Origin of the sequence: Bradyrhizobium sp. 159 (assembly GCF_023073795.1) — a bacterium.
Lineage (GTDB): Bacteria > Pseudomonadota > Alphaproteobacteria > Rhizobiales > Xanthobacteraceae > Bradyrhizobium.
Map to the genome: position 1 here is coordinate 57127 of NZ_JADPKE010000005.1, position 56175 is coordinate 113301.

Consider the following 56175-nt stretch of genomic DNA (forward strand, 5'->3'; position numbering starts at 1 on the left):
GCCGTCCGTCCATCACCCATCCCCGTTTTCTTCCGGCGACAATGCGCGAGTTGCGCTTAATGGAGTCTCACTGCGACTCTTGAAAACGCGCCTTTGGTTTTGGATTCATGAACGGCGCCTGGCTGTTGTCGGATCGTTAAGCCTGTCGCAAGCGACGGTGCGCCGACGCGGCGATGCGGATTCGCGCAGCAAAATCACCTGAAAATGCATCTGAGCTGTGGATAACACGATGACACAGATATGACGACGCGGGGCAGAGGAGCGCGAATCTGCTGAGTTTGTCGTCGAGGATGTTGCGAGGCTGGCCCTCCGCCGAGCATCCCTCGTGTCGCGTTCCCACCATTAAACCCTAAGAGGATACTATGGCTAAGAAAGCGAAGAAGGCGGCGAAGAAGAAGGCGAAGAAGGCCAAGAAGGCGAAGAAGAAGTAACGCAGCTTCTTTTTCTTTGCCCGGGTGGAGCCTCGCTCCGCCCGGGCGTCGGGCAAGATCGAGAGTTTGAAGGTGGCGGGCGCAAGGCCCGCTTTTTTATTGGGAGAAAGAAAGACTACCGCTCCGCGAACGCCAGCTTGGCGCCGAGTGCGGCAAAGCCGGCGGCGAAGCTGCGGCGCAGCCAGGCCATGACGCGGGGCCGGGAGATGACGCGCTCGCGCACCGAGGCAGCGCAGAGGCCATAGACGACGAACACCGCAAAGGTCATCGCCATGAAGGCGCCGCTCAATTCCAGCATCCGCGCCAGCACATGGGCCTCGTCGAGCGCGATGAACTGCGGCAGGAAGGCGAGGAAGAAGATCGACAGTTTGGGATTGAGGATGTTGATCAGGAAGCCGGTGACGATGACGCGGCCGCTCGACCGCTCCTTGATCTTGCCGTCGACCGCGAGCGCACCTCGCTCGCGCAGCGCCTGCCATGACATGTAGAGCAGATAGGCGACGCCGCACCATTTCAGCGCGGCGAAGGCGAGCGCGCTGGTGTGGAGCACCGCGGCAAGGCCGAGCATCGCCGCCATCATGTGCGGCACAATCCCCAGCGTGCAGCCGAAGGCCGCCGCGATGCTGGCGCGCGAGCCTCGGGTGAGCGCCGCCGCCAGCGTGTAGAGCACGCCGGTGCCGGGCGAGGCGACCACGATGAGCGAGGTGAGCAGGAACGACCAGGTCATGATTGGACCTTATCACCGCGCCTTACGTCGGAAAAGCGATGGTCGGCAACGGCCCTCAGGACAGCTGCGCGATCTCGGCCTCGCGCAACACATCGAGCGGCGCCCACGGCTTGGCCCAGAACTTGGCACCGTCAGGCAGCGCCTGCATCAGAGGCCGCCCGGAGGTGACGACGACGTCGAGCTTCGGATTACGGTCCTTGGCGAGATGAGCGAGTTCGACCCCGTTCATGCGGCCAGCGAGCTGAACGTCAGTCAGCATCAGGCAGAGTGCGCCCGCATTCTTCTCCAGCACGCGTTCGGCCGCCTCCGCGCTCTCGCACTGGATCACGTCGTACCCACTTTCCTCGAGGAGAACGCAAAGCATCTCCCGCTGCATGTGGTCGTCTTCGACGATCAGCGCTGTTGCACGAAAAGGCTGTGCCTGTCCCATGAGCGGCTCCCAATGCTTGCTTCGTATCGTATGTTAAAGGCCCAAATCGGTCGTGGTTCAGTTCCATTCTGAAAAAATGTAAATCATAGTTCCCGCTTTCCGGACTTGGCGAGGAGATCCATGACTGCGATTCGCGGCGCCGCCGCCATGACCGGAGAACGCGGCGAAGACCACGCCGAAGGATGCCGCCCTGCGCATCATCAGAGGCATCGAGAGGAACGAGCCTCGCATCCTGATCAGCAACGACGCCCGTTTCATGGATCTGCTCCAGCGCTTGCGCCTGGGCGCGGCGCGACAGCAGCGCGACGCCCCGTCATTTGCGAGCCTAGTTAGCCATGGCCCCCTCACTGCCCCATCAGCCGATCCGCGAAATACCCGATCGTCTTGCGATAGACCACCGCCCTGTTCCACTCGCGCATTGCTTCGAAATTCGGCGTGCCTTCGCCGTAAGGCTGGCCCATCTTGAAGCCGCTGGTGTGGAGCAGGTTCGCAGTCGAGGCGAGCACGTCGGGAACGCTGTGGCGGAGGTCGACATGGCCGTCGCCGTCGAAATCGACGCCGTATTTGATGTAGGACGACGGCAGGAACTGGGTCTGGCCGATCTCGCCGGCATAGGCGCCGATGAGATCGCGCAGCGGCAGGTCGCCGCGCTGCACGATCTTGAGCGCGGCGAGCAGTTCGCCCTGGAACAGATCGGTACGGCGGCAGTCATGCGCCAGGGTTGCCAGCGTGCGGATCACCGGCAGCTTGCCGGTATCGCCCTTGCCGAAATCGCTCTCCAGCCCCCAGATCGCGACCAGGATGTAGCGGGGCACGCCGAACTTCTGCTCGATCCGCGAGAGCAGCGCGGCATGGCGCTGGAGCAGCGCCCGCCCGCCATTGATGCGGCCGGGGCCGACGCGGGTCGAGACGTACTGTTCGAAGCTCTTATTGAAGGTGTGGCGCTGGCGCCGATCGAAGGCGAGCACGGCGCCATCCTGGGTCACACCACTGAGCGCCGCATTGGTCACGCTCGCCGAAACGCCGGCGGCTTGCGCCTCCGCGGCCATGCTGGCGACGAAAGCGTTGAAGTCGCCGCCGCAGCGCGCGGCCTGCGCCGACCCACCGGCCAGACAGACGATGGAGGCGATGGCCAAAGCGTGTCTCAACATGCCGGAAAATCCTCTGAGGAATGAGCGCGCAAAGTAGCGCGCGATCATGCCCGGGAACCGAATTGGCGTCAAAGCAGCAAAGCCTCGCCGTGAAGGCGCGCGAGCTTGATCCGCGTCGACATCGTATCCAAGCGACGCGAGATGGACGATTGTCCGACACTCTCTCTCGTCGTTCCGGGCGGCGTTTAACGAGTCGCGCGCAGCGGCCCGGTGGCCGCAAGCCCGAATCATGCATGACGCAACAACGTCGCAGCTCCATGGATTCTCAGATGCGCAGGGCGCAGCCCTTGGGACATGCACCGCGATAGTGGACCTCGATTCAGTTGCGCTGCATTGCGACGGCCCGAACAATGAACAAAGTGATTTGGTGATCCAAACTATTGTTGCGACGCGCATCAAGTCGGCATGCCGCGGCCAACGCATATCTGATCCGCCCGCTGCGACATCAACGCCGCCACGATTTGCCTTGCCATCGCACGGCGCCTTCGATAGTCTTCTATTTTAGGTTGTCACCCCCGCCAGCCCTGGGCGACACTGAAGACCAAAGATAACTGACGGCCAAAGATAAACGGCGGGCTTCGCGGCCCGCCGCCTACTGGGGTTCACATCGACGCCTGTCACTCCGAGGCAACGACATCTGATCCGGCAGCCGCGCCGGGCATCCTTGCCTTCAATGCATTGCCGACGTCGATAACCGCCGAAGTCATTTGACTGCGGCGCCCTGATCGACGACAAGCCGCCATGGCCAAGAAACCCGGAACCAATCCCAAAGGCGAGTTCGCCTTCTTCAACGTCGTCTATGAGGACGATACCCAGCGCTCCAACCGCCGCGTGCCCACCGAGCTGCTCGGCGGCCTCGACGGCGACGAGCCCGCCCGCGGCTTCATCATGGAGCAGGACCGCGAGATCGCCGAAAAGAGCGGTCGGCCGCCGCTCGAGATCAAGCGGATTGAGCGGGTCGGGGTGAAGAAGAAGTAGGCAGACATCGGCAGCGCTCACCAGCGCCGCATATTGCAGACAAGCAGCCGATAGAAAGCAGATGAAGCTTCTTGGCTGAACGCTACTGGTAGACAGGCACGAACAAAAACGGCGGGCTTGCGCCTGCCGTTTCGTCCGGATGGATGCCCGGGTCAGGCCGGGGCCTGACGATCGGAATTAATTATCCAAGAAGCTGCGCAGCTTCCGCGACCTTGACGGATGCTTCAGCTTGCGCAGCGCCTTGGCTTCGATCTGGCGAATGCGTTCGCGCGTCACGCTGAACTGCTGGCCGACTTCTTCCAACGTGTGGTCGGTATTCATGCCGATGCCGAAGCGCATGCGCAGGACACGCTCTTCGCGCGGCGTCAGAGATGCCAGCACGCGCGTCGTGGTCTCGCGCAGGTTGGACTGGATCGCGGCGTCGATGGGGAGGATCGCGTTCTTGTCCTCGATGAAATCGCCGAGGTGCGAATCCTCTTCGTCACCGACCGGCGTCTCCAGCGACAGCGGCTCCTTGGCGATCTTGAGGACCTTGCGGACCTTTTCGAGCGGCATGCCGAGCTTCTCGGCGAGCTCTTCCGGAGTCGGCTCGCGGCCGATCTCATTGAGCATCTGGCGCGAGGTGCGCACGATCTTGTTGATCGTCTCGATCATGTGCACGGGGATGCGGATGGTGCGCGCCTGGTCGGCGATCGAGCGGGTGATCGCCTGCCGAATCCACCACGTGGCGTAGGTCGAGAACTTGTAGCCGCGGCGATACTCGAACTTGTCGACCGCCTTCATCAGGCCGATGTTGCCTTCCTGGATCAGGTCGAGGAATTGCAGGCCGCGGTTGGTGTACTTTTTGGCGATCGAGATCACCAGACGGAGGTTGGCTTCCACCATCTCCTTCTTGGCCTGGCGTGCCTCGCGCTCGCCCTTCTGTACGGAGTGCACGATCTTGCGGAACTCGACGATCTCGAGGCCGGTCAGGGCGGCGAGCTGATGCACTTCGTGACGAAGGTCCTTGATGCGGTCCTTCTCGTGATGAACGAAATTCTTCCAGCCCTTGGCCGAGAGTTTCGAGACGCGGTTGAGCCAACGCGGATCGAGCTCCGAGCCGGTGTAGTTGCGCAAAAAGTCCTCGCGCGCGACGCCGTGGCTGTCGGCAAGACGCATCAAGCGGCCCTCGTAGGAGACGAGGCGCTTGTTGATGTCGTAGAGCTGCTCGACCAGCGAGTCGATACGGGCTTGGTTGAGGCGGAGCGACTTCACCTCGACGATGATCTCGTCCTTCAGCTTCTTGTACTTGCGCTCCTGGTGCGGCGAGAGCGACTCGTTCTGGAGCTGGTTCTGGATGTCCTGCTCCTGAAGCTTGCGCAGCTTCTTATAGCTGTCGGCGATCTTGTCGAAGATCTCGACCACCTTCGGCTTGAGCTCGGCCTCGATTGCCGCGAGCGACATCTGGTTCTCGAACTCGTCGTCGTCCATGTCGGACTCGGCGGCGGACTCGGCTGGATCCTTGTCTTCGCCGGCTTCAGTGCCACCGGGCGCAGGCGCGGCGCGGAACGGGGTGGGCGACGGCGGCGCGGCGGGCGGCGCGACATGCGCGGGGGCAGCGGCGGACGCGGTGGCTTCGCCACCCTCGGCCGGCGCTTCGCCGTTCGGGCCGGCGATCATCGCGGTGTTCATGCCGCCCTTGGCGTCAGGGCCGGCATAGGTCGCTTCGAGATCGATGATGTCGCGGAGGAAGATCTTGCCTTCGTTGAGCTCGTCCCGCCAGATGATGATGGCCTGGAACGTCAGCGGGCTTTCGCACAGACCCGCGATCATCGCCTCGCGGCCGGCCTCGATGCGCTTTGCAATGGCGATTTCGCCCTCGCGGGACAGCAGCTCGACCGTGCCCATCTCGCGCAGATACATGCGCACCGGATCGTCGGTGCGCTCGCCCGGCTCGCTCTTCTTGACCTCGGTGACGGCCTTCTGGGTGACCTCGACGAGCTCGTTGTCGGTCTCGTCCTCGCCCTCGTCCTTGTCTTCCTCGCCTTCGGTGTCGTCGGCTTCGGTGACGTTGATGCCCATGTCCGAGAGCATCGACATGATGTCCTCGATCTGTTCGGGCGAGGTCTGGTCGGACGGCAAGACTTCGTTGAGCTGATCAAAGGTCACGAAGCCGCGCTTCTTGGCCTGCTTGATCATCTTCTTCACGGCGGCGTCGGACAGGTCGAGCAAGGGCGAGGGCGCGTCCTGGGAGTCCTTCTCCGGCGCATCCGCTGCCTTGTCGTCCTTTTCCTTGTCCTTCGCCTGCAGCGTCTTTGCCTTGGTGGCCATCCATTGCTCCTCAACGCGCTTCAATGCAGACGGCGCGCCCCGCCTGCCTGAATTCACATGAACCTGTTGCTCGACGCTCTCGCTTCGGCAGCTCTCGACACGGAAAGGGCGGCGCACAAACTTCTCGCCACCCCCAACTTTCTCTCGCCGGATTTGCCTAACGCTTCGTGAGCCTCTTTGTCGCAGCGGATGCAGGTGTAGTGCCAACAGCGGTTGCGCGGATTCATTCCTGACGCGTCTGTTCTGCCTGCGGCCGCCTTCGGGCCAAAGTGCTACAAGACCGTTAAGCCTCGATTAACCCTGTTTCTGCCGCCAAACCAAGGATTTGGCGAGTCTTTTAGCGGTTCCGACCCCGGCCGTCCGCATGATTCTTTCATTACATGCTCTTCTGGAGCCGACCCGACAGTTCGCCAAAACCCTCGATCAGGGCCTCGGTACCGTCGACTTCGCCCATCCGAGCCTTGACGTCACGCAGCCACGCCAAATTGGCCTCGCTGGGGTCCTCCCCCAGGGCCAGCTCAGCGTCCTTCAGCTCTCTAAGTAGTGAATGCCATTGCCGATGCAAGGCAACCAGCTGATGCCAGGTGGCAAGAACGTCATCCCGCGCCGCGCCCTCCCGGGCGCCCCACACCGCCGCGGTCGTGATGCCGTTCTCAACCCTTTGAAGAACTTGCGAAAATCCGCCCTTCTCGAGGTCGCCCCGCATCTTCTCGGCCTGCTCGCCCGGGTCCGGTGAGTGGTGATGATCGTTGGCGAAGGCGGCGATGATGCCGGCCCTGAGTTTATGGGCTTCGGGATGGGCCAGCTCCAGGGCGGCCACCTCCTCCAAGTGCTCATGCAGCAGCCAGGGGTGGTTGATCAGGCATTGCAGGATCAGGGCCTCCCGGCGGGAGATGGCACTGCGCTGGCCGCGCATGATCGGGCTTGCCGCCAGCTGAGGGCTCGCCGCCTGGTATGGACCGGACGGCAGCGGGACGGGACCGGGCGGGCCGCGGCGGGCGCCACCAAATCCCTGGCCACCGAATCGATTCGCGCCTCCCCCACCCCTGGGCTGGAACGGCCGGCCGCCGCCACCTTGGCGGAAACTGCCCCGGCCGCCAAAGCCGCCGCGCCCGCCTTCGGGGGCAAAGGCGCGCTGGAGCCGATTGGCAAAGTCGTCGCGGTAATAGCGCCGCACCACCTCGTCGCGGATGCCGTTGGAGAGCTCCTTGATGCGCGCCTCCAGAGCGGCGCGGCGCTCGGGCGTGGCAAAATTGCCGCCTTCGAGCTCGCGCGACCAGATCATCTCCGCGAGCGGTCGCGCCGCCGCGATCACGTCCTCGATCGCGCCGCGGCCACCCGAGCGAACGAGATCGTCGGGGTCCTGCCCCTCCGGCAGCAGCGCAAAGCGCAGGCTCTTGCCCGGCGCGAGGAACGGCAAGGCAAGGTCCGCGGCGCGGTAAGCCGCCTTCTGGCCGGCGCGGTCGCCGTCGAAGCAGAGGATCGGCTCGTCCGCCATCTTCCACAGCAGCGCGAGCTGGCTTTCGGTGAGCGCAGTGCCGAGCGGCGCGACGGTGCCTGCGAAGCCCGCGGTGACCATGGCGATGACGTCGACATAGCCTTCGACCACGATCAGGGCGCCGCCGTCATGGGTGGCTTTGCGCGCGGTCTGGTGGTTGTAGAGATTGTCGCCCTTGTGGAAGAGCGGCGTCTCCGGCGAGTTCAGATATTTGGCCGGAACGTCCTTCTCCAGCGCGCGCCCGCCGAAGGCGATGACGCGGCCGCGCAAATCCGTGATCGGAAACATCACGCGGTCGCGGAAGCGGTCGTACGGCACCGGAATGTCGTCGCCGGCGACGAGCAGGCCGGTCTCGACCATGTCGTCAACGGACACGCCAAGCTTGCCAAGATGCTCCTTCAGCGCGAAGCGGTCGGGCGGCGCATAGCCGAGGCGGAACTGCAATTGCGTCGCCGGCGAGATGGCGCGATCGGCCAGATAGCCGCGCGCTTTGGCACCTAAGCGCGACGCCAGCGTCTCGGCGAAGAATTTTGCTGCAAGATCCATGACGTCATGCAGCGATTTGCGCCGCTGCTCATGCCGGGCCGCATCCGGCGTCACCGCCGGCAGCGGCAGTCCCGCCATATTGGCGAGCCGCTCGACGGCCTCGGCGAACGGCACGCCGTCGGTCTCCATCACGAAGTTGATGATGTCGCCGTGCTTGCCGGAGGAGAAATCGTGGTAAAAGCCCTTCTGGTCGTTGACGTAGAAGGACGGCGTCTTCTCCTGCTGGAACGGCGATAACCCCTTCCACTCCCGCCCCGCCTTCTTCAGCTTGACGCGCTTGCCGACGACTTCGGAGACCGAAAGCCGGGCACGAAGCTCGTCGAGGAATTGGGGCGTGAAGCGCATGAGATCCAGTCTTGCCCGAGCGAGATGAGCCGGGCCAAGATCAGGCATATAGGTGCCGCCTGCGCAAAAGTCAGGTTTGTCGGGATTATACGCGCTGTTCACAGCCCCGCGTTATTCCGGGGCGCGCAGAGCACGAGCCTGGAATCAATGGCGCCACCGGACCGCTGGCAGAAATGGATTTCCGGGCTCGCGCTTCGGGCGCCCCGCAAATGACGGTGGAGAGAGGCCTTGAACCGCGCCCGGTTCCACGCTTCCATACCCCCATGTTCAGGACCTTTCGAGGCGGCCAGAGCGGGGGCTGGCGCGTGACGTCAATCTCGCCCGTGAGGGGCGAGCCCCTGCCCTTCGTGCCGGCGCTGTCGGTGACCGACAGCGAGGCCGTCTCGTTGCCGCTGGTGCCCTCGCGCAACGCCTGGCGGCTGGTCGGCGTCGCGAGCAGCTTGCGTTACACCGAGCGGCCTGAGAAGCAGCAGCTCGTCGCCGTGCAGGCCGGCCTCGGCCGGTTAGAGGCGACCAGCGCAGCGCTGATCCCGATCCGCAAGTCGCAGGCCTGGTGGGAGCTGACGCAGGAAGAGCGCCGCAAGATCTTCGAGGACAGATCGCACCACATCGCGAGCAGCCTGCGCTACCTGCCCGCCATCGCGCGCCAGCTCTATCATTGCCGCGACCTCGGCAGCCCCTTCGACTTTCTGACCTGGTTCGAATTCGCACCGGTTGATGCTGCGCTGTTCGAAGAGCTGGTGGCGATGCTGCGGCAGACCGAGGAGTGGACCTATGTCGAGCGCGAGGTCGACGTGCGCATGGTGAAGGAGGTGCTGTCGGCCTAATGCTTCAGGAAGCGGCCGGACACGATGCGCGGAAGATCGGTGACGGGCCAGTTGTAGACATAGGTCCAGGCCTTGCTGCTGGTGCCGTCCGGCAGCGACACGTCGATCAGCTGGCGCAGATATTCGGTCGGCTCCGGAAAGCCTTCGCCGCAGGCCTCGTACATGTCGAGCTCGCGCAGCAGCTCGTCGCCCGCGCGCAAGTGAAAGAGCTCACCATGGACGATGTCGGACGGCGCGTCCGACAGCAATAGCCCCGGATAATGCTTCACCAGGACGAGCCGACCGCGGCAGGTCGCATCGGCAAGGAAATCCGCATGAGCCGCGAGCAGCCGCGCCATCGGATGATCGAAGCCGCGCATCAGGGTGCCGTAGACGAAGAGACGATCGCAGGTCATCCGGTGTGTATAGCTGGCAATGGCGCGGAACGACAACGCCGCATATTCGCTGTCGTCCTGGCGAAAGCCAGGACCACGATGTACAGGCAATGACGCTCTCAGCGGCATCCTCGGTCGAGCATGGTGATTTGAAGCGAACCGATCTATACCGATTTTCTTCGAACTTCAGGGCGGCAGTTTTTCCATAGGCAATCAGGATGGCTCTAGATACGGCCGACGCGACCGATCAACTCCTCGGCGAGGGCGACATTGCGCCAGTGCATGAGGTGAATACGGCAGGCCAATCGCCCTTCCTGCTCACCGCGGATCATTACGGGCGGGTGCTGCCGCGCGCGCTCGGCAATCTCGGTGTCGCGGAAAGCGAGCTTGTGAGGCACATCGCCTGGGACATCGGCATCGCCGGCGTCGCCGAGCGGCTCGCAAAAATGCTCGACGCGCATCTGATCGCGCAGCGCTATTCGCGGCTCGTGATCGACTGCAACCGCCCGCCCGCCGCTGTGAGCTCGATCCCCGTGATCTCTGAAGCCACCGCGATTCCGCGCAACGAGGGTATTTCGGAGTGGGAGCGCGAGGCGCGGCGGCGCGAGATTTTCGCGCCCTATCATCATCGCATCGACGCCGCCCTCAACCGCCGCCTGCGCGACAAGCGGCCGACAGCACTGGTGTCGCTGCACAGCTTTACGCCGGTCTATGCCGGCGTCGCGCGGCCCTGGCACGTCGGCGCCCTGTATAACCGCGACACCGTGCTGCCGCAGCTTCTCTTGAAACATCTCCGCGCTGAAAGCGATCTCGTCGTCGGCGACAACGAGCCCTATGCGGTGAACGACCTCACCGACTACACCATCCCCGTGCACGGCGAGGCGCGGGGCCTCGTCAACACCGGCATCGAGATCCGCCAGGATCTGATCGCCGACCAGTCCGGCCAGCAGCAATGGGCGGAACGGCTGGCGCGGATCCTTGCCGAGATCGAGGTTGAGCTGAAGGCGGAGCTGTTGGTGTAAGCCTCACTTCGCCCTGGTCAGCGCCAGCCAGATGCCGCCGCCGATCATGAAGCCGCCGGAAATGCGCGACATCATCCGCGTGCGGCGGGCCGAGAAGAATTTTCGGGCGCGGCCGGCGGCGATGGCGTAGAGCGCGTCGGTCATGACCGCCGTGACCATGAAGGTGGCACCAAGCAGCGCGACTTGCGGAAAGTGCGGGTGGTTCATGTCCATGAACTGCGGAATGAAGGCGCCGAAGAACACCAGCACTTTAGGGTTCGACAGCAGCACCAGGAATCCTTGCAGGAAGAAGCCGCCGCGCGGCGGCGGAGGCGGCGCGTCGACGTCAACGCCGTCGACCGGCGTCCAGATCAACTTGATGCCGAGCCACACCAGATAGGCGGCGCCAGCAAAGCGTACCCAGTCAAACCAGTACCCCATGGTCGCCATCAGCGAGGTCAGACCGACCGCGACGATGCCAATCACGATGGCAAGACCCGCTTGCGCGCCGGCAACGTTGGTGAGCGCCGCGCGGGTGCCGTGCCGCAGGCCGTTGGCAATGACGAGCGTGACGATCGGCCCCGGCAGCAACGCCAGCGCGATGCAGGCAGCGACGAAGGCGAGATAGGCTTGCATGGACATCATGGGGAGGACTCGCTGCGGTTTGTACGCATTAATGCATGGCGGAGGCCGGAACGGAAGCTCGCAGATCTCGTGTTCCCGCTTGCGGGGAGCTCTTCGCCTCGTCCCGCAGCGGAGAGATTGCACGCGACCAAAAACATGATTTCTCAAGCGCCGCTTGACATGCAACCATTTGGTTGCCTATCATCATAACCATGGATGAGGTCTTCAAAGCGCTCGCCGATGCGTCACGACGGTCGCTGCTGGACAGGCTTCACACCCGGAACGGCCAGACCCTGAACGAGCTCTGCGAAGGCCTTGCCATGACGCGTCAGGCGGTGACCAAGCACCTTGGCATTCTGGAGGAGGCCAATCTCGTCACCACCATCAGGCATGGCCGCGAGAAGCTGCACTATCTCAACCCCGTGCCGATCCATCAGATCGGCGAACGCTGGATCAGGAAATTCGAGCGCGGCAAGCTCGCCGCACTTAGCGAGTTGAAACGTCAGCTGGAGAAACGCGATGAGTAAGCCGGAATTCGTCTACGTCACCTACATCGAGACCACACCGGAAAAGGCTTGGGAGGCGCTAACCAACAGCGCGTTTACGCGGCAGTACTGGTTCGGCGCCGAGGTCAGATCCGACTGGAAGGTAGGCTCTTCCTTCGCCCTCACGCTCGACGGCGAGATCACCGATTCCGGCGAAATCCTCGAGGCCGATCCGCCGCGGCGATTGTCCTACAGTTTCAAGCACCAGAAATACGAGGAGCTGCGCGGCGAGCCGATATCGCGTGTCGTCTTCACCATCGAACCGTTCGGCTCGCTGGTGCGTTTGACCGTGCTGCATGACGGTTTTGTCGAGGGCGGCAAGTATCTCGGCGCCGTCTCCAATGGCTGGCCGGCGATCCTGTCCGGGCTCAAGAGCCTGCTGGAGAGAGGCAAAGTACTCGCCATCCCGCGCACGGCGCTCAACAAGGGATTCGACGCAAAATGAAGCTCGAGCAGTTCACGCCGCTGACTGTCTACACCATCTACATCGCCTCCACGCCCGAGAAGGTGTGGGAGGCGCTGACTTCGGCAGAGTTCAGCCGACAGTATTTCTTCGGCAATGCCGTCGAGGTCGAGCCACGGCTCGGCGGCGCCTTCATCGTGCGCACGCCCGACGGCGCCGTGCACATCAGCGGCGAGGTCCTCGCCTACGATCCGCCGCGAAAGCTCGCGGTCACGTTCAACGTGAACTGGCCCGATCTGATCGAGAAGCTCGGCCCGACCCTCGTCACCTACGAGATCGCACAGGCCGGCGATGCCGTCCGGCTCACCATGAGCGAAGGCCACGACCGCCCGCTCAGCGATGACATTCTTGCAGGCGGGCGCTCCGGCTGGCCGGCGATCCTGTCGAGCCTCAAGAGCCTGCTCGAGACCGGCAAGCCGCTGGTCGTCAAGCCGGGCCCGCCGCAGCGGATGCTCGATGCGCTGAAGGCGATGGGGATCAAGACGCCGTAGGGCGACGGCCTCCGTGTCGTCGTCCCGGACAAAGCGCGCCTCAAGCGCGCGCCGATCCGGGCGCCATAGCGAAAGGGTGAAGTTTTTGGCGAAGACTCGTGGTTACGGCTTCGCGCCAACAACATCCCATACGGCTATGGGCCCGCGGCTTGAGGCGTCTTTGCCATTGTCAGAGGCTAACCTTTCGCCCGCAGCTCGCGCCGCAGCACCTTGCCGGTGGCGGTCATCGGCAGCGTCTCCGCGAAGGCGACGAAGCGCGGATATTCGTGCGCGGCGAGCTGCACCTTGACGAACTCCTGGATCTCGTGCGCGAGTGCGTCGCTGCCGGTGAAGCCGGGGCGCAGCACGATCCAAGCCTTGATCGATTCGGTCCGGATCGGATCGGGAATGCCGACCACCGCGGCCATCGCCACGGACGGATGCTTCATCAGCGTGTGCTCGATCTCGGACGGGCCGACGCGATAGCCGGCGGTGGTGATGACGTCGTCCTCGCGGCTGACATACCAGAAATAGCCGTCCTCATCCTGCACGCCGAGATCGCCGGTGAGCAGGAATTCGCCGGCATATTTCTTCGCCGTCGCCTCCGGATTGCGCCAATATTCGAGCATGGTGACGGGACATGGCTGGCGCACGCCGATGATGCCGCGCTGACCGCGCGCCAATTCCTCGCCCTTGTCGTTGACGATGCGAACGTCGAAGCCTGGCGTCGCCTTGCCCATCGCGCCGGGGCGGATCGGAAACAGGTTGGAATTGCTGCCAATCACCAGGTTGCATTCGGTCTGGCCGAACACTTCGTGCGCATCGATGCCGAAGGTCTCGCGCACCCAGCCGAGCAATTCGCCACCCAGAGATTCACCCCCGGTAAAAATGCTGCGCAGCTTGACGCCGGGGTGCTTCACACCGGCCTGTCGCATCAGCTTCAGTGCCGTCGGCGGCAGAAAGACATTGCGCACGCCGAGATCGGCCATCATCTGCATCGCTGCCTGCGGCTCGAATTTGCGCGCGCGATGACCGACCAGGGGAATGCCGTGATACCAGAACGCCAAGAGGCCGTTGACGAGGCCGCCGATCCAGGCCCAGTCCGCCGGCGTCCACATAAGATCGCCGGCGCGCGGCAGGAAGTTGTGGCACATCTCCACATTCGGCAGATGGCCGAGCACGACGCGGTGCGCATGCAGGGCGCCTTTGGGATTGCCGGTCGTGCCAGAGGTATAGATGATCAGTGCGGGATCATCGGCGGAGGTGTCGACCCGCACGAAATCGGGTGAGGCCGCTTTCACCGAATCCCAGAACGATTTCGCGCCTGCCGGAACGCGCTCGCCGACAACATAGACGTTCGTCAGCTCCGGCAGGCGATCGCGGATCCTCGACAGCTTCTCCCAGCCTCCTTCGTCAGTCACGATCGCCTTGGCCTCGGAATTCGACAGGCGGAATTCCAGCGCGTCCTCGCCGAACAGCGCGAATAGCGGAATCGAGATCAGGCCTGTCCGGAACGCAGCCATGTGTACGATCGGCAGCTCCAATGACTGCGACAGGAACACCGCGACGCGGTCACCGCGCGACAGCCCATCCGCCTTCAGCACGTTGGCGAAGCGGCGCGACATCTCGGCGACCTCGTCAAAGGACGTGCGCGTGGTCACGCGGTTCTCGTCGACATAGATCAGCGCGAGCCGGCCGCTGCCGTCGGCATGGCGATCGCAGCACGCCTCCGCGATGTTGAATCGCGCCGGAATGTCCCAGCGGAAATTGCGATAGAGCTCGTCGTAAGTTGCGGCTTCGGTCAGCATGGCAGCACGTTTCCAGAGTAGTTGTCGCCCAGTTTAGAGCCGTGGATGCTCGGGACAAGCCCCGCCGCGGTCATTGCGGCCGACGCACCAGCTTCGAACCCGGAATCCATCATGCGGCATTTCCCGTGGCGCGATAGATTCCGGGCTCGCCCTTCTGCCTTCGCTCATCAAGCTTCGGCGAACAAGCCGGGGCGCCCCGGCATGACGGTGAGAGTTAGCGCACCGTCGCAAAAAACGTCCGGACATCGCGCACGAACAGCTCCGGCTGCTCGAAAGCGGCGAAATGGCCGCCCTTCTCCATCTCGCTCCAATGCGTGATGTTGGGGAAGTTGGGCTCCATCCAGCGTCGCACCGGCGTGATGATCTCCTTGGGAAACACCGCGACGCCCGTCGGCACCTTCACGACAGGCGTGGTGCGGCGCTTGCCGAAACTTTCCCAATAGAGCCGCGCAGAGGAGGTCGCGGTCTCCGTCGCCCAGTACAGCATGACGTTGTCAAGCAGCTCGTCCTTGGTGAAGATGTTCTCGGGATGGCCGTTGCAATCGGTCCAGGCCCAGAATTTTTCCAAGATCCAGGCCGCCTGCCCGCTCGGCGAATCCGTCAGGCCATAGCCGAGCGTCTGCGGCCGCGTCGATTGCTGCTTGGAATAGCCGGAATCGAGAGCGACATAATGCTTGAGCCCGGCGAGCGCGCGCTTCTCTTCCGCCGTCGGCTCGCCCTCGATCCGTGGCGGCGAATTGAAGGACAACGTGATGTGGATGCCAGCGCAATGCTCGGCGTCCTGCGCGCCGAGCGAGCTCGTCACCGCCGAGCCCCAGTCGCCGCCCTGCGCGCCGTATCGCGCGTAGCCCAGCCGGTCCATCAGCTTCGCCCAGGTCGCCGCGATGCGGTCGACGCCCCAGCCCGTGGTCTTCGGCTTGGCCGAGAAGCCGAAGCCCGGCAGCGAGGGACAGACGACATGAAACGCATCAGCCGGATTGCCGCCATGCGCGGCAGGATCGACCAGCGGCGCGATCACTTTCTGGAATTCGACGATCGAGCCGGGCCAGCCATGGGTGATGATCAGCGGCAGCGCGGACGGCTGCGTCGACCGCACATGCAGGAAATGGAGGTCGAGCCCGTCGATCTCGGTGGTGAACTGCTCGAAGCGGTTCAGCTCTGCTTCGCGGGCGCGCCAGTCATAGCCATCAGCCCAATAGGTGCAGATCTCCCGGATCCATTGCAGCGGCGCGCCCTGGCTCCAATCATCGACCAGCTCCGCCTCCGGCCAGCGGGTGCGGGCGAGGCGCGACTTGAGGTCGGCGAGGACGTCGTCGCTGATGGCGATGCGGAACGGTTTGATGGCGCCGGTCATCATGCCTCCCCATTTTCCTTAAAGAGAGAATAGACCTAACTGACGCGGCATCAAAGCGAGCCACCCTCACCCGCAAGGGGAGAGAGGAAAAGCCTAGCCCGACAGTGCGGCCTTCACCAAGCCGCTGGCTTTACCGAAGTCCATCTGTCCCGCGTACTTTGCCCGCAACGCTGCGATCACCTTGCCCATGTCTTTCATGCCGGCCGCGCCGGTTTCAGTGACCGCATCCGAGATCGCTTTCTTCACCTCGTCGTCCGACATCTGCTTCGGCAAATACGCCGAGATCACCACGATCTCCTCGCGCTCCTGGGCGGCGAGCTCGGCGCGACCGCCCTTGTCGTAGAGCTCAACCGCCTCCTGGCGCTGCTTGATCATCTTCTGCAGCACCGCGAGGATGTCGGCGTCCGACAGCGGCGGCTTGCCACTGCCGCGAGCGTCGATGTCGGCATTCTTGATGGTCGAATTGACCATGCGCAGCGTGGACAGCTTGCGCTCGTCCTTGGCCTTCATGGCCTCCTTGACCGCATTGTTGATGTTGTCGCGCAGCATGGTCGGGTCCTCTCAATCTGTCGCGCCTGATCTAAGCCGTTCGCGGGCAAGAGGCCATACCGGACCGGCCCGACGGTGCATTGTTTCCTTGCCGGGGCTCGAAATGGCTCAAAGTTGCCAGTTCCGGCTTAAGTGCCCGAAGCCGCCCGTCAAATATGCAAAAACGCATGTGAATCCGGCCTGTCCCGCTTTGACGGCGGGGCCAGCGCAGACTATGAAACGCGCTCATGACACAACATGACAACGATCCCGCTTGGCCGGACCACAAACCGACCGCGCTCCTCGTGCTTGCCGACGGCACGGTGCTCGAAGGCTTCGGTCTCGGCGCCGAAGGCCACGCCGTCGGCGAGGTCTGCTTCAACACCGCGATGACCGGCTATGAGGAGATCCTGACCGATCCCTCCTATGCCGGCCAGCTCATCACCTTCACGTTCCCGCATATCGGCAATGTCGGAACCAACGAGGAAGATATCGAGACGGTGAACATGGCGGCAACGCCCGGGGCGCGCGGCGTGATCCTGCGCACCGCGATCACCGATCCCTCGAACTACCGCGCCACCAAGCACCTCGACCAGTGGCTGAGGGCTCGCGGCATCATCGGCCTCTCCGGCATCGACACCCGCGCGCTGACCGCGCTGATCCGCTCCAACGGCATGCCCAACGCCGTGATCGCGCATTCCAAGAAGGGTGAGTTCGATCTGCACGGTCTCAAGGAAGAGGCGCGCGAGTGGCCGGGCCTCGAAGGCATGGACCTCGTGCCGATGGTCACGTCCGGCCAGCGCTTCACCTGGGACGAGACTCCCTGGCTGTGGGACAAGGGTTTCGGCCGCCAGGACAAGCCCGAGTTCAACGTGGTGGCGATCGATTACGGCATCAAGCGCAACATCTTGCGCCTGCTCGCCGGCGTCGGCTGCAAGGTGACGGTGGTGCCGGCAACGACTTCATCTGAGGATATCCTTGCGATGAAGCCGGACGGCGTGTTTCTGTCGAACGGCCCGGGCGATCCGGCGGCGACCGGCAAATATGCCGTGCCTGTGATCCGGGACGTGATCAAGTCGGGCACGCCGACCTTCGGCATTTGCCTCGGTCACCAGATGCTCGGTCTCGCCGTCGGCGCCAAGACCAAGAAGATGCACCAGGGCCATCACGGCGCCAACCATCCCGTCAAGGACGAGACCACCGGCAAGGTCGAGATCACCTCGATGAACCACGGGTTTGCCGTGGACGAGACGACTTTGCCGAAGGGTGCGACGCAGACCCACATCTCGCTGTTCGACGGCTCCAATTGCGGCATCCAGCTCGACGGCAAGCCGGTGTTCTCGGTGCAGTACCACCCCGAGGCTTCGCCCGGCCCGCGCGACTCGCACTATCTGTTCCAGCGCTTTGCCGATCTGATGCGGCAGAAGAAGAGCGCGTAAGGGCGCTATCGCCTTTGCGGCGTGATGCACTGCTGAACCGGGGGCCATAGACACGGCGTTCCGGGTCCGGGCTCAGCGACGCATCGCTTCGCGCGGCTTCGCGTCCGGGACACGACACCTGTCCAGGAACGCCTGCACAGGATGAAATGTTGTCCGGGCACTCTCGTGTAGCAGGAGCCCCGCCATGTCCGTCGTCCGCGACAAGGCCGAGCCGCTCGCCATCGTGTTCGAAGATGACGGGCTCGTGCCAAACAACATCCTCCCGTTCCTGGTTTACCAGGGCGCGGTGAAGCTCGATCCGGAGCAGCCGGAAGAGACTATCGAAGAGCTGTTCGAAGCGAACGGCTGGGGCGGCACGTGGCGCAACGGCGTCTACGATTATCTGCACTATCATTCGACCGTGCATGAGGTGCTCGGCGTTGCGCGCGGCAGCGCTCGCGTCCGCTTCGGCGGCGACCATGGCCAGGAGCTTCAGATCAAGGCGGGCGACGTTGCGATCCTGCCGGCCGGTACCGGCCACCAACGCATCAAGGCGAGCGACGATTTCTGCCTGATCGGCGCTTATCCGCCAGGCGCCAAGATGGAGATCACGCGGGCGACGGCTGAAAATCACGCCAAGGCGCTGAAGACGATTCCGCAAGTCGCGATGCCGCCGGCCGATCCGGTGACGGGCAAGGAAGGCGCGCTGATGAGGTTGTGGCGGTCGTGAGTCGAGAACGCCGGCCAAACACGCGGTCGTCGTCCGGCGCCGGCCGCACCCATACCCTCAGGAAGACGTTGTGGCGGGAAATGGCGGCCGCGAGTCTTCGCCAAACTCAAGCCTGTGGCGACGGGTCCCGGATCTGCGCGCGCTTGGGGCGCGCTTGTCCGGGACGACGTTGCGGAAGAATTAGCGCCCTACCCCGCGTTGCTGCCCTCCTGCCTTGTGGCTTCGAACAGGAACCAGGTGCGGCGCTCGGTCTCGTCGATGAAGTTTTCGAGGATGCTGGCGCTGGCGACATCGCCGGCTTCGTCGCAGACCTCGTGCGCCTTACGCATCGCAGCCGCGACGTGCTTGTTGTCCTGCATCAGCTCGCGCAGCATCTCGCGCGGCGGAACGTAGTCCTCGTTGTTGTCCTTGATGGTCTGGAGTTTTGCGACCTGGCCGATCGACCTCAGCGTGGTGCCGCCGATCTTGCGGACGCGCTCGGCGAGCTGGTCGGTGGTGGCGAAGATCTGGTCGGACTGCTCGTCGAGCAGCAAATGATAATCGCGGAAATGCCGGCCGCTGATGTGCCAGTGGAAATTCTTGGTTTTCAGATACAGCGCGAATGCGTCGGCCAGAAGCACGTTGAGCGCCTCCGAGACCTTCTTGACCCCATCGGGCGGCAGATCGGTGGGGGTGTCGAGATCGGGCGAGACCTTGTTGTTGGTTTTGCTCACGGGAGACCTTCCTGTTAGGACGCGGACATTGACGGCGCGCCGTCGCACCCCTAACGCAAGGCGGGCAGCGCCGGTTCCGTTGGCGGAACCGTTTGGCCGGGACCTTCAAATACCATGGACGATTGGATCGATTATTACGACTCCACGCATACGATCTATGTCAGCAAGCTGCATCGCGACTTGCACTTCCAGATCATTGCGCGGGACATCGTCGGCTATATCCCCTCGTCCGACGCCGTGGTGCTGGACTATGCCTGCGGCGAGGCGCTGTCGGCGAACCAGGTGGCCGCCGCGTGTGGCCAGCTGATCCTGGCGGAGCCCGCGCCGGGAGTGCGCGGCCGGCTGATCGCGCGGTTCGCTCCGAACACTAAGATCCGCGTCCGTTCGCTCGATGACGTCCGCAAGATGCAGGACCAGTCGATCGATCTCGTCGTGATGAACTCGGTCGCGCAATACATGACGCCGGAGGAGCTGGATGGCGCTCTCCTCAACATCCGCCGGATCCTAAAACCCTCCGGCAAGCTGGTGCTTGGCGATATCCTCCAGCCCAATGTCGGCATGGTCAGGGACGTGATTGCGCTGCTCAGCTTCGGCCTGCGGCACGGCTTCCTGAAGGACGCGCTGGTCGGGCTGATCAGCACCGCGCTCTCGGATTATCGTCAGCTGCGCTCGCGCATCGGGCTCCAGCGCTACAGCGAGGCGGAGATCACCGCGAAGCTGACGGCGGCCGGATTCGTGGTCCAGCGCGCGCACACCAATATCGGCCACAATCACTGGCGCATGACCTTCATCGCGCGGCCACCTCTGATCCGTTAAGTATAACAACCAGCCGAGGTGGCCTGCCGCGCCTCCGATCGGTAATGATCGATGCGGCCCGGTGGCGGAAGCGTCTACGCGAGGGCGGTGCAACGCTCTTCATCCTGGTTCAAATCCAGGCCGGGTCTCCACGCTTCGCCCCTGCGGGGCTACGCGTGGCGCAGCCATGCTAGACCGGCAGGGGCGAAGCGTGTCCGGCGTAGCTTCAGCGAAGCGAAAGCGAAGACGGACTGCTCGCGCGCAATCGTCTCATTTTCGGTCGGCGTCGACCATCTCGCACTCGGACAGCAGCTGAAGCCGGTCGGCGTCCTTGGCCGCTGACTTGATCACGGCATCGAGCAGGCCCGGGAAGCGCGCATCCAGATCCTCGCGGCGCAGCCGCATGAAGCGGTTGGTGCCGGCCACGCGGGTCTGCATCAGGCCGCATTCGCGCAGTTTGGCAAAGTGATAGGCGAGGTTGGACTTGCCGCCGAGGCCGCTGAAATCGCCACAACAGAGCTCGCTGCTGACACGTTCTTGCTGCGCGAGCTGGTAGACGATCGCCAACCGGATCGGATCGCTCAGGCAATCCAGGACCATCGGCAGCTCGATCTGCTCGCGGGTCGGGTGAAATGGCATTCGGCTCATGGGCCCATCATAGCGATAAGACCGCAATGTTCAACACTTCTTGAACCAATTGACTTCTAGGCCGGTTCAACCAATAGTTCAATAAACGTTGAACATAAGGATTTCTCTCATGAGCGTGTTCTGGCTGGCCTTGGCGGCCTTCGCGATCGGCACTGAAGGATTTGTCATTGCAGGACTTTTACCGGCGATCGCCACTGACCTCTCGATTTCGGTCTCGGCCGCCGGCCAGCTGGTCACCGCTTACGCCCTCACCTATGCCGTGGGCTCGCCAATCCTGGCGGTGACCCTCAACAACATCGACCGCCGCACCGTGCTGGCTCTGGCGCTGACGACCTTCGTCGCCGGCAACCTCGCCGCAATGGTGGCATCCAGCTACGCCCTGCTGCTGGCCTCGCGCATGCTGATGGCGCTCGGCTCGGGGCTGTGCATGCCGACAGCGCTGGCAGTGTCCGTGGCGGTCGCCTCGCCCGAACGGCGCGGACGTGCGGTGGCCCTCGTCACCTCGGGCCTTACGGTCGCAACCGTCATCGGCGTCCCCCTTGGCAATCTCGTCGGCAGCCTGCTCAGCTGGCGCGCCACGTTTGCCATGGTCGCCCTGATCGGCACGGTGGCACTCGCCGGCCTTCTGCTTGGGCTACCCAAAGGCCTGCCGCGCAACACCGCCTCGCTGAGCGAGCGGCTGGCGGTGGCGCGTCACAGCAATGTCTTGATCGCGCTTGTGATCACAATTTTATGGGCGCTCGGCGGCTTCACCGTGTTCACCTATTTCGCCGTTCCTCTGCGCACCCTCGGCTTTGACGCCTCGCAGATCAGTCTGGCACTGCTGGTGTTCGGCGGCGCCGCCGCGATCGGCAACATGCTCGGCGGCGTCCTGGCCGACCGGCTCGGCACGCTCGCCACCGCCGCGCTCGGGCTCGCCGGCATGGCGAGTGCGCTGATCCTGCATTCGCTGGTGCTGAAGCTGATGCCCGGACAGGCGCATTATACGGTGCTGGGCGCGATCTTCCTCTGGGGCGTCTCGGGCTGGGCGTTTTATCCGGCCCAGATCGCCAGCATCATCCGGATCGAGCCGCAGGCCTCGATGATCGCGCTCTCGCTCAACGCCTCGGCGATGTATCTCGGCTTCGCCATCGGCGGCGCCCTGGGCGGCGCGGTGCTGGCCACACTCTCGCCCAATGACCTCGGCTGGATCGGCGGAACGAGCGTTGCCGCCTCGCTTCTGGTGCATCTCGCCCGCGGCTGGCAGGCGCGGCCAAAACCGGTCAAAATTGCCGGTTGATGGGCGTTTTTCGGGGTTTCGCCGCCCTGAAAACTGGTCTAAGACCCACCCGCGCGCGAGGGAGACCACCGCGCTCTCGGCCACAGGGACGCGCGGTAGCGCGCCCTTTTTTTTGCCCAAATCCCAGTCCGGCGAGAGTTGATGCCCAAACGTACAGACATCACCACCATCCTGATCATCGGCGCCGGTCCCATCGTGATCGGCCAGGCCTGCGAGTTCGACTATTCGGGCACGCAGGCGGTGAAGACGCTGAAGGAAGAGGGCTATCGCATCGTCCTCGTCAATTCCAACCCGGCCACCATCATGACCGATCCGGAATTGGCCGATGCGACCTATATCGAGCCGATCACGCCCGAGATCGTCGCCAAGATCATCGAGAAGGAGCGCCACGTCATTCCCGGCGGCTTCGCGCTGCTGCCGACCATGGGCGGTCAAACAGCCCTGAACTGCGCGCTGTCGCTGCGCCGGCAGGGCACGCTGGAAAAGTTCGACGTCGAGATGATCGGCGCGACCGCGGATGCGATCGACAAGGCCGAGGACCGCCAGTTGTTCCGCAACGCCATGGAGAAGATCGGTCTGCAGACGCCGAAGTCGCGGCTCGCCAACGCGTCCGAGCTGAAGAAGTCGTTCCGCGACAAATACCATGCCGAACGCGAGAAGCTGTCGGGCGCGGCCCTCGAAGAGCTCGACCGGCAATGGACGCTCGGCGAAGGCGACCGCCGCAAGCGCTATCAGGAATATGCGCTGGGCCAGGCGATGATGGCGCTCTCCGAGATCGGCCTGCCCGCAATCATCCGGCCCTCCTTCACGATGGGCGGCACCGGCGGCGGCATCGCCTACAACAAGGAAGAGTTCCTCGACATCATCGAGCGCGGCCTTGATGCATCGCCCACCAACGAAGTGCTGATCGAAGAATCCGTGCTCGGCTGGAAAGAGTACGAGATGGAGGTCGTGCGCGACAAGAAGGACAATTGCATCATCGTCTGCTCGATCGAGAACCTCGATCCGATGGGCGTGCATACCGGCGATTCCATCACCGTGGCGCCCGCCCTGACGTTGACCGACAAGGAATACCAGATCATGCGCGACGCCTCGCTGGCGGTGCTGCGCGAGATCGGGGTCGAGACCGGCGGCTCCAACGTGCAGTTCGGCGTCAATCCCGAAGACGGCCGCATGGTCGTCATCGAGATGAATCCGCGCGTGTCGCGCTCGTCCGCACTGGCCTCCAAGGCCACCGGCTTTCCGATCGCCAAGGTCGCTGCCAAGCTCGCGGTCGGCTACACCCTCGACGAGATCGCCAACGACATCACCGGCGGCGCCACGCCGGCCTCGTTCGAGCCGACGATCGACTACGTCGTCACCAAGGTGCCGCGCTTCGCCTTCGAGAAATTTCCGGGTGCCTCGACCACGCTGACGACCTCGATGAAGTCGGTCGGCGAAGTCATGGCGATCGGCCGCACCTTCCAGGAAAGTCTTCAGAAGGCCTTGCGCGGGCTCGAGACCGGATTGACCGGCCTCGACGAGATCGAAATCGAGGGTCTCGGCCGCGATGACGACAAGAATGCGATCCGCGCCGCGCTCGGCACACCGACGCCGAACCGGCTGCTCCAGGTCGCCCAGGCCATGCGGCTCGGCTGGTCCAACGAGGACATCTTCAACTCCTGCAAGATCGATCCGTGGTTCCTCGGCGAGATGCGCGGCATCGTCGACATGGAGGAGAAGGTTCGCAAGAACGGCCTGCCGGGCAATGCCTTCGGCATGCGCACGCTCAAGTCCATGGGCTTCTCCGATGCGCGCCTCGCAGTGCTCGCCGGGACGACGGAAGCCGACGTCACGGCGAAGCGCCACGCGCTCGGCGTCCGTCCCGTCTACAAGCGCATCGACACCTGTGCGGCCGAGTTCGCCTCTCCCACCGCCTATATGTATTCGACCTATGAGGCGCCGTTTGCGGGTGCGCCTGCGGACGAGAGCACTCCGTCCGACAAGAAGAAGGTCATCATCCTCGGCGGCGGACCGAACCGCATCGGCCAGGGCATCGAGTTCGACTATTGCTGCTGTCACGCCTGCTTCGCGCTGCACGATGCCGGCTACGAATCCATCATGGTCAACTGCAATCCGGAGACCGTATCGACCGATTACGACACTGCCGACCGGCTCTATTTCGAGCCGCTCACCGCCGAGGACGTGCTGGAGATCATCGTCAAGGAGCGCAGCAAGGGCACGCTGCACGGCGTGATCGTGCAGTTCGGCGGCCAGACCCCGCTGAAGCTGGCGCGCGCGCTGGAAGCGGCCGAAGTGCCGATCCTCGGCACCTCGCCCGATGCCATCGATCTTGCCGAGGATCGCGACCGCTTCAAGCGCGTGCTCGACAAGCTGCGGCTCAAGCAGCCGAAGAACGGTATCGCCTATTCAGTCGAGCAGGCGAGGCTCGTCTCCGCCGATCTCGGCCTGCCGCTGGTGGTGCGCCCGTCCTATGTGCTCGGCGGCCGCGCCATGCAGATCATCCGCGAGGAGAACCAGCTCAACGACTATCTGCTCGGCACGCTGCCGGAGCTGGTGCCGGCCGACGTCAAGGCGCGCTATCCCAACGACAAGACCGGGCAGATCAACACCGTGCTCGGCAAGAACCCGCTGCTGTTCGACCGCTATCTCTCGGACGCGACCGAAATCGACGTCGACTGCCTCTGCGACGGCAAGGACACTTTCATCGTCGGCATCATGGAGCACATCGAGGAAGCCGGCATCCATTCCGGCGATAGCGCCTGCTCGCTGCCGCCGCATTCGCTCGATGCCGGGATGATCGAGGAGCTGGAGCGGCAGACCCGCGAGCTCGCGCTCGGCCTCGACGTGGTCGGCCTGATGAACGTGCAATACGCCATCAAGGACAGCGAGATCTACGTGCTCGAAGTCAATCCGCGCGCTTCGCGCACAGTGCCGTTCGTCGCCAAGGTGATCGGCACGCCGGTCGCGAAGATCGCCGCGCGCATCATGGCCGGCGAGAAGCTCGCCGATTTCAAGCTAAAGAAGGCGGAGCTCAAGCACGTTGGCGTCAAGGAATCGGTATTCCCGTTCGCGCGCTTCCCCGGCGTCGACACGGTGCTCGGCCCGGAGATGCGCTCGACGGGCGAGGTCATGGGCATCGACCGCTCGTTTGCGGTGGCGTTCGCCAAGAGCCAGCTCGGCGGCGGCACGCGGGTGCCGCGCAAGGGCACGGTGTTCGTCTCGGTGCGCGAGAGCGACAAGACGCGCATCGCCGAGGCTGTGCGCGAACTGCATTCGCTCGGCTTCAAGGTGCTGGCGACCTCGGGCACCCAGCGCTTCCTGACCGATCAGGGCATCCCGACCGAGAAGGTGAACAAGGTGCTGGAGGGCCGGCCGCACATCGTCGACGCCATCACCAATGGCGACGTCCAGCTCGTCTTCAACACCACCGAAGGCCCGCAGGCGCTCGCCGACAGCCGTTCGCTGCGGCGCGCGGCCCTCTTGCATAAAGTGCCGTATTACACCACTCTTTCCGGGGCCGTGGCGGCCGCGCAGGGCATCCGCGCCTATCTGGGCGGGGACCTTGAGGTTCGGACCCTGCAGAGCTACTTTTCGGAAACCTGATTGCTAGCGGGGCTGGGCCTTGGGCTCAGCCTTTCGCTAAGTGATTGGCAAGGAAGCCACAATGGCGGGAGGAACTGTCCGGCCATGTGAGTGTTCTGTTCCGGCGCCAGACCCGAATAATAATCCCGGTGGGCGCATTTTGAGCCCCGGGAACACCGACGCATCAAGGTTGCCGCGCCACCCTTTATGGGCGCGCAGCTGAAGGACGAGAGAAGAGATGGAAAAGGTTCCGATGACCCAGGCCGGCTTTGTCGCGCTCGGGGAAGAATTGAAGCAGCGCCAGTCTGTAGACCGTCCGCGGATCATCGAGCATATCGCGGAGGCGCGCTCGCACGGAGACCTGTCGGAGAACGCGGAATATCATGCCGCGAAGGAAGAGCAGTCCCACAATGAGGGCCGCATCGCCGAACTCGAGGACAAGCTCGCGCGCGCCGACATCATCGACATCTCGAAGCTCTCCGGCGACACCATCAAGTTCGGCGCCACCGTGACGCTCGTCGACGAGGACACCGACAAGAAGACGGTGTGGCAGATCGTCGGCGAGGTCGAGGCCGACGCCAAGAAGGGCCGCATCTCTATCACCTCGCCGCTCGCCCGCGCCCTGATCGGCAAGAAGAAGGGCGCCTCCGTCGAGGTCAACACGCCGGGCGGCGCCAAGGCGTATGAGATCACCAAGGTGGAGTGGCGGTAGAGATTTGCCGCTGCCCGTGACGCCGTTCCGAAAAGGCGGCGCAATGCGCGGCGGCCTTCTTGTTTGTGGCCCTCGGTCATCTCCCGGCTCTGCAGCGCATCGCTGAAGATGCGCTGCGCTCCGGCCGGGGCAGGCGATCACCCGAGCTACCTTCGTCCCTTCACGTCGAGCGGCACCGCCGCCTCATATTTCGAATTGTGCAGCACCAGCGAGGTCCGCACGTTGCGCACATGGGGCGCGGCGGTCAGGTGCGTGACGAAATCCTGGAAGGTCGCCATGTCGGGGGCGACGCATTTCAGGATGAAATCGACCTCGCCCGACAGCATCCAGCATTCCCGCACCAAGGGCTCGGCGCGGACGAATTCCTCGAAGGCGCGCAAATCCGCTTCGGCCTGGCTGGACAGGTGCACGGCGGCGAATACGGTGACGTCGAAGCCGAGCTTGCGGGCGTCCAGCAGGCCGCGATAGCCATGGATATAGCCCTCCTCCTCCAGCGCCCGGACGCGGCGCAGGCAGGGCGGCGGCGAGATGCCGACGCGCTTGGCCAGCTCGACATTCGTGATTCGACCGTCGGCCTGAATCTCGGTGAGAATTTTCAGGTCGATCTCGTCTAGGCTCCGCGACACGTGATTGGAACTCCTGGCCTCGGCGGCGGTATTGGGTGGCTTGTCGCAATCCTCATACCCAGTCCATACGCCCAGCGCAATTTTATTGCGCGTGCAGCGCAATTGACTTTTGTTCCTTGTTGGAAAAATCCGCCGATAGGGAATGCAATTCTTGCATAGCTCACCAGAAGGCTTAGATTAGCTCTGATATTTCAGCGCCTCCGCGAGGCCTCCCGGCACGTTCCGCGCGCGCGCTGCAAATCCCCCGTGAAAGGCGTCCACCGAAATGTCCGCTCCTGTTCATGCAAAGGTCGTCATCATCGGCTCCGGCCCCGCCGGTTACACGGCGGCGATCTACGCCGCGCGTGCCATGCTCGAGCCGATCCTGATCCAGGGCATCCAGCCGGGCGGTCAGCTCACCATCACCACCGACGTCGAGAACTATCCGGGCTTCGCCGACGTGATCCAGGGCCCCTGGCTGATGGAGCAGATGGAGAAGCAGGCGGTCCACGTCGGCACCAAGATCGTCTCTGACCTGGTCACCAAGCTGGAAACTACGCAGCGGCCGTTCCGCCTCACCTGCGACAGCGGTGACGTCTATCTTGCCGACACCGTCGTCCTCGCGACAGGCGCGCAGGCGCGCTGGCTCGGGCTGCCGTCGGAAACAAAATTCCAGGGCGGCGGCGTGTCGGCCTGTGCCACGTGCGACGGCTTCTTCTACCGCAACAAGGAGGTCGTGGTGGTCGGCGGCGGCAATACCGCGGTCGAGGAAGCCCTGTACCTCACCAACCATGCCTCTCAGGTCACCGTCGTGCATCGTCGCGATCACTTCCGTGCCGAGCGCATCCTGCAGGAGCGTCTGTTCAAGCACCCCAAAATCAAGGTGATCTGGGACTCAGCCGTCGACGAGATCTGCGGCACCGAGAACCCGAACAAGGTCACCCATGTGCGCCTCAAGAACGTCAAGACCGGCGCGCTCACGAACGTGAAGACCGATGGCATCTTCATCGCCATCGGCCATGCGCCGGCGACCGAACTCGTCAAAGGCCAAGTCAAGCTCAAGCCGTCGGGCTACGTCGAGGTCGCCCCGAACTCGACCGCCACCTCGGTGCCCGGCCTGTTCGCCGCCGGCGACGTGGCCGACGAGACTTATCGCCAGGCCGTGACGGCCGCCGGCCTCGGCTGCATGGCCGCACTCGAAGCCGAACGTTTCTTGGCCCTTCGCGCCACCGAGCGCGCGGCAGCGGAATAGAATCATGCCCCGAACACGCGACGGATTTACGGATATGGACTGGGACAAGCTGAAGGTGTTTCACGCGGCGGCGGAAGCGGGCAGCTTCACGCATGCGGGCGAGCAGCTCGGCCTGTCGCAATCGGCGGTGTCGCGCCAGGTCTCGGCGCTGGAGCAGGAGCTCTCGGTCTCGCTGTTCCACCGCCACGCCCGCGGCCTGATCCTGACCGAGCAGGGCGACCTGCTGTTCCGCACCGCGCATGACGTGTTCATGCAACTCCAGGCGGCGCGCGCCAAGCTGACCGACAGCCGCGAGCGGCCGAGCGGCGACCTCAAGATCACCACCACGCCTGGCGTCGGCATCAACTGGCTGATCCCGCGGCTCGGCGAGTTCACCGCGCTCTATCCGGAGATCCGGATCTCCTTGATCGTCACCGACGAGGAGCTCGACCTGTCCATGCGCGAGGCGGACGTCGCGATCCGGACCCGCAAGCCGACCCAGCCGGATCTGATCCAGCGCAAGCTGTTCGCGATGGGCTTCCACGCATATTGCTCGCCGGAATACATCAAGCGCTTCGGCACGCCACGCACGCTGGAGGAGCTCGACTCTCACCGCATCATCACGCTGTCGGACGGCAACTTCGCCCCGCATCTTCAGAACCGCAACTGGCTGATCGAAGCTGGTCGCAACGGCTCGGGTCCGCGCGAAGCCTATTTCAAGGTCAACAACATCCTCGGCCTCGTGCGCGCCTGTCAGCAGGGCCTCGGAATCGCCGCCCTGCCCGACTACCTCGTCGAGGAACAGAACAAACTCGTGCAGCTGTTCGGTGAATCGGATTCGATCCAGCTCGACACCTATTTCGTCTATCCCGAGGAGTTGAAGACGGTCGCACGCGTGCAGGTGTTCCGCGACTTCGTGGTCAGCAAGGCGCAGCGCTGGCCGTCCTGATTTCCGCATGACTGACATGCGGCCTCGGCTGTTGCTGGACGGCGCTCGTCAAGCCCATACTGCTTGCACGCTGAGCCTTCGCGTTGCGCATTTGTCCCCCTCCTCCAGTGGCGCGGGAGTTCAGTAATCCCTCTTGGAAGGTGATTGTGTCGGCCTCACGTGGCCAATACCTAAGCCGGGCCTTCGGGTCCGGCTTTTTTTCGTCAAAATTGCCTTTCGCCTTCCGCGTGTATTGACAGGCTTGGGTATACCCCACATCATTTGTGGATGATCACGAAGTCGTGCGCAGTCATCTCGAAAAAAGGTCCCCATCCGGGGACCTCGGATTTTTGCGTGCGCTAATACCGGCTTCGTCATCGCAGCAAATCCCGAAAACCCCGCCGCCTGGACGGGGTTTTTTCATGTGCCCTCCGTCTCAGGCCTTTTTCCCGAGAAGGAGATGGAAACATGACCGGACTACGAGACCAATTGCACGGGCTGTGGCTGCCGCTGGTGACGCCGTTTCGCGACGGCCGTCTCGACGAGATGTCATTGCGGCGGCTGACGCGGCACTACGGCGCACAGGCCATCGACGGCTTCATCCTGGGGGCGACTTCGGGTGAAGGCATGACGCTGCGCGACACTGAACTCGAGCGCCTCGTCGCCGTCGTCCGCGACGAGATGGCGGGCCGCCGCACCTTGCCGATCTGCCTCGGGCTGTCGGGCGCGGACACCTCGCGGCTGAAGGATCGCCTCGACGAGACCGCGGACTGGCCGATCGACGGTTATCTGATCGCAAGCCCATACTATGTGCGGCCGTCGCAGCGCGGGCTGCTAGCGCATTTCGAGGCGCTCGCCGATCACGCCGCCTGGCCGATTGCGCTCTACAACATTCCCTACCGCTGCGCGGTCAACATCAGCAACCAGACCATGCTGCGGCTCGCCGAACACAGGAACATCGTCGGCCTGAAGGATTGCGGCGCGAGCCGCGAACAATCGACCGCGCTGCTGCGCGACAGGCCGAAGGATTTTCGCGTGCTCACGGGCGAGGACGCGAATTATTTCGAGGCGCTCACCGACGGCGCCGACGGCGGCATCGTGCTGTCAGCCCATGTCGAGACCGCGACATTTGCGGCGGTGTATGCGGAACTCAAGCGCGGCAATCACGATGCCGCGATGGCGCGCTGGCAGGAGGTCGCCGAGCTGACACGGCTGCTGTTCGCCGAACCGAGCCCTGCGCCGGCGAAGTACTGGCTGTGGCGCAGCGGCCTCATCGACAGCCCCGAAGTACGCCTGCCGATGGTGGAAGTGAGCAGCGAACTCGCCGCCACGATCGATCGCGAGATCGAGCGACGAATGAAAGCCGCGGCCTAGCGCTTACCCTCCCCTGGAGGGGGAGGGTCGATCGCGCGCAGCGCGAGCGGGGTGGGGTGACGGTCTCTCCGCGATGGACAGCGCCCGAGTGGAGAGATCACCCCACCCCGTGACGCGTCTCGCTCCGCTCGAGCGCTTGCCGACCCTCCCCCTCCAGGGGAGGTAAGAACGCCTCCATAGTTAACCGCGCGCCAACCGCCTTCGCGTCTGCCGCATGGTGCATCCACGCCTCGTTTACGCAATCGCGCCTATCTTTCCGCCAAGACTTCCAAGGGGGAATGACCATGGGACATCGCACCCGGCCGACGGCCGCGAGCCAATTCGCGCCGGCCGATCTCGTGCAGGGAATTCTGGTGGTGTCGTCATTCGGGTTCTGGGCGGTGATGCTCGGCCTGATGCCAGTGCTGCTGTTTCGCGTCTGGCTGGCAGGCTGACAGCGCCACGCGGATGGTTAACCCGTGGTAGCACCTGTGTTCAAAATGCGGGGCCAGCTGCGACCCGGAATTTTAAAACATCCCGCGTATCACTGGCGCCCATAAGCGAAGAAATCGCGGGGGCGTTTGTGAATAGTCAGCATGAAATGGCGTCGCATTACGACGCCGGGCAGAGCTTTACCACCGAGGACATTCTCTGGGCCGTCGGCATCTGGTCGGTGATCCTCACTCTGTCGCCGGTCATCGTGTTCTACATGCTGATGGTCGCGTAGCTCAGCTCGTCATTCCGGATCGACCGAAGGGCGAATCCCGGAATCTCGAGATTCCGGGTCTGGCGCTAGCGCGCCATCCCGGAAATGACAGGTGACGGCAGAAACGCAAAACGCGCGGCTCGTCCGCGCGTTTTTCGCACCTCGGAAATGAATAATGAAATTATGCCGCTTGCTTGTGCATTGCGCCAGAAGCCGACGCCGTGCCGCGAATAGCCTTCACTGAACGCTCGATCGCCGCCCACAATCTTGCAATTTCCTGAGCCGCGCGGCTCTCGGCCTGATACTCGCGCGCGCCTTCGCCGTGGCTGAGCGCCATCAGGAGATCCGAACGGTTGGTGATCTGGCCGCCCCACACCGGAGCGCGGAATTTCGCCAGCGCCTCGCGGGCGATGGTGACGATCGGGCTTTCGGTCTCGTCGCGGCGCGCCGGCGCGCCGTTGAGCACGACCGCGTAGGGCTTGCGCGCGGCGCGGCACATCTGGATGGTTTCCTGCACCGCGTTGACGTCGAACACGCCGGGACGCGCCGGAATGATCACCATCGTCGCGTTCCTGATCGCGTCGTCGACGACGGCCGACAGGTTCGGCGGCGTGTCGATCAACACCCATTCATAACCGTCGCGCCTGGCCGCGGAGACGATGCCGCTGACGGAGTTCACGGCCGCCTTGATCGACGGCTCGTTGGTGCCACGCAGCTTGTGCCAGAGCGTGAGGGAGCCTTGCGGATCGGCGTCCACCAGCATGACCTGCTTGCTCGCCTTGATCTGCGCGGCGAGATGGGCAGCGAGGGTACTCTTGCCCGAACCGCCTTTACGTGATGCAAAAACAATAACGTTCATACCTTCGGCCTCCAGATTGACCCCGTGGCTCGAAAATGAATCAGCGCGCTGATTCGTGAAAGAAAAATTTATCGGGAGTTGCGTTGCCGCCACGAAATAACAAGGCGTGTTGGCTTTTGAGTCACACTGCCTGGTGCGACGCCCGATACAATCGCAATGAAATGCGGCCTGCGCGAGCGATCATGCGCTTTTTGAGCAGCGAAGCGGGACAAAGCGGAACGCAACCTTGCCGCGCAAACCGATTCGCGACTCTTCTTTTGTCGTGTGCGCTTGGAATTGCCGCAAGCCGGCGCGCCGGTCGCGCGAACAAAACGAGTCCAACGGAGGAAACGCGGCTGCCGAACTTCGAGGAAGAAAGCGCGCCGTCGCGCTCAGCCCTGCTCGGATTTCTTCTTCTTGGCTTTCGGCGCCGGCTTGGTGCTCTTCCTCGCGGCCTTGGGCGCGATGTTGGTCGGCTTGCCGGCACGGACCTCGCCCGGCTCGGGTCCTGGCCGGAAGAACACCCGGCATTGCGGGGAGAGCTGCGACTTCTTCGCGATCATGCAGGCGGTGATGGCATCGACGTTCGGAACGAACTCGCCGCACAGCCGCATCGCGTCGGGCGAGCAGGCCTGCTGCTCTTCCTGGGTATAGGCGAAGCCGGCGCGCGGCAGGGCCAGGACGGCCAGGGCAATCCCGAGGCTGGCAACGGCCAACGGTTTTGCAAAGGACTTCTTCGAGCGAAACGCCGGCATCGATCCCCCCACATGTCGAACAGATGGGATAGTGGGTGAACGGCGGTTGATTGGCAACCGGAGGGGGATGCGAAAGGCGCAACGTGTGCGCTCTCGGCAACAGGCGGTGAAGGCCTGCAGTTCCCCAAGCCGAAGCGGCGTACAGCGTCCCGCTTCGGCAGACCTCAAACAAAAACCGCGAAAACAACCCCATGCACAGTAGCCAAGTCACGGCAATCCCTCAGCATTTCCAGTATTAGGATTTCACGAATTCGAATTTGACTCGTCGGGCAAAACAGGGGCATCATGTCGTCATCAAAGGATGCGCGTGGGATGGATCGTCTTGTCTCCTGCGCTGATCAAAAGCGCACGGGAGTGGAGCGATCGCATGGAGAGGAATGAGACGGAGCTGCCGCTGTCGGGCGTGACGGTGGTCTCGCTCGAGCAGGCGATTGCGGCGCCGCTTGCGAGCCGGCACCTGGCGGACTGGGGCGCGCGGATCATCAAGATCGAGCGGCCGGGCGACGGCGATTTCTGCCGGGACTACGATCACGTGATGAACGGCATGTCGAGCCAGTTCGTCTGGACCAATCGTTCGAAGGAAAGCCTCGCGATCGACATCAAGAGTCCCGATGGCCGCAAGGTGCTCGACGCCCTGCTGCCGCGGGCCGACGTCTTCATCCAAAATCTCGCGCCCGGCGCGGCGGAGCGGCTCGGCCTCGATGCCGCATCTCTCTTGCGCAAATTCCCGCGCATAATCGCCTGCGACGTTTCAGGCTATGGGGCCGGCGGCCCCTTCAGCAACAAGAAGGCCTACGATCTGCTGGTCCAGTGCGAGGCCGGCGTGCTCGCCGTCAACGGCACCGAGGCGGAGCCGGCAAAGGTCGGGCTTTCCGTGGTCGATATCGCCACCGGCATGTACATCCTCAATGGCGTGCTGATGGCGCTGTATCGCCGCGAGCGGACCGGCAAGGGCACCGCCTTCCAGGCCTCGTTATTCGATTCCATCACGGACTGGATGAGCTATCCCGCCTTCTACACGCACAGTACGGGCCGGCCGCTGCCGCGAACCGGCGCGAGGCACGCGACGATTGCGCCGTACGGCCCGTTCCGGGTCGGAGACGGCAACACCATCTTCTTCGGCATCCAGAACGATCGCGAATGGCGGTCGCTGTGCCGCATCGTCCTGGGCGATGCCGGCTTCGCCGACCATCCGAGCTTCCGCACCAATCCGCTGCGCATGCAGAACCGCGACGATCTGCAGGCGCATATCGAGCAGCGCTTTGCATCCATGACCAGCGAAGAGGTGCTGCGGCTGCTCGACGAAGCCTCGATCGCCAACGCCCATCTGAACTCGGTCGACGCCTTCCTGCAGCATGAGCAACTCCACGCGCGCTCGCGGGTGCAGACGGTCGGCTCCCCCAGCGGGCCGGTGATGAGCTTCCTGCCGGCGCTCACCATTGCCGGCCTGTCGCCGCGGATGGATCCGGTGCCTGATATCGGCGAGCACAACGATTCCATCCTCCGTGAACTCGGCCTCGCCAGGGAGACGTGACGATGGTCTCACTGCGGCCGACGCGGGCCTATCTGGCCGTTCCCGCGCATCGCTCCCGCCTTGTCGCCAAAGCCGCCGCCTCGGCTGCCGATGCGGTGTTCATGGATCTCGAGGACGCGGTGCCGCCATCCGAGAAGGGTGTTGCGCTGGAGGAAGCCGTCCGGTCGCTGTCATCGCTCGACTGGGGCAACAAGCGCATCGCGATCAGGCTCAACGCCGTCGACAGCCCGTTCACCGGAGAGGAAATCCGCGCGCTGGCGGCGCATCCCCGGCTGGATGCGGTGATCGTGCCGAAGGCGGAGCGCGCCAGCGACATCGTTGCCGTTGCTGACCAGGTGCGCGGGGCTGCGCCGGATCGCCCCGCACCGGTGGCGCTCGAATTGCTGATCGAGACGGCGCTGGGTCTCGTCAATGTCGACGCGCTCGCCGCCTGCCACGACAGCGTCGCCGCGCTTCATCTCGGTGTCGGCGATTTCGCGGCCTCGCTCGGGGCCCGCACCTCCGACATCGGAATTTCGCCGGACAGCTACCGCCACGTCGGCTCGGCGCAAAGCGGCTACGCGTCCGCGCCGCTCGATCTGTTCGCCTACCCGATGATGCGCCTGTTGGTGGCGGCACGTGCCTTCGGCCTGCGCGCCATCGACGGCCCGTGCGGCGCCTTTCGCGATGCGAAGCTCACCGAAAGGAGCGCGCAAAAGGCCGCCGCCATGGGCTTTGACGGCAAGCAAACCATCCATCCCGACCAGATCGAGCCGACGTTGCGTGCGTTCATGCCATCGGACGAGGAGCTGGCCCAGGCGCGACGGATCGTCGAGGCCATGGAGAGCGCCGAGGCGCAAGGCCAGGGGGCGGTGACGCTGGACGGCAAGATGATCGACTATGCCAATGTGCGCATGGCGCGTCGGATTATCGGGCTGGGGTCATAGGAGCGCATGGCCATAGTGCTGATCGGCGCCGATCTGAAGAGGCAGGCAGCAGCTTATGTTGCGGCTCAGCGCGAGTGCGGCCGGCCGAAGCTCACCTTTGATTATGGGCGGCCTTTGCAAGCCCAATTCGACACCTCGGCAGAGGGCGCTTGGACAGCAAAGCTGGACATCGGCGCCGCGCTCGCTTGGCTTGGCCCCGTCTCTTTAGAGAAGCGGCTGCACCGAAGAGATCGACAGGATAGCGCACCCGGCTCTCATGATGTCGTCAGATGAGCGCGCGGCCAAGCTGCTGGAGCTGGAAGCGGAGCTACTGGCTCGCGACCGCGACGAGGAAGCGCTGATCGAACTCAGCGAAGAGCAAGGCGCAGCCTTTCGCAGGCTGGACGCGGACCCGCGCGCCGTACTCGGCATCGTCATTGCGCGCGTCAAGAAGCCGGAGCGGATCAGGGCGGCTTAGCGCACGGCCCTTCCGCTTGCAGTGGTCTCGGGAGGGTATTGCTCGGAGCGCACCGACACGCTCCGCGCCAGCGAGCCACCGCTGCTTCGTCCGCATCGGCGGTGGCGGCTCGCCCTTCCTTGGCGCTTGCATCGAGTCCGCTCCGGCTTCGCAAGCAGGCGTGCCGGCACCGTCAATGCATGTCAGTCGCGGGCTATAAGCAGCCCTTGCGGCGCTATTGTCCAGAGAACGGGGAATGGTCACCGACCTCCACCGCGTGGTAGGTTTCGCTGCTGATGGATTTCAGGAGGCATTGTCATGATAAGCAAGGCCGATGTTATCGTCATTGGTTCCGGCGGCCTCGGCGCTGCCACAGCATATTACCTAAGCAAGCAAAAAGGTCTCAGGGTCGCGCTTGTCGACAAGCATGACATTGGATCGCAGACCTCGCCGCGCGCTGCAGGCATGGTGAGCTGCGTTCGCAAAAGCGAATTGATGATTAGCCTCATCAAGCACGCTTGCCGCAAGATTGAAGCGTTCACGGAAGAAACCGGGCAGCCTCTCGATTGGGTGCATTCGGGCAGCCTGAAGATCGCGCGTCGGCCGCAAGACGCGGAGGTTCTCAAGACCGATTTTGAACGCGGCCGCCGTATGGGCCTTGATGTCGAGCTGATCTCTCCGGAGCAGGCAAGCGGCCTCAATCCATTTTTGAAGCCAACAGGCGTCGTAGCGGCGATGAGGATCGCTGACGACAGGTATTTCGACCCAGCGCAGGTTGCAGTCGGCTTCGCCAGAGCAGCAGCGGCTGTGGGTGCAACCGTGCTGCCGAAGACGGGCGTGCTCACCGTAAACATCAGCGCTGGCAAGGTGACCGGCGTAACGACCGCGAAAGGCATCATTGAAGGCCCGGTCGTCGTCGATGCAGCCGGTGCATGGACGCGACAGGTAGCGGAGGCAAGCGGGATTCGTGTACCGTTGAAACCCACCCGGCAGCAACTGATCGTCACGGAACCTCTGGATGGCGCGCGCGCTGACCTGCCGATGGTTCGGATCATGGATGCCGCCGTGTATACGCGTCCCTGCCAGGGCGGCTTCCTTTGGGGTGTCTACGAGGAAACGCCGCGTTTTTTCGATATGCAATCGCTCGGGGCCAATTTCGACATCAAGGACATGCCCCTCGACATTGAGGTGCTTTGTTCAGCCGCGATTGAAGTGAAGGATCAACTCCCGATCCTGCATACTGCCAAGGTGCGGGAATTTCGCGGTGGCATTCCGACCATGACCGCTGACGGCCATCATATCCTTGGCCCGGCTCCTGGAGCGGCGGGCTTCTATTTTGCAAGCGGATGCAATGTCGCCGGGCTTTCAATCTCGCCAGCCGTCGGAGAGGCACTTGCAACTTGGATTATCGATGGCAGGCCGCCCATCGATCTATCGCCTATGTCTGTCATGCGCTTCAAAGACCAATTGTGGTCTGAAGCTCAATTGGAGGAGCAAGCCGCATGGCAATACAGGCACTTCTACGGCGCGGTCTGACTTCTCCTGGATCGTGAGAGAGGCGAGTAAAGAGAGTCATCGAACCACTTTTGGAATGACGGCTTCGGGTCCAAAGGCCGGCAGCATGCTGGTCGTGCCCACGTTCCGCTCAGCGCCTTTAATAGACCAAGCGAATAGACCGTGGGCGCAGGGGCTCGACTCTTTGAGATCATTGGTACAGTTGGGTGGGCTCGAACCACCGACCTCCTGTTCCACAGACAGGCGCTCTAACCAACTGAGCTACAACTGCATCCTGGCGAGCCGCGCCTTGGGACGCCCTCAGGTAAGGGCCGGTGCCGAGGGGGGCTGGACGGGGCGGAAACTAGGTGCAACCGGCGTTTTTGGCAAGGCCGCAAAACCCGATATTTGGCCCTCTCCGAGGCGAGATCGGCTGGGCGTCCCTCACCGCTCCCCAGCGGGGAGAGGTCGGATTGCTTTGGCGCGCAAGTGCGCGCCCTGAGCAATCCGGGTGAGGGGCCGCGTCCCGCAGTGAGGCTTGAACCCCTCACCTGGATCGCAGCTTCGATGCGATCCGACCTCTCCCTTTGGGAGAGGTGGTCCGAATTCTTGGCGCAGGTCGATTAAACCCAGGCCGCATCGCCCGCAGCGTCGTTTCCAAAGAAAAACCCGGGACTTTCGGCCCGGGTTTCTCAATCACTTCAAGTCCGGTCCGCCTCAGGCGGCGGGCTTGTAGAACTTCTCGGCGCTGGCCTTGATCGGCTCGGCGGTCTCGGCGGCGACGCGCTGGCTGAGCTCGATCAACTCCTTGGCCTGCGACTGCAAGGTCTCGAACTGCTTGCGGGTATGGCCGGTCCACAGCTCCAGCACTTCGGCCGGCGACTTGAGGCCGAACAGCTGCTGGGCAAAGTCCAGCTGGGCGCTGGTGTTGGCCTTCATGAACTCCACCAGCTTGGCGGTGTACTCGCTCGCGCCCTTGCTGGCGGAGGTGAACACGGCTTCCACGGTGCCGTTGTGGGTTTCGGCGGCGTCCTTGAACTTGGCGTAGTTCTCGCGGACCTGCGACACGCCCTTTTCGGCGAACGCACGCATCTGCTCGGGAACCTCGAACGGAATGATCGAGGCAGAAAACGGATCAGTCGCACCTGTCATGTTGTCCCTCACGCTAAATGAAAAAATGGAGTGAGCCTTCTGGCGCGCCCGCCGGCCCCAATTTGGGCCCTCGCATTCAGCGGGTACGAAGACTGGAAACGCGAAACAAATGAGATGGCTCGCCCAGCGCCTAGGACTATGGCAGCCCATCGTGTCAACATTGTGCATTGCACTGTGCCAGGAGGGTGCGTTGCGAGAATTTAATCCCGCAGGATGAAGTTCCCGATTGGGAAACCGGTGGTTGAGTAGCTGGGTGCGTTGTTGGTTAGCCAGAGAGATCCACTCTCTCGTTCCCTCGCCCTGGAGGGGCAGGAGGAGTCCCATTCGGGGACTTTTCCGGAGGGCATCGGCTTGGGTGCAGCATCAACAGTTGGCACCTTTTCCTGGGCTACCCCCCTCCCTAGCCCTCCCCACAAGGGGGGAGGGAACGGGACTTCGTCGTAGCAACGAGGAGTCTCTTCCGCCAACCGGGATGATGAGGGTCGTCCCGCGAAACCCTTGGATGCAACGGCGTTGCGGCTTGCGGGGTCGGCTGGATTAAGGTTATCGCGGCTTTGGGCCGTGTGCGAAGGGCCGCAGCCGTGGACCTGCCCGCGGGCGCAGGCGATACTAACCCCTTCTTAAGGCTGTCATTCGCGGCAGCCGCCTTAACGCGATGCTGACAAGCGAGACTTAAAGCCGGTCGGATGAAGAGTTCGGATTTCCAGTTGCGAGGCGTGGGCGATCCCCGGCTGGCCGTGCACGCGACCTCTCCGCTGCCCGCCTGGCTCTGGTCGATCGACGGCACGCGCGTGCTCTGGGCCAATCCGGTCGGCGCAAAACTGTTCGGCGCGGCCCATGCCACAGCCCTCGCGGACAGGACGTTCGGCCCGGCGGACAGCCACCGCCGCCAGGTCGCCCGGCTCGCCCGCAGCCTGCCGCCGACCGGCACTGTGCGGCTCGAACGGCTGCGCGGCTTCGGCGCCCGGCTCGGCATGCTGATGACCTGCGCCTGCGCCCGCCTCCACTTCGCCGATGGCAGCCATGGCGTGCTTGTCGCCGCGATGGACCCGTCGCTGAGCAGCATGCCGCTGCTCGAGCGGCTGCTTCGTCTCGTCGACGGCGCCAAGGTGCCGATGGCCGCGTTCGCGCCTGACGGCCTGTTCGTCGGCGCCAGCGAGGCCGCCCGTTCTCTGCTCGGCTTTCGCGATCTCGGCGAAGCGGGCCTCGACCGGGCCCGCAGCGAAGCGCTGACCTGCGGCCGCGCCGCGACGCCGATCGGAATCGGCCAGATGGTGCTGCAACGGGTCGGCACGGGCGCCGATATCGGCCTTATCGCGCTGATCGAGCCCACCGCCGCGCAACAGGCGCCCGCAGCATGGGCGCCGGAGAATACGACGGAAGCCACAGCCGAAGCCCCGGTCGAAGCGGCGCAGCAGGACGCCGAGATGACGAACGAGCCGTCATCGCTGGATGCGGAGGCCGGGATCGCATTGTTCGACGCCTTCGCTGAGCCGATCGAAACATCCGACATAGCCGCGACGACGACGCCCGCGCCCGAACCGGCCGTGAGCGAAGCGGCCGTGGACGCCGTGCAAGAACCGGCGCCCGAGCAGACCGCGGAGGCCGCGGCCAAAACTCCGGTTGAAAACTGCGCCCAGGCCATCGTGTCGCCGCGGCCGGCGCCGATCACTATCGGCATGGTCGAGCCGCCGCCGGGCCACGAGAAGACGCCCGCACCGCGTCAGCATCCGCTGCGCTTCCTCTGGCAGATGGATGCCGAGGGACGCTTTGTGCTTCGCTCCGACGAATTCATCCGTCTCATCGGTCCGCACACCGCCGCCCGCTTCGGCCGCCGCTGGCGCGAGATCGCCGCGGAATTTGCGCTCGATCCCGACGGGCGCATCGCAGAGGCGCTCGAGAGCCACGACACCTGGGCCGGCATCACCGTGAACTGGCCCGCCGATGGCGGCGAGCATCTTCCGGTCGAGCTCGCGGGCCTGCCGATCTACGATCGGGAGCGCAACTTCGCCGGCTTCAAGGGCTTTGGCGTCTGCCGCGATCTCGATGGCCTCAACCGGCTCGAGGCGCTCCGCCGCTTCGAGCTGCTGGCCGAAGCGCCGGCGCAGCACGGCCTGTCCGCCGAAAGCGTCGAGCCGGAGGCCGAGGCAGCGACGCCGCCTCCGCCGATCGCGCCGCCTGCGCCCGAGCCTGAAGCCGAACTGCCGGACCCCACACCCGACGCGAATTCACATCCAACCGATCCGGAAACGCCAGTGGAAACGCCGCCTCCAAACGTCGTGCCGTTCCGCCCGCATGGCGATGCACGCTCGCCGACGCTGACGCCGGTCGAGAACAGCGCGTTCAACGAGCTCGCCCGGCAATTGTCCGAGCGGCTCGAGCGCGACCGCGAGACGATTGCCGCCGACACGTCTGAGCCGCCGGCCGCCGAATTCGCGCCCGAACCACCCGCGCCGGAGCCCGAGGCGCCGCAGGCTGCGGCCGAATGGCTGACCGAGCCGGCGCCGCCGGCACGCGGCGAGCCCGTGCGCGACCGCGCGCTGCTCGACCTATTGCCGACCGGCATCCTGATCTATCGCCTCGACCGCCTGCTCTACGCCAACCCCGCCTTCCTCGCGCGCATGGGCTACGCAAACCTGAGCGCGCTGGAGGATGCCGGCGGGCTGGACGCGCTCTATGTCGAGCCGGGCGTCTCCACGGCCAGCAGCACGTCGCAAGCAGGCACGCCGGTGACGATCAGCGCGGCCATCGCGAACGGCGAAGAGCCGCTTGCGACCACGGAAGCGCATCTGCACACGATCGACTGGGACGGCGAGAGCGCGCATGCGCTGATCTGCGCGCTGCCGCAGGCCGCGCCAATGGTCGCCGCGCCCGATATCGCCGAGACGATTGTCTCCGAATCCTTGCCCTTTGCGCCCGAGCTCGAGCCCGCGGCCGGCGATGCCGACGCCGAGGATCTCGCCGCGATCCTGGACACCACGGCCGAGGGCATCGTGATGTTCGATGCCGAGGGCAACATCCACGCCTGCAACCGCAGCGCCGAGGCGCTGTTCGGCTATGACGGCGAAGCCCTGCTCGAGCAGAATCTGGCGACGCTGTTCGCCCCTGAGAGCCAGCAGATCGTCGCCGACTATCTCGAAAGCCTGAAGAGCCAGAACATTGCGAGCCTGCTCGACCACGGCCGCGAGGTGCTGGGCCGCGAGAAGAAGGGCGGCGTCATTCCGCTCGCGATGATCATGGGCCGCACACGGCCGGACGGCCCGAACTTCTTCGCCGTGTTCCGCGATCTCTCCCAGAGCAAGAAGGGCGAGAGCGAGCTGACGCGGGCCCGCCGTCTCGCCGACGGCGCAGCGACGGCCAAAGCCGACATGCTGGCGCGGATCAGCCACGAGATCCGCACCCCGCTCAACGCCATCATCGGCTTCGCCGAGGTGATGATCTCCGAGCGTTTCGGCGCACTCGGCAACGAGCGCTACGGCGAATACATGAAGGACATCCGCGCCTCCGGCGAGCGCGTCATCGCGATCATCGACGATCTCTTGGAGCTGTCGCGGATCGAGACCGGCAAGCTCGACCTCAACTTCGCCAACCTCAATCTCAACGACCTCGTCGAGGCCTGCGTCGTGGTGATGCAGCCGCAGGCCAATCGCGAGCGCATCATCATCCGCACCTCGCTGGCGCATGCGCTGCCGCAGGTCACGGTGGATGCGCGCGCGATGCGGCAGATCACCGTAAACCTGATCTCGAACTCGATCCGGCTTGCGAGCGCCGGCGGCCAGGTCATCGTCTCGACCGCGCTGACCGATCGCGGCGAGATCGCGCTGCGCATCCGCGACACCGGCCATGGCCTCAGCGAACGCGAAGTCGCCGCCGCGATGGAGCCGTTCCGCACCCCGCCGCCAGGCGACGCCGCGGACAGCTCCGCGCTCAGCCTATCGCTGACCAAGGCGCTGGTCGAAGCCAACCGCGCCCAGTTCAACATCAAGAACGCGGGCAATTCCGGCACGCTGATCGAGGTGGTGTTCGCACCGGCGCTGGCGAAGGCGTGAGTGAGCATTTTGCGGAGGGTCGGTCCCAACGGACCGGCCCTCCTTCACGCCGCTCTCAACGCTTGGCCGGCGGGCCGCTCTTGTTGCCCGGCAAGCCCTTAATGTTCGAGGTATCCTGCTGCTGGACGGTCGGGTTTTGCGAGTTCGAGCCAACCGTTCCGGTGCGAGCGGGAGGACCGTTCTTGTTGCCGGGAGCCCCAGCGATACCCGTCCCCGAGTTCTGCGCGCTGGGGACGTTGGCGACACCGCTGCTGCTGTCCGTGCGCGTGTGATCTCCCGGCGCGGTCGCGGCCGAGCCCGGCTTGTCCTGCGCTCCAACGTAGCCCGAGGCGCCGGAATTCTGCGTCTTGAGGCCTTTGTCCGCTTCGCTCTGCACGTTCTGGTTAGGTGTTGCCTGCTGCGCGATTGCGGGCCCCGCCATCAGCGGGGCCGCGATAAGGATGGCTGCCATTGTCGTTCGCATGAGCGTTTCTCCTCCGCTTGCCCCTTCGCGCGTAAACGCCCGACACCGCGAAGATTTCCAAACCAGCCGGAATAAAGCCTTCGGTTGCAGGAACCAGGTCTGCCGTGCTGTCGCTCAAACGAAAGGGCACGGCGCTTGTCGCGCCGTGCCCTACACAATCCTTGCGGTGGTCTCAGTGATAGATCTCGAACAGGCCGGCGCCGCCCTGGCCGCCGCCGATGCACATCGTCACCACGCCCCACTTGGCCTTGCGGCGTGCCCCTTCCTGGAGCAGATGGCCGGTGAGCCGCGCGCCGGTCATGCCAAAGGGATGCCCGATCGCGATCGAGCCGCCGTTGACGTTGTACTTGGCGGGATCGATGCCGAGCTTGTCGCGGCAATACAGGCATTGGCTGGCGAAGGCCTCGTTGAGCTCCCATAGATCGATGTCGTCGATCTTGAGTCCGGTGCGCTTCAAGAGCTTCGGAATCGCGAACACGGGGCCGATGCCCATCTCGTCGGGCTCGCAGCCCGCGGTCGCCCAGGCGACGAAGCGTCCGAGTGGCTTGAGGCCGCGCTTCTCGGCGTCCTTGGCTTCCATCAGCACCACGGCGGCCGCGCCGTCGGAGAGCTGGCTGGCATTGCCGGCAGTGACGTATTTGCCGGGGCCCTTCACCGGCTCGAGCTTGGCAAGGCCCTCCATCGTGGTATCGGGCCGGTTGCACTCGTCGCGATCGACGACGTAATCGACGATCGACTCCGCCTTGGTCTGCTTGTCGACGACCTTCATCTTGGTCTTCATCGGGACGATCTCGTCCTTGAACTTGCCGGCCTGCTGCGCCGCGGCCATGCGGCGCTGCGATTCCAGCGAGAACTCGTCCTGGTATTCGCGGCTGAGCTTGTAGCGTTCGGCGACGATATCGGCGGTGTCGATCATCGCCATGAAGATGTCAGGGGCGACCTTGAGCAGTTCCGGATCGATCGATTCCTTCGGCGAGCCGCCGCCGGGAATCGAGATGCTCTCGACGCCGCCGGCGACGATGCAGTCGGCGCCGTCGGAGCGGATCGAGTTGGCAGCCATCGCGATGGTCTGAAGCCCCGAGGAGCAGAAGCGGTTCACAGAAACGCCGGCGGTGGACTTCGGCAGGCCTGCGAGCAGCGCGGCCTGACGGCCGATGTTCGGCGCGCCATGAGCGCAGTTGCCGAGATAACAGTCCTCGACATAGTCCTTGTCGACGCCGGCGCGCTTCACCGCGTGCTGGATGGCGTGGGCGGCGAGCGACATCGGCGGCGTGATGTTGAACCCGCCGCGGCCGGACTTGGCCAGGCCCGTGCGCGCATAGGAAACGATGACGGCTTCACGCATGTGTTTCTCCCTTGTCGAACGATTTTGAACGGAGCGTCCTTACCGCCATTGGTACACAAAGTTTGGCCGAGGCGGGAGAAATAAAAACGCCGCCTCCGGTGACGGAGGCGGCGTTGTTCCGCGGGTCGGAATATATCTGCGCCGGGACGAAGGATCAGACTCATCAGACTCAAATGGCTGGTGCGAGTCACCTCTCCCCAGCGGGGAGAGGTCGGATTGCCATGGCGCGCAATTGCGCGCCTGAGCCATCCGGGTGAGGGGCCGCAGCATTCGGTGAGAGCCTAACCCCTCACCCGGATCGCATCTTGCGATGCGATCCGACCTCTCCCTACGGGAGAGGTGAAGGATCAGAACGTCAGCGCCTTGGCCTGCTTTACCTGCGGCAGCGCCTGCACCTTGGCGAGCAAATCGGCCGGCACGGCGCCGTCGACCTCGACCAGGGCAATGGCATCGCTGCCGGGCGCGACGCGGCCGAGATGGAAGGTGGCGATGTTGATCTTGGCGTCGCCGAGCAGGCTCGCGAATTTGCCGATGAAGCCCGGCTTGTCCTCGTTGGTGACGTAGATCATCGACTTGCCGAACTCGGCATCGACGCGGATGCCCTTGATGTCGACGAGGCGCGGCTTGCCGTCGGCATAGACGGTGCCCGAAACCGACCGCTCCTGCCGCTCGGTGATGACGGTGACGGTGATCAGGCTCTCATAGTCGCTCTGCGCCGCGCGCACGATCTCGTCCACCACCATGCCGCGCTCCTTGGCGACGACCGGCGCGGACACCACGTTGACCTCGCCCAGCATCGGGCGCAGCAGACCCGACAGCACCGCGGAGGTGATCGCCTTGATCTTCATCTCGGCGACGTGGCCTTCATAGGTGATCTCGACCTTGAGGATGCCACTCTCGGTGAGCTGGCCCGCGAACGAGCCGAGCTTCTCGGCGAGCGCGATGAACGGCTTCAGCTTCGGCGCCTCTTCCGCGGTGATCGAGGGGAAGTTGACCGCGTTCGAGATCGCACCGGTGAGCAGATAGTCCGACATCTGCTCGGCGACCTGGAGCGCGACGTTCTCCTGCGCTTCCGTGGTGGAGGCGCCGAGATGCGGCGTGCAGATCACGTTAGGATGGCCGAACAGCACGTTCTTGGTTGCGGGCTCCTCGACGAAGACATCGAAGGCGGCGCCGGCGATGTGCTTGGAATTGAGCGCATCGACCACCGCCTGCTCGTCGACGAGGCCGCCGCGGGCGCAGTTGATCAGGCGCACGCCCTTCTTCATCTTGGCGATCGCGGCCGCGTCGATGATGTTCCTGGTCTTCTCGGTGAGGGGGGTGTGCAAGGTGATGAAGTCGGCGCGCTTGAGGAGATCGTCGAGCTCGACCTTCTCGACGCCGATGTCCTTGGCGCGCTCCGGCGACAGGAACGGATCGAAGGCGATCACCTTCATGCGCAGGCCGAGCGCGCGATCGGCCACGATCGAGCCGATATTGCCACAGCCGACGACGCCTAACACCTTGCCGGTGATCTCGACGCCCATGAAGCGGTTCTTCTCCCACTTGCCGGCCTGGGTCGAGGCGTCGGCCTGCGGGATCTCGCGAGCGAGCGCCAGCATCAGGGTGATGGCGTGCTCGGCGGTCGTGATCGAATTGCCGAACGGCGTGTTCATCACGATGATGCCCTTGGCCGTGGCGGCGGGAATCTCGACATTGTCGACGCCGATGCCGGCGCGGCCGATCACTTTCAGCCTCGTCGCCTTCTCGATGATCTTGGCGGTCGCCTTGGTCGCGGAGCGGATCGCAAGGCCGTCGTAATTGCCGATGATCTCGGCGAGCTTGTCCTTGTCCTTGCCGAGATTGGGCTGGAAGTCGACTTCGACGCCGCGGTCCTTGAAGATCTGCACGGCGGCGGGCGAGAGCGCGTCGGAAATGAGAACTTTGGGTTTGGTCATGGGTGTGATCCGTGGGTGCGGGCTGCATTTACGGAACGTCATCCGCGGGCTTGACCCGCGGAACCATCTCTCTTGATTGATGGATGGCCGGGTCAAGCCCGGCCATGACGAGTTGAGATAACGCGACGAGTGAAACCTGCTCACGCCGCCTTGGGCAGAGCGGCCTTGGTCTCGGCAAAGGCCCAGTCGATCCACTGCGTCAGCAGCTCGACGTCCCTAGCCTCGACGGTGGCGCCGCACCAGATGCGCAGGCCGGCCGGCGCATCGCGGTAATAGGCGAAGTCGTAGCCTGCGCCTTCCTTCTCGACCAGCGCGACCAGCTTCTTGGAGAACTCGGCCTGCGCATCCTCGGAGAGCGAGGTGATCGCGGGATCGGTGAACTTCATGCACACCGAAGTGTTGGAGCGGATCGAAGGATCCTTCGCCAGGAAGTCGATCCAGGGCGTCTTCGCCTTCCAGTCGGCGAGCACCTTGGTATTGGCGTCGGCACGCGCGATCAGCGCCTTGAGGCCGCCGATCGACTTGGCCCAGTTCAGCGCGTCGAGATAATCCTCGACGCAGAGCATCGAGGGCGTGTTGATGGTCTCGCCGACGAAAATACCTTCGTTGATCTTGCCGCCCTTGGTCATGCGAAAGATCTTCGGCAGCGGCCAGGCCGGCTTGTAGGTTTCGAGCCGCTCCACCGCACGCGGCGACAGGATCAGCATGCCGTGGGCGGCTTCGCCGCCGAGCGCCTTCTGCCAGGAGAAGGTGACGACGTCGAGTTTTGCGAAATCGAGCGGCTGCGCGAATGCGGCCGAGGTCGCGTCGCAGATCGTGAGTCCTTCGCGGGTCGCGCTGATCCAGTTCGCGTTCGGCACGCGCACGCCAGACGTGGTCCCATTCCAGGTGAAGACGACGTCGCTCTTGGGATCCACCTTGGAGAGATCGGGGATCTCACCATAGGCTGCGTTCAGCTTGGTGACGTCCTTGAGCTTCAATTCCTTGACGATATCGCTGACCCAGCCTTCGCCGAAGGATTCCCAGGCAAGCGTGGTGACGGGCCGCGCACCAAGCAGCGACCACAGCGCCATCTCGACCGCGCCGGTATCCGAGGCCGGCACGATGCCGATGCGGTAATCGGCGGGGACCTCGAGCACTTCGCGCGTCAGATCGATCGCGAGCTTGAGCTTGGCCTTGCCCACCTTCGCGCGATGCGAGCGGCCGAGGGCTGCGTCCTTGAGATTTTGGGCGTTCCATCCGGGGCGCTTGGCGCAGGGGCCGGAGGAGAAATGCGGCACGTTCGGCCGCGAAGCGGGCTTCGCTACAGTCATGATCTACCCTTCCAGATAGTAAGCCTCCCGTTGGGGGGAGGTGTCCCGCCGCGGCTGATACGGGAATCGGGCAGACCAGTCAAGGAAGTTCCGGCGTCTCACGGCGGAGTGAAGGCGCCTCCGGCGCGAGATCAGGCGAGTCGACGGCAGCGAGCGCATTCAGCAAGTCCGTGGCTTCGCTGATCAATTGCGCGGCTCTGCGGCGGCTGCCGACCTTCAAAATGCATTTGTCATTGGCCTGCACGACGTAGTCGTTGCCGACCTTGATCATCGAATAGCTTGTCATCGAAATCCCCGAACCGACCGAGCTCGGTGTCTGACGCTGCCGTAGCACCGTTCGTTCCTTCATCAATGTGAACGACGGACGGGTAGTTTACCGGCTCTTAACACGAACGAATGCGCGATCCGATTCCGCTGATCGCGCAACGCCTGCGTCACGCTGCGTCAAAAGCGGACAGTCATACCGACATGACTCGCCGTGAAGCCGAGCCGCTTGTAGAAGCGCTGCGCATCGACACGCGTCTGATGCGTCAGCAGTTCGACGAGATTGCAGCCGCGTGCTTTCGCTTCCGCAACCGCCCATTGCACCAACCGCTCGCCGATGCCGCGGCTGCGACAATCGGAAGCAACGCGGACGTCTTCGAGCAAACCGCGCACGCCGCCTTGCGAGCTGATGCCGGGCAGGATCGCGAGTTGCAGGCAGCCGACCACCCTGCCCTCGCTCTCGGCGACCACAAGCGTCAGATTCGGATCGCGCTCGACCCGCGCAAATGCCTCGTAATAGGCGGCGGGCAGCGGATCCTCCACGCGCTCGCGTGCGCGTCCGAGATGGTCATCGGCGAGCATTGCAACGATCGCGGCGATGTCGTCGCGGCGCGCGCGGCGAATGGAGACGGCTTCGGCGTTCATGCGCGATGCTCCAGACTCAGCGCGCCGGCGCAAGGCCGAGAAAGGCCTCGGTCTGGTCGATCCAGCGGCGGATGGCCGCAAAGCGGCCGAGATCGAAGCCGCCCTCATGCGCAACGCGGGTATAGGCGAGCAGCGAGACATCCGCGAGCGAAACCGCCTCACCGGCGAGGAAGCGGCTGGCCGCAAGATGCTGCTCCATGCGCTCGAGCGCCGCATAACCGCGCTTGACCTTCTCAGGATCGAGCTCGGAGGCCTGCTTGCCGAGATAGACCAGGAGGAAGCGGCACACCGCGATATAGGGCTCGTGGCTGTACTGCTCCCAGAACAGCCATTCGTCCATCTTGGCATCGATGAAGGCGTCGCGCGGAACGAGGGCGCTGTCGCGTGCGAGATAGCGGATGATGGCATTGGATTGCGCCAGCGTGCGGCCGTCGTCGAACGCGACGGTCGGCACTTGGCCGGCGCCGTTCATCTTCAGGAATTGCGGCGTGCGCGTCTCGCCCTTGCTCGTGTCGATCTCAACCCACTGATAGGGCAATGCGAGCTTGTCGCAGACCCACTTCACCTTCAGACAATTGCCGGAATTGCTATCGCCGTAGATCTGCATCGCCGCCGTCCCGCTTTTGGGCGACAGAGCATCAGGACGGAAGGAGGCTGTCAACCGCGGCGTGTCGCCGCGTCAGAACTTGTAGCCGAGGCCGGCGCGGACGGTGTTGATGCTGGTGTCGACCTGGGACGTGAAGCGAATGTATTCCCACTCGGCGCGCATGAAGAGACCGCCGACGAGGTTGACGTCTACACCGAGGCCGCCGCTGTAGCCGTAGATCAGATGATTGTGCTGCGCTTCGCTCGCGGAGACCGGCCCCAGCAGAACGCCGGCGGGCGTCACGTAATCCTGAGCACTCACCGTGCGAACGATATCCGCGTTGCCGAGCGCGAGCCCGCCGAACACGTAGGGCAGGAAGCAGCCCCACGCGTAACCGGCCCTGCCGCGAAACGTTGCCATGTCCTTGATCGCGATCGAGGCCGTCGAACTCGCAGTCACGCTGTGCACGTTGCCGTCGGACAGCTGGAGGGTACGTGCTTCGCTGGCGGTGGTCGATCCTCCGAACTTACCGTGCAGGTAACTGGCTTCCAGGCCGATCACGACATCGTCCCACTGCCCATTGTAGCCCGCGAAAGCACCGTATCCACTGCTGCGCTGAGAGGCCTTTCCGAGGCCGAGATTCCATTGCGAGACCTGCATCTCCTGTTCGATCAGGGTGTCCGCGAGCAGCGCGGCCATCATATTGCTGGTCGACCCGTTGAAATTTTCGTCGGACGAGCCATAGCCGCCCTGGCCTCCGACATAGAAGCCCTGCCAGTTGACGCCGGATCTCGTCAGGCCGTCGGTGAAGCTGCCGCGCAGGATCGGCAGGTCCGGCATGTCGGCCGCATTTGCGGCGGACACCGTCCCCAACATCGCCGCCGCCACCATCAGCCTACGCATCGCAACGCTCCATGGACTCGAACAGTTGCGATGATCATCCCCTGTTAACCTTAACCAATGGTTGCGTCCGCCACGTTCGTCGCTGCTGCGCCATGAAAAATCCGCAAAGCAAAACGGCGCGGGCTGACCCCGCGCCGTTAAGAGACTTTAACCGATGAGGCTGCCGATCAGCCCTTGGTGACCAGCGGCGGCGCGTAGACCGGCGGGCTGTTGAGATCCCAGCGCACGCCGAGCTTGACGTCGTGCGAGGTGAGCTCCCTGATCTTGATAGAGGTCGGACCGGAGGCACTGTTGTCGAACAAGCGGTAGTTGCCAGGCGCCGCGTCGCCGAGGTTCATGTAGCTGTAGGCCAGTTCGACGGTGAACCCGGGATTGACCTTGTAGGCGAGACCGGCGTGAGCGGCCCAGGCGAAGTTCCACTTTCCGCTGTCTGCGAAGTAGGCGACGCTGTTGCTCGGAGTCGGGGTCAGCGCGGCGCTATAAGAAACGCCGTCGTCACGGAAGCCACTGATCTTGTTGTAGGAGCCGCCAACACCGGCGCCAATGAACGGGGTGATGCACCACCAGGTGCCGAGATCGACATAGGCATTCGCCATGACGACCCACTCGGACTTGCTCCCGCTGTAATTGTTTGTGCCGACGAAGCCGGGTCCAATGACGTTGTCCGCACCGTGCAGGTTAGCCTTGCCCCGGTACTGGCCGATCACGTCCGCACGGAACCAATTGTTGAAGCGATAGCCGACGCCGAGATCGAACAGTGGCGAAGAGTCGAAGCCGAGTCCCTCAGTCGACTTCTGATACCCAGCCGGCAGCGCGCTATCGATGCGCTTGGCACTCTGGTTGGTCATGCCAATATCACCGCGCAGATACCAGCCGCCGAAATCGGCGGGCGGGGCCGGCGGCGCGTACATCGGAGGGGGCGCCGCGATCGGCATATCGGCGGCGAATGCCATCGACGAGATCAGGGTTGCCGCACCCGCGGCGAGGAGAGACTTAACGCTACGCATTGGCTTCGTCCTTATGGCCGGTGAGGCAAAATGCAGCCGCCCCACGTTCTGGAAACTCACGGGAGGACGATGGCACCAAATGTTTAAGCGCCGCTTAACCCTAATTTTTAAGGTTGATTTTTTCTGACAGTACACGCGCGCGCCGCGCCAGCGTTGCAAAAAAGCAGCGCCAAATGCGACTTCCTTCGCCGCATTCCCTAACGATGTGTGAAACCGCAAGGCGGCAAGAGAGGATGTGTTAACGCGCGTGCCGCGGCAGCCTGGGTAGGAACACTGCAAGCAGGCCGATCGCCGGCAGAAAAGCGCAGACCTGATAGACGAAAGCGATCGAGGTGTGGTCGGCGAGCTTGCCGAGCACGGCCGCGCCCAGCCCACCGATGCCGAAGGCGACACCGAAGAACACGCCGGAGATCATGCCGAAGCGATGCGGCACCAGTTCCTGCGCGAACACGATGATCGATGACGTCGTCGAGGAGATGATCAGGCCGATGACGACGCTGAGCACCGCGCTCGCATAGAGGCCGGCATAGGGCAGCGCCAGCGTGAACGGCAGCGCGCCGAGGATCGAGATCCAGATCACGATCTTGCGGCCGAAGCGGTCGCCCAAGGGACCGCCGAGAAACGCACCCACGGCGTTCGCCGCCAGGAAGATGAAGAGATAGATCTGCGCAGCCTGCGTCGACACGCCGAAGCGGTCGATCAGGTAGAAGATGTAATAGCTCGACAGGCTCGATACGTAGAGCTGCTTGGAGAACAAGAGCGCGACCAGCACGAGCAGCGCGACCGCGACGCGGCGCGAGCTCGGACCACCCGGCTGGCTGTGAACGGGGGCTGCCTTCTTCGCCGTGATCTGCGGCGCGTACCAGCGGCCGATGCGCCACAGGATGAGGATCGCGAGGAAGGCGATCGAAGAGAACCAGGCGATGCTGCCCTGCCCGAACGGCACGACGATGAGCGCGGCCAGCACCGGTCCCATCGAGGTGCCGAAACTGCCGCCGAGCTGGAACACGGATTGCGCAAAGCCGTAGCGGCCGCCGGAGGCGAGCCGCGCGATGCGCGCCGACTCCGGGTGAAACACCGCCGAGCCGAGACCGACCAGCGCGGCGGCGACGAGAATGACGAGGTATTGATGCGCGGCGCTGAGCAGCAAGAGGCCGAAGAAGGTCGAGGCCATGCCGATCGCCAGCGAATAGGGCTGCGCCTTCTTGTCGGTGTAGTGCCCGACCACCGGCTGGAGCAGCGAGGCCGTGAACTGGAAGGCCAGCGTGATCATGCCGATCTGCGCGAAATCGAGCGCATAGGTGTCCTTCAGGATCGGATACACCGAGGCGATCAGCGACTGCATGGTGTCGTTGAGGAAGTGCGAGACGCTGATGCCGGCGAGCACCACGTAGACCGGCCCTGGCGCTTTGGCGGGCGCCACGTCGTTGACGACGACGGGCTCGGTCAGTGTTTCCTCTGAGACGACGACAGGCTTGTTCAATGCAGCAATCCCGGCGCGGCAGATTGCCGCGACCTCTTAGGTACGATGCAAGCGGCAGTAGAACCAGCGTCAACGGCAAATAGCTGGGATGCGCGGGTCTTACCCTCTCCCCTTGTGGGAGAGGGTGGATCGCCGCGTCAGCGGCGAGACGGGTGAGGGGTCTGCCTCCGCGAGTCTCTCTAGCAGTTGGGGGCGAGGATAGAACCCATCATCCGGCGCTTCGCGCCACCTTCTCCCACAAGGGGAGAAGGAAGAGCCCTTACGCCGCCGCCTGGCCCAGCGCGGAGACGATAGTGTCGACGACGTCCTCGACCAGGATGCGGTCCTCGCCCTCGCCCATGACGCGGATCACGGGCTCGGTGCCGGAGGAGCGGATCAGGAGGCGGCCGTGGCCGTTGAGGCGCTTCTCGCCGTCGGAGATCGCCGACTTGACGTCGGAATCGTCGAGCGGCTTGCCGCCCTTGTGGCGGACGTTCTTCAGGATCTGCGGCAGCGGATCGAAGCGGTGGCAGACTTCGGAGACGGGGCGGCGCAGCTTCTGCACCACCGCCAGCACCTGCAGGGCCGCAACGAAGCCGTCGCCGGTGGTCGCGTAGTCGGACAGGATGATGTGGCCGGACTGCTCCCCGCCGAGATTGTAGCCGCCGTTCAGCATCTGCTCGAGCACGTAGCGGTCGCCGACCGGCGTGCGGACGAGATCGAGCCCCTGCCCGTTGAGGAAGCGCTCGAGGCCGAGATTGGACATCACGGTGGCGACGATGCCCGGCCGCGACAGCCGGCCGTCCTCCTTCCAGCTTTGCGCGATCACCGCGAGCAGCTGGTCGCCGTCGACCAGATGGCCGCGCTCGTCGACCAGGATGACGCGATCGGCGTCACCGTCGAGCGCAATGCCGATGTCGGCGCGCATCTCGCGCACTTTCTTCGACAAGGCTTCCGGCGAGGTGGAGCCGCATTCCTTGTTGATGTTGAAGCCGTCGGGCTCGACGCCGATCGGCACCACATCCGCACCCAATTCCCATAGCGCTTCCGGCACCACCTTGTAGGCGGCGCCATTGGCGCAATCGATCACAACGCGCAGGCCGTCGAGCGACAGATCGCGCGGCAGCGTGCGCTTGGCGAATTCGATGTAGCGGTCATGCACGCCGTCGATGCGGCGGGCGCGCCCCAGGCTCGCGCTCTGTGCGAGACGCTTGTCGAGGGATTCATCGAGCAGCTGCTCGATCTGCCTCTCGACGTCGTCGGAGAGCTTGAAGCCCTGCGGGCCGAACAGCTTGATGCCGTTGTCCTCGAACAGATTGTGCGAAGCCGAAATCATGACGCCGAGATCGGCCCGCATGGATTTGGTCAGCATCGCGACCGCCGGTGTCGGCATCGGGCCGACTAGCAGCACGTCCATGCCGACCGAAGTGAAGCCCGCGACCATCGCGTATTCGATCATGTAGCCGGACAGGCGGGTGTCCTTGCCGATCACGACTCGATGGCGATGGTCACCGCGCTGAAACGCAAGCCCTGCGGCTTGGCCGACCTTGAGCGCGAGCTCCGGCGTGATCAGTCCGTTGGCGCGGCCCCGAATCCCGTCCGTCCCGAAATATTTGCGGCTCATATCGTCCCCCAGGCAACAACCAGGGACCCCTCTACAACCACGGGCTGCCCGAAAGGGCCCCGCATCCCTGATTTGCCGAGCACTTATAAAGCCATCGCGGCTAAGTTGGCTTCAAAAAATATGATAAATCATTACGGAACCGGGCACGCCGCTGCCCTGATAACGTATTGTTACATTATATTTCCGAACTGGGAAGCCGGAACGGGAACGGAACCTGTCCCTAGCCGGTGCGCTTCACATGCCCGTCCCCGCGGCTCGGCGGCGGCTGGGTGACATTGACGGGATCGGAGGCGGGAAAGGTCTCTTCCAGACCTTCTTCCAGCGCTTCCTCGAGGGCGCGCTTCTCCTTGGTCTCTTCCGGCGAAGGTCCGGCGTGCGGCCTCGTCATGGCGCCCTCCTGCAAAACGGTCTGGCAAACGATTTGGCTGTGCATCCAACCATGCTAGATGACCCCGAAATCATCCGATGCAAGACGGGCCGGGGAAACGATCATGAAGCACATCACCTGTATCGACGATCTCCGTGCGCTGCATAAGCGCCGCGTGCCGAAGGCGTTCTTCGATTATTGCGACCGCGGCTCCTATGCCGAGGAGACGCTGCGCGCCAACCGCGAGGACATGCAGGCGATCAAGTTCCGCCAGCGCATCCTGGTCGACGTCTCCAAACGCGACACCTCGACCACAATCCTCGGCGAGCCCTCGACCATGCCGCTGATCCTCGCGCCCGTCGGCCTGCTCGGCATGCAGCATGGCGACGGCGAGATCCATGCCTGCCGCGCCGCGCAGGCCGCCGGTATCCCGTTCACGCAATCGACGATGTCGATCTGCTCGATCGAGGACATCGCCGCCAATGTCGAGAAGCCGTTCTGGTTCCAGCTCTATGTCATGAAGGACCGCGGCTTCATCAAGGACTTGATCCAGCGCGCCATCGCAGCGAAGTGCAGCGCGCTGGTGCTGACCGTCGATCTTCAGGTGATCGGCCAGCGCCACGCCGACATCAAGAACGGCATGACGGTACCGCCGGAATGGTCGCTATCGAAATTGCTGGATTTCGCCAGCAAGCCGGCCTGGGTTTCCGGCGTGCTGCAAGGCAAGCGCCGCACGTTCGGCAACATCGCCGGCCACGTGAAGAACACCGAGGATCTCAACCGCCTCGCCGAATGGACCGCGTCGCAGTTCGACACCTCGCTGAACTGGAAGGACGTCGAGTGGGTCCGCAGCATCTGGCCTGGCAAGCTCATCCTTAAGGGCATTTTGGACGTCGAGGATGCCGAGGAAGCCGCCAAGACCGGCGCGCAGGCCCTGGTCGTCTCCAACCATGGCGGCCGGCAGCTCGACGGCGCGCCGTCATCGATCGAGGTGCTGCCCGAGATTGCGGACGCGGTCGGCGAGAAGATGGAGATCATGTTCGACGGCGGCATCCGCTCCGGCCAGGACGTGATGCGCGCGCTCGCGCTCGGCGCCAAGTCCTGCATGATCGGCCGCGCCTATGCCTATGGCCTGGGGGCTGGCGGCCAGGCCGGCGTCGCCAAGGCGATCGACATCATCCAGAAGGAGCTGCTCACCACCATGGGCCTGTGCGGCGTCAACCGGATCGACGAGATCGACGATCATATCATTGCGGCAGCACCGTAGCGTCTTGGGTGGGCAGGGCGCTTGTCCACCGTAGCTCGACGAGCGAAGGCGGAAGCGTGGCGACCTTCGTTCCAAGTTGAGAGAAGACGTGGGCACGGCGCGAGCGCGCCTTTGCCCCTTGCTCGGCGAGATGCAGCAACACTAACAGCCTCGTCCCGGCGGAGGCGACCGCTCTCCCCTCACATTGGCGGCGTGAGGCCGTCGCGGCCGACGCTGACGCGGTTGGTCTCGAAAGAGCCGTCCGGCAATTGCTTCATGAAGGCGATGACCTTGGCACCGGTCTTCAGATCGGATTTGTCGCCGGGCACCAAGGTCACCACCGGGGTGTTGTCGGGAACGAACACCTTCTTCTCGCCGTCCTTGTACTTGACCAGCAGCGTGTGGCCGTCATTGCCGACCACGCTCTCGGCGACCGTCGCATTGGTCATGCTGGAGTTGGGCTTGAGGTCCCAGGGCCGCGAGCCCTCGCCGGTGCCGCGCATGCTCTCCGGAAACACGTGGACCTCGACCGCGTTCTGGCCGCCATCCGGCCCCGGCACGGTGGTGGCGCCGATGAACGAACCGGGCTTGATGTCGGCGAGTGAGATCTTGGTGATGCCCGAGACGTTCACATCAGCGGCGATGTGAAGCTTGAAATCTTCGCCGCTGCGCGACTTGACCTGCATGGTGTCGCCATTGACGTTCTCGATCGTGCC

51 protein-coding genes, 2 tRNA genes and 2 pseudogenes (1 of these 55 only partly in view) are annotated in these 56175 nt (G+C 64.1%); 25 read left to right on the forward strand and 30 right to left on the reverse strand.

Annotated elements, in window-relative coordinates; translation table 11 throughout:
- Positions 1–546 precede the first annotated feature (546 nt).
- Positions 547–1158 carry a LysE family translocator gene (locus IVA96_RS00745; RefSeq protein ID WP_247414962.1) on the reverse strand — a complete coding sequence of 204 codons (612 nt, stop codon included), beginning with the start codon at positions 1156–1158 and terminating at the stop codon, positions 547–549.
- 55 nt (positions 1159–1213) lie between these two features.
- Positions 1214–1588 carry a response regulator gene (locus IVA96_RS00750; RefSeq protein ID WP_247277463.1) on the reverse strand — a complete coding sequence of 125 codons (375 nt, stop codon included), beginning with the start codon at positions 1586–1588 and terminating at the stop codon, positions 1214–1216.
- Between the two features lie 154 nt (positions 1589–1742).
- Between IVA96_RS00750 and IVA96_RS00755 the strand changes: the two are divergent.
- Positions 1743–1868: pseudogene (locus IVA96_RS00755) on the forward strand (acetoin dehydrogenase); the annotation flags it as partial.
- A gap of 64 nt (positions 1869–1932) precedes the next feature.
- Here IVA96_RS00755 and IVA96_RS00760 read toward each other — a convergent pair.
- Positions 1933–2739 (reverse strand): lytic murein transglycosylase, encoded by an 807-nt coding sequence (locus tag IVA96_RS00760; RefSeq protein WP_247414965.1) that lies wholly within the window; start codon positions 2737–2739, stop codon positions 1933–1935.
- A gap of 741 nt (positions 2740–3480) precedes the next feature.
- On the opposite strand from IVA96_RS00760, the gene IVA96_RS00765 reads away from it, so the two are divergent.
- Entirely contained in the window at positions 3481–3717 is a 237-nt protein-coding gene (locus IVA96_RS00765; RefSeq protein WP_247277465.1) for a hypothetical protein, read from the forward strand.
- A 177-nt stretch (positions 3718–3894) separates the two neighbouring features.
- Here the strand turns inward: IVA96_RS00765 and rpoD are convergent, their stop codons facing one another.
- The gene (rpoD, locus tag IVA96_RS00770; RefSeq protein WP_247277466.1) at positions 3895–6027 is read right to left on the reverse strand and encodes an RNA polymerase sigma factor RpoD; all 2133 of its coding nucleotides are present in this window, start codon (positions 6025–6027) and stop codon (positions 3895–3897) included.
- A gap of 376 nt (positions 6028–6403) precedes the next feature.
- Entirely contained in the window at positions 6404–8416 is a 2013-nt protein-coding gene (gene dnaG / locus IVA96_RS00775) for a DNA primase (protein WP_247277467.1), read from the reverse strand.
- Positions 8417–8679: 263 nt separating this feature from the next.
- On the opposite strand from dnaG, the gene IVA96_RS00780 reads away from it, so the two are divergent.
- Complete coding sequence (locus IVA96_RS00780) at positions 8680–9243, forward strand: chlorite dismutase family protein (protein ID WP_247277468.1); 564 nt, start codon at positions 8680–8682, stop codon at positions 9241–9243.
- On the opposite strand, the gene IVA96_RS00785 is transcribed toward IVA96_RS00780, so the two are convergent.
- A complete protein-coding gene (locus tag IVA96_RS00785; RefSeq protein WP_247277750.1) occupies positions 9240–9638 on the reverse strand; it encodes a gamma-glutamylcyclotransferase family protein in 399 nt (132 codons plus the stop codon). The genes IVA96_RS00780 and IVA96_RS00785 overlap by 4 nt on opposite strands.
- A 197-nt stretch (positions 9639–9835) precedes the next feature.
- On the opposite strand from IVA96_RS00785, the gene IVA96_RS00790 reads away from it, so the two are divergent.
- The gene (locus tag IVA96_RS00790) at positions 9836–10639 is read left to right on the forward strand and encodes an N-formylglutamate amidohydrolase (protein WP_247414967.1); all 804 of its coding nucleotides are present in this window, start codon (positions 9836–9838) and stop codon (positions 10637–10639) included.
- A gap of 3 nt (positions 10640–10642) precedes the next feature.
- Here IVA96_RS00790 and IVA96_RS00795 read toward each other — a convergent pair whose 3' ends face one another.
- Complete coding sequence (locus tag IVA96_RS00795) at positions 10643–11263, reverse strand: LysE family translocator (RefSeq protein ID WP_247277469.1); 621 nt, start codon at positions 11261–11263, stop codon at positions 10643–10645.
- A 191-nt stretch (positions 11264–11454) separates the two neighbouring features.
- Between IVA96_RS00795 and IVA96_RS00800 the strand changes: the two genes are divergently transcribed.
- From IVA96_RS00800 to IVA96_RS00810, 3 genes are read left to right on the forward strand one after another with little or no spacing between them, the layout of a single operon-like run.
- A complete protein-coding gene (locus IVA96_RS00800; RefSeq protein WP_247277470.1) occupies positions 11455–11769 on the forward strand; it encodes a helix-turn-helix domain-containing protein in 315 nt (104 codons plus the stop codon).
- Positions 11762–12232, forward strand: coding sequence for an SRPBCC family protein (locus IVA96_RS00805; protein ID WP_247277471.1), 471 nt, complete (start codon positions 11762–11764; stop codon positions 12230–12232). The genes IVA96_RS00800 and IVA96_RS00805 overlap by 8 nt, the downstream gene beginning before the upstream one ends.
- Positions 12229–12741, forward strand: coding sequence for an SRPBCC family protein (locus tag IVA96_RS00810; protein ID WP_247277472.1), 513 nt, complete (start codon positions 12229–12231; stop codon positions 12739–12741). The genes IVA96_RS00805 and IVA96_RS00810 overlap by 4 nt, the downstream gene beginning before the upstream one ends.
- A 176-nt stretch (positions 12742–12917) precedes the next feature.
- Here IVA96_RS00810 and IVA96_RS00815 read toward each other — a convergent pair whose 3' ends face one another.
- From IVA96_RS00815 to IVA96_RS00825, 3 genes are all read right to left on the reverse strand, one after another.
- On the reverse strand, positions 12918–14528 hold the full coding sequence (locus tag IVA96_RS00815; protein WP_247277473.1) for an acyl-CoA synthetase: 1611 nt from the start codon (positions 14526–14528) through the stop codon (positions 12918–12920).
- Positions 14529–14742: 214 nt separating this feature from the next.
- Positions 14743–15882, reverse strand: coding sequence for an epoxide hydrolase family protein (locus IVA96_RS00820; protein WP_247415108.1), 1140 nt, complete (start codon positions 15880–15882; stop codon positions 14743–14745).
- Positions 15883–15975: 93 nt separating this feature from the next.
- Entirely contained in the window at positions 15976–16431 is a 456-nt protein-coding gene (locus IVA96_RS00825; protein WP_247414970.1) for a GatB/YqeY domain-containing protein, read from the reverse strand.
- Between the two features lie 227 nt (positions 16432–16658).
- Between IVA96_RS00825 and carA the strand changes: the two genes are divergently transcribed.
- A complete protein-coding gene (gene carA, locus IVA96_RS00830) occupies positions 16659–17849 on the forward strand; it encodes a glutamine-hydrolyzing carbamoyl-phosphate synthase small subunit (RefSeq protein WP_247277475.1) in 1191 nt (396 codons plus the stop codon).
- Positions 17850–18033: 184 nt separating this feature from the next.
- A complete protein-coding gene (locus IVA96_RS00835) occupies positions 18034–18558 on the forward strand; it encodes a hypothetical protein (protein ID WP_247414972.1) in 525 nt (174 codons plus the stop codon).
- 188 nt (positions 18559–18746) lie between these two features.
- Here IVA96_RS00835 and IVA96_RS00840 read toward each other — a convergent pair whose 3' ends face one another.
- Positions 18747–19271, reverse strand: a complete 525-nt coding sequence (locus IVA96_RS00840) for a DNA starvation/stationary phase protection protein (protein WP_247277477.1) — start codon at positions 19269–19271, stop codon at positions 18747–18749.
- 114 nt (positions 19272–19385) lie between these two features.
- Here IVA96_RS00840 and IVA96_RS00845 point away from each other — a divergent pair, with 114 nt between their 5' ends.
- Both IVA96_RS00845 and IVA96_RS00850 read left to right on the forward strand, forming a co-directional pair.
- A complete protein-coding gene (locus tag IVA96_RS00845; protein ID WP_247414974.1) occupies positions 19386–20087 on the forward strand; it encodes a class I SAM-dependent methyltransferase in 702 nt (233 codons plus the stop codon).
- A gap of 55 nt (positions 20088–20142) precedes the next feature.
- Positions 20143–20218 (forward strand) — tRNA-OTHER (locus tag IVA96_RS00850).
- A 118-nt stretch (positions 20219–20336) separates the two neighbouring features.
- Here IVA96_RS00850 and IVA96_RS00855 read toward each other — a convergent pair.
- Positions 20337–20714, reverse strand: coding sequence for a transcriptional regulator (locus IVA96_RS00855; protein WP_247414977.1), 378 nt, complete (start codon positions 20712–20714; stop codon positions 20337–20339).
- A 109-nt stretch (positions 20715–20823) separates the two neighbouring features.
- On the opposite strand from IVA96_RS00855, the gene IVA96_RS00860 reads away from it, so the two are divergent.
- The 3 genes from IVA96_RS00860 to greA all read left to right on the forward strand — a co-directional run bounded on the left by IVA96_RS00860 (position 20824) and on the right by greA (position 26290).
- On the forward strand, positions 20824–21993 hold the full coding sequence (locus tag IVA96_RS00860; protein ID WP_247414978.1) for an MFS transporter: 1170 nt from the start codon (positions 20824–20826) through the stop codon (positions 21991–21993).
- A 141-nt stretch (positions 21994–22134) separates the two neighbouring features.
- The gene (gene carB, locus IVA96_RS00865; protein WP_247414980.1) at positions 22135–25599 is read left to right on the forward strand and encodes a carbamoyl-phosphate synthase large subunit; all 3465 of its coding nucleotides are present in this window, start codon (positions 22135–22137) and stop codon (positions 25597–25599) included.
- A 217-nt stretch (positions 25600–25816) separates the two neighbouring features.
- Positions 25817–26290: a transcription elongation factor GreA gene (gene greA / locus IVA96_RS00870; protein ID WP_247277482.1), complete on the forward strand. Its 474-nt coding sequence runs from the start codon at positions 25817–25819 to the stop codon at positions 26288–26290.
- A gap of 146 nt (positions 26291–26436) precedes the next feature.
- Here the strand turns inward: greA and IVA96_RS00875 are convergent, their stop codons facing one another.
- Positions 26437–26916 carry an Lrp/AsnC family transcriptional regulator gene (locus IVA96_RS00875; RefSeq protein ID WP_183246374.1) on the reverse strand — a complete coding sequence of 160 codons (480 nt, stop codon included), beginning with the start codon at positions 26914–26916 and terminating at the stop codon, positions 26437–26439.
- A gap of 265 nt (positions 26917–27181) precedes the next feature.
- Here IVA96_RS00875 and trxB point away from each other — a divergent pair, with 265 nt between their 5' ends.
- The 5 genes from trxB (at position 27182) to IVA96_RS35530 (ending at position 31134) form a co-directional block, all read left to right on the forward strand.
- The gene (trxB, locus tag IVA96_RS00880) at positions 27182–28147 is read left to right on the forward strand and encodes a thioredoxin-disulfide reductase (protein WP_247414982.1); all 966 of its coding nucleotides are present in this window, start codon (positions 27182–27184) and stop codon (positions 28145–28147) included.
- Positions 28148–28151: 4 nt separating this feature from the next.
- Entirely contained in the window at positions 28152–29075 is a 924-nt protein-coding gene (locus IVA96_RS00885; protein ID WP_247277484.1) for a LysR family transcriptional regulator, read from the forward strand.
- Between the two features lie 447 nt (positions 29076–29522).
- Positions 29523–30428 carry a 4-hydroxy-tetrahydrodipicolinate synthase gene (locus IVA96_RS00890; protein WP_247414984.1) on the forward strand — a complete coding sequence of 302 codons (906 nt, stop codon included), beginning with the start codon at positions 29523–29525 and terminating at the stop codon, positions 30426–30428.
- A gap of 284 nt (positions 30429–30712) precedes the next feature.
- Entirely contained in the window at positions 30713–30862 is a 150-nt protein-coding gene (locus IVA96_RS00895; protein WP_247414986.1) for a hypothetical protein, read from the forward strand.
- A 146-nt stretch (positions 30863–31008) separates the two neighbouring features.
- Positions 31009–31134 carry a hypothetical protein gene (locus IVA96_RS35530; protein ID WP_256464544.1) on the forward strand — a complete coding sequence of 42 codons (126 nt, stop codon included), beginning with the start codon at positions 31009–31011 and terminating at the stop codon, positions 31132–31134.
- A gap of 160 nt (positions 31135–31294) precedes the next feature.
- On the opposite strand, the gene IVA96_RS00900 is transcribed toward IVA96_RS35530, so the two are convergent.
- Both IVA96_RS00900 and IVA96_RS00905 read right to left on the reverse strand, forming a co-directional pair.
- Positions 31295–31972, reverse strand: a complete 678-nt coding sequence (locus tag IVA96_RS00900; protein WP_247277487.1) for a ParA family protein — start codon at positions 31970–31972, stop codon at positions 31295–31297.
- Positions 31973–32343: 371 nt separating this feature from the next.
- Positions 32344–32706, reverse strand: a complete 363-nt coding sequence (locus IVA96_RS00905) for a hypothetical protein (protein ID WP_247307495.1) — start codon at positions 32704–32706, stop codon at positions 32344–32346.
- Between the two features lie 367 nt (positions 32707–33073).
- On the opposite strand from IVA96_RS00905, the gene IVA96_RS00910 reads away from it, so the two are divergent.
- The 4 genes from IVA96_RS00910 (at position 33074) to IVA96_RS00925 (ending at position 37138) form a co-directional block, all read left to right on the forward strand.
- The gene (locus IVA96_RS00910) at positions 33074–34240 is read left to right on the forward strand and encodes a CaiB/BaiF CoA-transferase family protein (protein WP_247414988.1); all 1167 of its coding nucleotides are present in this window, start codon (positions 33074–33076) and stop codon (positions 34238–34240) included.
- Between the two features lie 2 nt (positions 34241–34242).
- Entirely contained in the window at positions 34243–35166 is a 924-nt protein-coding gene (locus IVA96_RS00915) for a CoA ester lyase (RefSeq protein WP_247414990.1), read from the forward strand.
- Positions 35167–35422: 256 nt separating this feature from the next.
- Positions 35423–35623: a hypothetical protein gene (locus IVA96_RS00920; RefSeq protein WP_247414992.1), complete on the forward strand. Its 201-nt coding sequence runs from the start codon at positions 35423–35425 to the stop codon at positions 35621–35623.
- 297 nt (positions 35624–35920) lie between these two features.
- The gene (locus IVA96_RS00925) at positions 35921–37138 is read left to right on the forward strand and encodes an FAD-binding oxidoreductase (RefSeq protein ID WP_247414993.1); all 1218 of its coding nucleotides are present in this window, start codon (positions 35921–35923) and stop codon (positions 37136–37138) included.
- Between the two features lie 173 nt (positions 37139–37311).
- On the opposite strand, the gene IVA96_RS00930 is transcribed toward IVA96_RS00925, so the two are convergent.
- A tRNA-His gene (locus IVA96_RS00930) sits at positions 37312–37388 on the reverse strand.
- 425 nt (positions 37389–37813) lie between these two features.
- Positions 37814–38248: a phasin gene (locus IVA96_RS00935; RefSeq protein WP_247277493.1), complete on the reverse strand. Its 435-nt coding sequence runs from the start codon at positions 38246–38248 to the stop codon at positions 37814–37816.
- A gap of 686 nt (positions 38249–38934) precedes the next feature.
- On the opposite strand from IVA96_RS00935, the gene IVA96_RS00940 reads away from it, so the two are divergent.
- Complete coding sequence (locus IVA96_RS00940) at positions 38935–42297, forward strand: PAS domain S-box protein (protein ID WP_247277494.1); 3363 nt, start codon at positions 38935–38937, stop codon at positions 42295–42297.
- A 55-nt stretch (positions 42298–42352) separates the two neighbouring features.
- Here the strand turns inward: IVA96_RS00940 and IVA96_RS00945 are convergent.
- From IVA96_RS00945 to IVA96_RS01000, 12 genes and pseudogenes are all read right to left on the reverse strand, one after another.
- Positions 42353–42535, reverse strand: a pseudogene (locus IVA96_RS00945) (hypothetical protein); the annotation flags it as partial.
- A 397-nt stretch (positions 42536–42932) separates the two neighbouring features.
- Positions 42933–44105, reverse strand: a complete 1173-nt coding sequence (locus IVA96_RS00950) for a thiolase family protein (protein ID WP_247414996.1) — start codon at positions 44103–44105, stop codon at positions 42933–42935.
- A 347-nt stretch (positions 44106–44452) separates the two neighbouring features.
- Entirely contained in the window at positions 44453–46042 is a 1590-nt protein-coding gene (serA, locus tag IVA96_RS00955; RefSeq protein ID WP_247277496.1) for a phosphoglycerate dehydrogenase, read from the reverse strand.
- Positions 46043–46182: 140 nt separating this feature from the next.
- Positions 46183–47355: a phosphoserine transaminase gene (locus tag IVA96_RS00960; protein ID WP_247277497.1), complete on the reverse strand. Its 1173-nt coding sequence runs from the start codon at positions 47353–47355 to the stop codon at positions 46183–46185.
- A 79-nt stretch (positions 47356–47434) separates the two neighbouring features.
- Complete coding sequence (locus tag IVA96_RS00965) at positions 47435–47641, reverse strand: hypothetical protein (protein WP_247277498.1); 207 nt, start codon at positions 47639–47641, stop codon at positions 47435–47437.
- 158 nt (positions 47642–47799) lie between these two features.
- Positions 47800–48264 carry a GNAT family N-acetyltransferase gene (locus tag IVA96_RS00970; RefSeq protein WP_247277499.1) on the reverse strand — a complete coding sequence of 155 codons (465 nt, stop codon included), beginning with the start codon at positions 48262–48264 and terminating at the stop codon, positions 47800–47802.
- A gap of 16 nt (positions 48265–48280) precedes the next feature.
- Positions 48281–48871: a glutathione S-transferase family protein gene (locus tag IVA96_RS00975; protein WP_247414999.1), complete on the reverse strand. Its 591-nt coding sequence runs from the start codon at positions 48869–48871 to the stop codon at positions 48281–48283.
- A 72-nt stretch (positions 48872–48943) separates the two neighbouring features.
- Positions 48944–49753, reverse strand: coding sequence for an outer membrane beta-barrel protein (locus IVA96_RS00980; RefSeq protein WP_247415001.1), 810 nt, complete (start codon positions 49751–49753; stop codon positions 48944–48946).
- A gap of 167 nt (positions 49754–49920) precedes the next feature.
- Entirely contained in the window at positions 49921–50760 is an 840-nt protein-coding gene (locus IVA96_RS00985; protein ID WP_247277502.1) for an outer membrane beta-barrel protein, read from the reverse strand.
- Positions 50761–50998: 238 nt separating this feature from the next.
- Complete coding sequence (locus tag IVA96_RS00990; RefSeq protein WP_247277503.1) at positions 50999–52243, reverse strand: MFS transporter; 1245 nt, start codon at positions 52241–52243, stop codon at positions 50999–51001.
- Positions 52244–52502: 259 nt separating this feature from the next.
- Complete coding sequence (gene glmM, locus IVA96_RS00995; RefSeq protein ID WP_247277504.1) at positions 52503–53846, reverse strand: phosphoglucosamine mutase; 1344 nt, start codon at positions 53844–53846, stop codon at positions 52503–52505.
- 220 nt (positions 53847–54066) lie between these two features.
- Positions 54067–54234 (reverse strand): hypothetical protein, encoded by a 168-nt coding sequence (locus IVA96_RS01000; RefSeq protein WP_247277505.1) that lies wholly within the window; start codon positions 54232–54234, stop codon positions 54067–54069.
- Between the two features lie 103 nt (positions 54235–54337).
- On the opposite strand from IVA96_RS01000, the gene IVA96_RS01005 reads away from it, so the two are divergent.
- Positions 54338–55480, forward strand: coding sequence for an alpha-hydroxy acid oxidase (locus IVA96_RS01005; protein WP_247277506.1), 1143 nt, complete (start codon positions 54338–54340; stop codon positions 55478–55480).
- 179 nt (positions 55481–55659) lie between these two features.
- Here IVA96_RS01005 and IVA96_RS01010 read toward each other — a convergent pair whose 3' ends face one another.
- A protein-coding gene (locus IVA96_RS01010; protein WP_247277507.1) for a hypothetical protein crosses the window boundary here: on the reverse strand, positions 55660–56175 show its 3' portion. Its footprint extends 111 nt past the window's final position; only the last 516 of its 627 coding nucleotides appear in the window; its start codon lies beyond the right edge, outside the window; its stop codon occupies positions 55660–55662.

Excerpts from the sequence above, each read along its gene's own strand:
- IVA96_RS00825 (WP_247414970.1), bottom strand. The coding sequence starts at position 16,431 with ATGCTGCGCGACAACATCAACAATGCGGTCAAGGAGGCCATGAAGGCC.
- IVA96_RS00795 (WP_247277469.1), bottom strand. The coding sequence starts at position 11,263 with ATGATGTCCATGCAAGCCTATCTCGCCTTCGTCGCTGCCTGCATCGCG.
- IVA96_RS00905 (WP_247307495.1), bottom strand. The coding sequence starts at position 32,706 with ATGCCGGCGTTTCGCTCGAAGAAGTCCTTTGCAAAACCGTTGGCCGTT.
- IVA96_RS00920 (WP_247414992.1), top strand. The coding sequence starts at position 35,423 with ATGATGTCGTCAGATGAGCGCGCGGCCAAGCTGCTGGAGCTGGAAGCG.
- carA (WP_247277475.1), top strand. The coding sequence starts at position 16,659 with ATGACACAACATGACAACGATCCCGCTTGGCCGGACCACAAACCGACC.
- IVA96_RS00950 (WP_247414996.1), bottom strand. The coding sequence starts at position 44,105 with ATGCGTGAAGCCGTCATCGTTTCCTATGCGCGCACGGGCCTGGCCAAG.
- trxB (WP_247414982.1), top strand. The coding sequence starts at position 27,182 with ATGTCCGCTCCTGTTCATGCAAAGGTCGTCATCATCGGCTCCGGCCCC.
- IVA96_RS00760 (WP_247414965.1), bottom strand. The coding sequence starts at position 2,739 with ATGTTGAGACACGCTTTGGCCATCGCCTCCATCGTCTGTCTGGCCGGT.
- IVA96_RS00785 (WP_247277750.1), bottom strand. The coding sequence starts at position 9,638 with ATGACCTGCGATCGTCTCTTCGTCTACGGCACCCTGATGCGCGGCTTC.
- IVA96_RS01005 (WP_247277506.1), top strand. The coding sequence starts at position 54,338 with ATGAAGCACATCACCTGTATCGACGATCTCCGTGCGCTGCATAAGCGC.
- IVA96_RS35530 (WP_256464544.1), top strand. The coding sequence starts at position 31,009 with ATGGCGTCGCATTACGACGCCGGGCAGAGCTTTACCACCGAGGACATT.
- IVA96_RS00890 (WP_247414984.1), top strand. The coding sequence starts at position 29,523 with ATGACCGGACTACGAGACCAATTGCACGGGCTGTGGCTGCCGCTGGTG.
- serA (WP_247277496.1), bottom strand. The coding sequence starts at position 46,042 with ATGACCAAACCCAAAGTTCTCATTTCCGACGCGCTCTCGCCCGCCGCC.
- IVA96_RS00815 (WP_247277473.1), bottom strand. The coding sequence starts at position 14,528 with ATGCTGACCGAAGCCGCAACTTACGACGAGCTCTATCGCAATTTCCGC.
- IVA96_RS00970 (WP_247277499.1), bottom strand. The coding sequence starts at position 48,264 with ATGAACGCCGAAGCCGTCTCCATTCGCCGCGCGCGCCGCGACGACATC.
- IVA96_RS00855 (WP_247414977.1), bottom strand. The coding sequence starts at position 20,714 with ATGAGCCGAATGCCATTTCACCCGACCCGCGAGCAGATCGAGCTGCCG.
- dnaG (WP_247277467.1), bottom strand. The coding sequence starts at position 8,416 with ATGCGCTTCACGCCCCAATTCCTCGACGAGCTTCGTGCCCGGCTTTCG.
- IVA96_RS00750 (WP_247277463.1), bottom strand. The coding sequence starts at position 1,588 with ATGGGACAGGCACAGCCTTTTCGTGCAACAGCGCTGATCGTCGAAGAC.
- rpoD (WP_247277466.1), bottom strand. The coding sequence starts at position 6,027 with ATGGCCACCAAGGCAAAGACGCTGCAGGCGAAGGACAAGGAAAAGGAC.
- greA (WP_247277482.1), top strand. The coding sequence starts at position 25,817 with ATGGAAAAGGTTCCGATGACCCAGGCCGGCTTTGTCGCGCTCGGGGAA.
- IVA96_RS00790 (WP_247414967.1), top strand. The coding sequence starts at position 9,836 with ATGGCTCTAGATACGGCCGACGCGACCGATCAACTCCTCGGCGAGGGC.
- IVA96_RS00935 (WP_247277493.1), bottom strand. The coding sequence starts at position 38,248 with ATGACAGGTGCGACTGATCCGTTTTCTGCCTCGATCATTCCGTTCGAG.
- IVA96_RS00985 (WP_247277502.1), bottom strand. The coding sequence starts at position 50,760 with ATGCGTAGCGTTAAGTCTCTCCTCGCCGCGGGTGCGGCAACCCTGATC.
- IVA96_RS00885 (WP_247277484.1), top strand. The coding sequence starts at position 28,152 with ATGCCCCGAACACGCGACGGATTTACGGATATGGACTGGGACAAGCTG.
- IVA96_RS00965 (WP_247277498.1), bottom strand. The coding sequence starts at position 47,641 with ATGACAAGCTATTCGATGATCAAGGTCGGCAACGACTACGTCGTGCAG.
- glmM (WP_247277504.1), bottom strand. The coding sequence starts at position 53,846 with ATGAGCCGCAAATATTTCGGGACGGACGGGATTCGGGGCCGCGCCAAC.
- IVA96_RS00820 (WP_247415108.1), bottom strand. The coding sequence starts at position 15,882 with ATGACCGGCGCCATCAAACCGTTCCGCATCGCCATCAGCGACGACGTC.
- IVA96_RS00895 (WP_247414986.1), top strand. The coding sequence starts at position 30,713 with ATGGGACATCGCACCCGGCCGACGGCCGCGAGCCAATTCGCGCCGGCC.
- IVA96_RS00765 (WP_247277465.1), top strand. The coding sequence starts at position 3,481 with ATGGCCAAGAAACCCGGAACCAATCCCAAAGGCGAGTTCGCCTTCTTC.
- IVA96_RS00915 (WP_247414990.1), top strand. The coding sequence starts at position 34,243 with ATGGTCTCACTGCGGCCGACGCGGGCCTATCTGGCCGTTCCCGCGCAT.
- IVA96_RS01000 (WP_247277505.1), bottom strand. The coding sequence starts at position 54,234 with ATGACGAGGCCGCACGCCGGACCTTCGCCGGAAGAGACCAAGGAGAAG.
- IVA96_RS00980 (WP_247415001.1), bottom strand. The coding sequence starts at position 49,753 with ATGCGTAGGCTGATGGTGGCGGCGGCGATGTTGGGGACGGTGTCCGCC.
- IVA96_RS00780 (WP_247277468.1), top strand. The coding sequence starts at position 8,680 with ATGTTCAGGACCTTTCGAGGCGGCCAGAGCGGGGGCTGGCGCGTGACG.
- IVA96_RS00800 (WP_247277470.1), top strand. The coding sequence starts at position 11,455 with ATGGATGAGGTCTTCAAAGCGCTCGCCGATGCGTCACGACGGTCGCTG.
- IVA96_RS00960 (WP_247277497.1), bottom strand. The coding sequence starts at position 47,355 with ATGACTGTAGCGAAGCCCGCTTCGCGGCCGAACGTGCCGCATTTCTCC.
- IVA96_RS00810 (WP_247277472.1), top strand. The coding sequence starts at position 12,229 with ATGAAGCTCGAGCAGTTCACGCCGCTGACTGTCTACACCATCTACATC.
- IVA96_RS00860 (WP_247414978.1), top strand. The coding sequence starts at position 20,824 with ATGAGCGTGTTCTGGCTGGCCTTGGCGGCCTTCGCGATCGGCACTGAA.
- IVA96_RS00805 (WP_247277471.1), top strand. The coding sequence starts at position 11,762 with ATGAGTAAGCCGGAATTCGTCTACGTCACCTACATCGAGACCACACCG.
- IVA96_RS00900 (WP_247277487.1), bottom strand. The coding sequence starts at position 31,972 with ATGAACGTTATTGTTTTTGCATCACGTAAAGGCGGTTCGGGCAAGAGT.
- IVA96_RS00940 (WP_247277494.1), top strand. The coding sequence starts at position 38,935 with ATGAAGAGTTCGGATTTCCAGTTGCGAGGCGTGGGCGATCCCCGGCTG.
- IVA96_RS00745 (WP_247414962.1), bottom strand. The coding sequence starts at position 1,158 with ATGACCTGGTCGTTCCTGCTCACCTCGCTCATCGTGGTCGCCTCGCCC.
- carB (WP_247414980.1), top strand. The coding sequence starts at position 22,135 with ATGCCCAAACGTACAGACATCACCACCATCCTGATCATCGGCGCCGGT.
- IVA96_RS00845 (WP_247414974.1), top strand. The coding sequence starts at position 19,386 with ATGGACGATTGGATCGATTATTACGACTCCACGCATACGATCTATGTC.
- IVA96_RS00835 (WP_247414972.1), top strand. The coding sequence starts at position 18,034 with ATGTCCGTCGTCCGCGACAAGGCCGAGCCGCTCGCCATCGTGTTCGAA.
- IVA96_RS00925 (WP_247414993.1), top strand. The coding sequence starts at position 35,921 with ATGATAAGCAAGGCCGATGTTATCGTCATTGGTTCCGGCGGCCTCGGC.
- IVA96_RS00975 (WP_247414999.1), bottom strand. The coding sequence starts at position 48,871 with ATGCAGATCTACGGCGATAGCAATTCCGGCAATTGTCTGAAGGTGAAG.
- IVA96_RS00910 (WP_247414988.1), top strand. The coding sequence starts at position 33,074 with ATGGAGAGGAATGAGACGGAGCTGCCGCTGTCGGGCGTGACGGTGGTC.